The 57,671-nt window shown below is 68.2% G+C and carries 36 protein-coding genes (1 of these 36 running past the window's edge); 14 read left to right on the forward strand and 22 right to left on the reverse strand.

All coding sequences use genetic code 11. From position 1 onward, the window contains the following. The 3 genes from EER27_RS14355 to EER27_RS14360 all read left to right on the forward strand — a co-directional run. On the forward strand, nt 1–419 hold a 419-nt coding region (locus EER27_RS14355; RefSeq protein ID WP_123088828.1), incomplete at its 5' end, for a DUF2345 domain-containing protein. 8 nt (nt 420–427) lie between these two features. Further along, entirely contained in the window at nt 428–1,816 is a 1,389-nt protein-coding gene (locus EER27_RS16975; RefSeq protein WP_148041040.1) for a hypothetical protein, read from the forward strand. Further along, nucleotides 1,813–2,325 (forward strand): hypothetical protein, encoded by a 513-nt coding sequence (locus EER27_RS14360; protein ID WP_123088829.1) that lies wholly within the window; start codon nt 1,813–1,815, stop codon nt 2,323–2,325. The genes EER27_RS16975 and EER27_RS14360 overlap by 4 nt, the downstream gene beginning before the upstream one ends. Nucleotides 2,326–2,471: 146 nt before the next feature. Here EER27_RS14360 and EER27_RS14365 read toward each other — a convergent pair whose 3' ends face one another. The 9 genes from EER27_RS14365 to EER27_RS14405 form a co-directional block, all read right to left on the reverse strand. Further along, complete coding sequence (locus EER27_RS14365) at nt 2,472–3,089, reverse strand: hypothetical protein (RefSeq protein ID WP_123088830.1); 618 nt, start codon at nt 3,087–3,089, stop codon at nt 2,472–2,474. A gap of 102 nt (nt 3,090–3,191) precedes the next feature. Beyond that, complete coding sequence (locus EER27_RS14370; RefSeq protein ID WP_123088831.1) at nt 3,192–5,414, reverse strand: carbohydrate binding family 9 domain-containing protein; 2,223 nt, start codon at nt 5,412–5,414, stop codon at nt 3,192–3,194. 35 nt (nt 5,415–5,449) lie between these two features. Then, nucleotides 5,450–6,991: a glycosyltransferase family 87 protein gene (locus tag EER27_RS14375; RefSeq protein WP_123088832.1), complete on the reverse strand. Its 1,542-nt coding sequence runs from the start codon at nt 6,989–6,991 to the stop codon at nt 5,450–5,452. Nucleotides 6,992–7,147: 156 nt separating this feature from the next. After that, nucleotides 7,148–7,909 (reverse strand): HAD family hydrolase, encoded by a 762-nt coding sequence (locus tag EER27_RS14380; protein WP_123088833.1) that lies wholly within the window; start codon nt 7,907–7,909, stop codon nt 7,148–7,150. 12 nt (nt 7,910–7,921) lie between these two features. Further along, nucleotides 7,922–10,003: a phosphoribulokinase/uridine kinase gene (locus EER27_RS14385; protein ID WP_148041041.1), complete on the reverse strand. Its 2,082-nt coding sequence runs from the start codon at nt 10,001–10,003 to the stop codon at nt 7,922–7,924. Continuing rightward, nucleotides 9,994–10,578, reverse strand: a complete 585-nt coding sequence (locus tag EER27_RS14390; RefSeq protein ID WP_123088835.1) for a phosphatidylinositol-specific phospholipase C/glycerophosphodiester phosphodiesterase family protein — start codon at nt 10,576–10,578, stop codon at nt 9,994–9,996. Before EER27_RS14390 ends, EER27_RS14385 begins: the two co-directional genes overlap by 10 nt. Further along, nucleotides 10,575–11,798, reverse strand: a complete 1,224-nt coding sequence (locus EER27_RS17500) for a GtrA family protein (RefSeq protein WP_123088836.1) — start codon at nt 11,796–11,798, stop codon at nt 10,575–10,577. Before EER27_RS17500 ends, EER27_RS14390 begins: the two co-directional genes overlap by 4 nt. Before the next feature lie 14 nt (nt 11,799–11,812). After that, the gene (locus EER27_RS14400; RefSeq protein ID WP_123088837.1) at nt 11,813–13,474 is read right to left on the reverse strand and encodes an NTP transferase domain-containing protein; all 1,662 of its coding nucleotides are present in this window, start codon (nt 13,472–13,474) and stop codon (nt 11,813–11,815) included. 27 nt (nt 13,475–13,501) lie between these two features. Beyond that, nucleotides 13,502–14,539 (reverse strand): class II aldolase/adducin family protein, encoded by a 1,038-nt coding sequence (locus EER27_RS14405; RefSeq protein WP_123088899.1) that lies wholly within the window; start codon nt 14,537–14,539, stop codon nt 13,502–13,504. Nucleotides 14,540–14,873: 334 nt separating this feature from the next. Here EER27_RS14405 and EER27_RS14410 point away from each other — a divergent pair, with 334 nt between their 5' ends. From EER27_RS14410 to EER27_RS14435, 6 genes are read left to right on the forward strand one after another with little or no spacing between them, the layout of a single operon-like run. After that, on the forward strand, nt 14,874–18,260 hold the full coding sequence (locus EER27_RS14410; RefSeq protein WP_190285818.1) for a non-ribosomal peptide synthetase: 3,387 nt from the start codon (nt 14,874–14,876) through the stop codon (nt 18,258–18,260). Then, nucleotides 18,260–21,607 (forward strand): non-ribosomal peptide synthetase, encoded by a 3,348-nt coding sequence (locus EER27_RS14415; protein ID WP_123088839.1) that lies wholly within the window; start codon nt 18,260–18,262, stop codon nt 21,605–21,607. The genes EER27_RS14410 and EER27_RS14415 overlap by 1 nt, the downstream gene beginning before the upstream one ends. 38 nt (nt 21,608–21,645) lie before the next feature. Next, a complete protein-coding gene (locus EER27_RS14420; RefSeq protein WP_123088840.1) occupies nt 21,646–26,199 on the forward strand; it encodes a non-ribosomal peptide synthetase in 4,554 nt (1,517 codons plus the stop codon). Continuing rightward, the gene (locus EER27_RS14425; RefSeq protein WP_123088841.1) at nt 26,196–27,536 is read left to right on the forward strand and encodes an MFS transporter; all 1,341 of its coding nucleotides are present in this window, start codon (nt 26,196–26,198) and stop codon (nt 27,534–27,536) included. Before EER27_RS14420 ends, EER27_RS14425 begins: the two co-directional genes overlap by 4 nt. A 57-nt stretch (nt 27,537–27,593) precedes the next feature. Next, complete coding sequence (locus tag EER27_RS14430) at nt 27,594–29,804, forward strand: FAD-dependent oxidoreductase (RefSeq protein ID WP_223807359.1); 2,211 nt, start codon at nt 27,594–27,596, stop codon at nt 29,802–29,804. Nucleotides 29,805–29,832: 28 nt separating this feature from the next. Continuing rightward, a complete protein-coding gene (locus EER27_RS14435; protein WP_190285819.1) occupies nt 29,833–30,546 on the forward strand; it encodes a 4'-phosphopantetheinyl transferase family protein in 714 nt (237 codons plus the stop codon). A gap of 53 nt (nt 30,547–30,599) precedes the next feature. Here the strand turns inward: EER27_RS14435 and ung are convergent, their stop codons facing one another. From ung to rhlB, 5 genes are all read right to left on the reverse strand, one after another. After that, nucleotides 30,600–31,295, reverse strand: a complete 696-nt coding sequence (ung, locus tag EER27_RS14440; protein WP_123088843.1) for a uracil-DNA glycosylase — start codon at nt 31,293–31,295, stop codon at nt 30,600–30,602. A 124-nt stretch (nt 31,296–31,419) separates the two neighbouring features. Next, the gene (locus EER27_RS14445; protein ID WP_123088901.1) at nt 31,420–32,214 is read right to left on the reverse strand and encodes a response regulator; all 795 of its coding nucleotides are present in this window, start codon (nt 32,212–32,214) and stop codon (nt 31,420–31,422) included. A gap of 62 nt (nt 32,215–32,276) precedes the next feature. After that, nucleotides 32,277–33,215 (reverse strand): permease-like cell division protein FtsX, encoded by a 939-nt coding sequence (gene ftsX, locus EER27_RS14450; RefSeq protein ID WP_123088844.1) that lies wholly within the window; start codon nt 33,213–33,215, stop codon nt 32,277–32,279. Beyond that, a complete protein-coding gene (ftsE, locus tag EER27_RS14455) occupies nt 33,212–33,898 on the reverse strand; it encodes a cell division ATP-binding protein FtsE (protein ID WP_123088845.1) in 687 nt (228 codons plus the stop codon). The genes ftsX and ftsE overlap by 4 nt, the downstream gene beginning before the upstream one ends. Before the next feature lie 160 nt (nt 33,899–34,058). Beyond that, a complete protein-coding gene (gene rhlB, locus EER27_RS14460) occupies nt 34,059–35,864 on the reverse strand; it encodes an ATP-dependent RNA helicase RhlB (RefSeq protein WP_123088846.1) in 1,806 nt (601 codons plus the stop codon). A 252-nt stretch (nt 35,865–36,116) separates the two neighbouring features. On the opposite strand from rhlB, the gene trxA reads away from it, so the two are divergent. Then, nucleotides 36,117–36,443, forward strand: coding sequence for a thioredoxin TrxA (gene trxA, locus EER27_RS14465; protein ID WP_123088847.1), 327 nt, complete (start codon nt 36,117–36,119; stop codon nt 36,441–36,443). Between the two features lie 266 nt (nt 36,444–36,709). Beyond that, a complete protein-coding gene (gene rho, locus EER27_RS14470) occupies nt 36,710–38,479 on the forward strand; it encodes a transcription termination factor Rho (RefSeq protein WP_123088848.1) in 1,770 nt (589 codons plus the stop codon). A gap of 242 nt (nt 38,480–38,721) precedes the next feature. Here the strand turns inward: rho and EER27_RS14475 are convergent, their stop codons facing one another. Beyond that, nucleotides 38,722–40,908 carry a S8 family serine peptidase gene (locus EER27_RS14475; RefSeq protein WP_123088849.1) on the reverse strand — a complete coding sequence of 729 codons (2,187 nt, stop codon included), beginning with the start codon at nt 40,906–40,908 and terminating at the stop codon, nt 38,722–38,724. 564 nt (nt 40,909–41,472) lie between these two features. After that, entirely contained in the window at nt 41,473–42,555 is a 1,083-nt protein-coding gene (locus tag EER27_RS14480) for a GGDEF domain-containing protein (protein WP_190285820.1), read from the reverse strand. 336 nt (nt 42,556–42,891) lie between these two features. Here EER27_RS14480 and EER27_RS14485 point away from each other — a divergent pair, with 336 nt between their 5' ends. After that, nucleotides 42,892–44,712: a monovalent cation:proton antiporter-2 (CPA2) family protein gene (locus EER27_RS14485; protein ID WP_123088851.1), complete on the forward strand. Its 1,821-nt coding sequence runs from the start codon at nt 42,892–42,894 to the stop codon at nt 44,710–44,712. 39 nt (nt 44,713–44,751) lie between these two features. Here EER27_RS14485 and EER27_RS14490 read toward each other — a convergent pair whose 3' ends face one another. The 4 genes from EER27_RS14490 to EER27_RS14505 form a co-directional block, all read right to left on the reverse strand. Next, nucleotides 44,752–48,483, reverse strand: a complete 3,732-nt coding sequence (locus tag EER27_RS14490) for an ankyrin repeat domain-containing protein (protein WP_123088852.1) — start codon at nt 48,481–48,483, stop codon at nt 44,752–44,754. Beyond that, a complete protein-coding gene (locus EER27_RS14495) occupies nt 48,476–48,748 on the reverse strand; it encodes a YcgL domain-containing protein (RefSeq protein WP_123088853.1) in 273 nt (90 codons plus the stop codon). The genes EER27_RS14490 and EER27_RS14495 overlap by 8 nt, the downstream gene beginning before the upstream one ends. Nucleotides 48,749–48,907: 159 nt before the next feature. Next, a complete protein-coding gene (gene cydB / locus EER27_RS14500) occupies nt 48,908–49,921 on the reverse strand; it encodes a cytochrome d ubiquinol oxidase subunit II (protein WP_123088854.1) in 1,014 nt (337 codons plus the stop codon). Next, nucleotides 49,918–51,363, reverse strand: coding sequence for a cytochrome ubiquinol oxidase subunit I (locus tag EER27_RS14505; protein WP_123088855.1), 1,446 nt, complete (start codon nt 51,361–51,363; stop codon nt 49,918–49,920). The genes cydB and EER27_RS14505 overlap by 4 nt, the downstream gene beginning before the upstream one ends. Before the next feature lie 220 nt (nt 51,364–51,583). Here EER27_RS14505 and EER27_RS14510 point away from each other — a divergent pair, with 220 nt between their 5' ends. Both EER27_RS14510 and hemF read left to right on the forward strand, forming a co-directional pair. Beyond that, nucleotides 51,584–53,992 (forward strand): S9 family peptidase, encoded by a 2,409-nt coding sequence (locus tag EER27_RS14510; protein WP_123088856.1) that lies wholly within the window; start codon nt 51,584–51,586, stop codon nt 53,990–53,992. A 154-nt stretch (nt 53,993–54,146) separates the two neighbouring features. Next, a complete protein-coding gene (hemF, locus tag EER27_RS14515) occupies nt 54,147–55,085 on the forward strand; it encodes an oxygen-dependent coproporphyrinogen oxidase (RefSeq protein WP_123088857.1) in 939 nt (312 codons plus the stop codon). A gap of 50 nt (nt 55,086–55,135) precedes the next feature. Here the strand turns inward: hemF and EER27_RS14520 are convergent, their stop codons facing one another. After that, a complete protein-coding gene (locus tag EER27_RS14520) occupies nt 55,136–55,630 on the reverse strand; it encodes a DUF421 domain-containing protein (RefSeq protein ID WP_123088858.1) in 495 nt (164 codons plus the stop codon). A gap of 406 nt (nt 55,631–56,036) precedes the next feature. Then, nucleotides 56,037–57,671 carry the 3' portion of a DNA polymerase I gene (polA, locus tag EER27_RS14525; RefSeq protein WP_123088859.1) on the reverse strand. The gene runs 1,134 nt beyond the window's last position, so the window shows 1,635 of its 2,769 coding nt (coding positions 1,135–2,769); the start codon falls outside the window, past its right edge — the gene reads right to left on this strand; it ends in the stop codon at nt 56,037–56,039.

A 57,671-nucleotide genomic window follows, 5' to 3' on the forward strand; every position in this document is an offset into this window, starting at 1 on the left:
CCACCGATCAGCGCATCGACGTGATGGCCAGCAAGAAGATCGTGCTGCAGGCCGGCCAGACCCAGGTCACCCTGGAAGGCGGCGACATCACGTTCGCCTGCCCTGGCAACTTCACCGTCAATGCCAGTGAGCAACCTTTCAAGGCAGGGGAGAACGTTCCCGCGCAACTCGAAAGGCTGCCCGATTCTCGAGCAAAGCGATTCAGCGTCCAGTTTGTAGTCAAAGACCGGAACGAAGAACCTGTCGCGAACTTCGCTTACGCCATCACTAATTCCTCGGGAGAATCGTTCCGAGGCACAACAAACGAAAATGGCGAAACCATGCGTGTCTTTAGTACAACTGCGGAGAAGTTCGACCTAAGGCCAGACACCTGCGAATCCGAATCACAGCCCGCCCCACTATTTGCTGACCAATGTTGAGCCACAACATGAACCATCCAGTTCAAGGCAGGCCTCTCGCGTCGTCAATTGCGACCGAAAGCCACACAAAGAAGACCCCGGCACAAGTAATCAACAGGCGCGTTCAGTATCGAATTGTCGCGGCGCCACTTGACGCATCTCCAAGAGCGCCGGGCGCAAAGTATTCGGACAAAGTTGTAACTGACAGTGCCAGCAACTTGAATGGACTGCCGTTTGCCGTAACCGCAAAAGGCGACAACAAGCGAATTCTGCACCGCACACTTCAAGGCAAAAGTTACGCTGAATTTGGGCGCCCCCATCACACCGCAGAAATCAACGTGCCGGACGACGTCGTCGCCGTTGAAATATACCTGGGGAACGATGCCTATGAAGCACGACGCTTGCATCCACTATTCGTAGTGGCCCCGGATACGTCAGGCCTGACGATCATCGAGATCCACGAGATCCCACAGGTCCGGCTGACCAGATTGCAAGCTAGCACCGAGAGCGCCTCACGATACCCTGCAGCAGACCGCGGCCAAACCACGAAAATTCGCGACAACAACTTCATTGGCTACCTGACCGGGGATACGTGGAGAGATCTCTCGTATGAATTCACATCTGCCGATGTCCTACGACTATGTGGGGTTAGTTTCTTGGAGAGACCATTTATCGAAGACCGAGGCCGAAGTCGAGTCACTCCCTTGGAAGTTGGAGCAGGGGCAACGCTCCTTGGCCCAGTGAGGCCACAACGGCTGTTCGAACTATTTGAGCAGCATCCACCAGCAGAACCATTCAACGTCACAACCACTTCGCCTGGTGCAATTCGCAACAAAGATAAAGAAGTTCTCGCAATTCCAGACTGGACAGTTGTACTGAGTCCGATCTATGAAGGAAGAATCGAAGAGCTTTCTGGAGAGAGCCACGATCGACTCTCCGGATATGTGGACCTCCCTCTTGTCAACATCAGGGTGTCGTATCAAACGGGCGCTTTCGCCAACGCGGTTGGGGCGGGGTCAACCGTACGACCAGCCGATGTGTTGAAACGCACCAACCCCTTGGCGTACAAGGGAATAATCGAGGCCGCGTGGAAATCAGGGATTGACGAATTGACGATCAGCAGCACATGGCGTCCGATGCTCGGCTCAAAGTTGCACCGAATGGGCGTTGCCGTTGATGTAGTGTTTGTTGACGATTACGACGACCGCAACGTCAAGGGCAATGACGTAGAGAAGTTCAGGGCGCATATTGGATCTGGCAAGAGCCCTAGCGAACTATATTCGACATTCAGCGCGGTTGTCTTTAGTGACAACACCAACCTCACTGGATTCAAGGCCGACCCATGGCATCGAAAGGCGAGCGACAATTTGCACAAGAATCACCTGCACGTATCCGCTACCGACCCGGATGCCCGATGAACAGAAGTGTCCGCGGCCTGGGAATCTCGAGATTCCTCTTACCCATTCTTCTTGCCGCATCACTCCCCGCGCTGGCCGACGCGGCCAAATCTCCTGACGCCACAAGCTTCGAGCCTTGCGGCGCGCAATCGCTCCGGAGTTTTCGCGAGATCATCGTCACGAGAACGAGCCGCGGCAGCTTGCACGCCCCTCTGGACCTTGTCCCGATGATCCTCTGCGGAAACCGCGACGACGGAGTTCGACTCTCGACGGTGTACGACCACATGGCGGAACGCATGACTCATGTGGAAGAGCATACGGGCATGCCCCCGGTACGAAGTCAGGTCAAGAAGAGCTTGGAGCTCGCTGCCGAAATGATATTGGCCACGAACGTAGATTATGCAGAACTTTCCGCGTCGCAGGATTCGCTTCTCCTTGAATACTCTGGAGATGCTTGCTCCAGGCAAGTAAAGATTGAAGTTGTGCGGGGCGCCTGGCTGATCACCGAGTATGTTTCTTCTTGTGATTGAATTGGCACGCCGGTCGCCTGCCCACCACCTACCTGGTGAGCGACACCAAGGGCACGGCGGGTGCGTTCCACAAGTTGGAAACCGCCAAGGCGGTGTTGAAAGGACTGCGCTAGGGCGTCGACTCGTACCCAGACCATCCCAACTGGTCAGGGTTTGGTGGCGGCTGGTCCGCAGCCGTAGTCGGCCTGCGCCAGGCCGTTGCGAAACGGGTCGGTCAGCACGTCCGAGTAGCCGTCCTGCAGCCGTCGCTGCCTGGGCAACAGCCGGGCACGGAAGAAGCGGCTGAAGCGCGCCAGTCGCTGCCCGCGCGCGGTCAGGCGCACGCAGCCGTCGACGATGGCGATGGTGCCTGATGCCTGTTGCTCGGTCAGTCGCACGTCCGCCACCCGTTGCTCGCGGAAGTACTCGCCCGTCACCACCTCGTCGAAGCGATCCAGGCGGATGCCACCGCCGCGCTGCTGCAGCTTTTCCAGCAGGTAGAACGACAGGGACCGGTCGATGACGGTGGGCACCGAGATGGCGGCGATGTAGCCGCACATCAGCCAGATCGCGACCAGTTGCACGCGCTCGAACCCGTTGAACACCGCCAGGCCACGGGCGAACCACAGCGTCGGGAACGCCAGCGCGGCGGCCAGCACCGCGTCGAACAACGCGCCGTAGAACACCACGTCCACGCGGAACCACCGCACGTGGATGCAGTAGACCGCTGCCAGCAGCGCGCCGTAGACCATCAGCGAAACCAGCGCCCGCGAAAACTTTGCCATGGGGACCTCCGTGTCCAATGCCGGCGATGACGGGCCCGGCTCGGGGCCGGGCATCGCGCCAATCGGCCGCCCCCGTTCAACGGGAGCGCGCCGGCAATCAGGTCAGAAACTGAACAGGCGGCTCACCTTTACGAAGAACTGCTTGCCCGTGTGCAGGTCGAGGTCGCGGGTGCGCTCGACGACGTACGGGTTGCCGAACAGGCGCAGGTTCTCCTGCTGGTCGGTGTAGCCCACGTACACGGCCGTTCCCGGGTTGGGCGAGTAGCTGACCAGGATGTCGCCGGTCAGGCGCTTGCTGCGCTCGAACGCAAACAGGTTGGCGTTGGGCTCCAACACGGCGTAGTCGAAGATCACGTGCGCAGCCAGGAAGCGGTTGAACTGGTACTTGACCTTGGTGCGCGACAGCGTGTTGCGGAAGATGCGCGCGTCGCCGTCCTGGCCGGCGAGCGGCGAGCGCGCGCGCAGCTCATCCCAGATGAAGTTCTGGTCGATGCGCAACTGGGCGAACGGGCTGATGGTGAAGTCGACCTTCAGCTGCCGGGCATCGGCCAGGAACGGATCCAGCCCGGCCGCCGGGAAGTAGTTCACCGCCTTGCCGCCACTGACCGTGGCACCGATGGTCAACCATTTCAGCCATTCGGTGCTGGCGCCGAGCGAGTAGGAGTCCTTGCGGAATTCCAGGCCGGCGAAACGCTCGAAGGACTCGATCCAATGCCCTTCGAACTTGGTGTGGCGCAGGCCGTTGATCGTGAAGCCGGCATCGGCCTTCCAGTCCTGCAGCTCGTTGCGCTGGTCCCACGTGTGTTCGGTGATCAGCGACGGACCGGCACTGATCAGCCACGGCGCTTCGGGGAACTGCCAGGTGTAGGCGGCGGACTGGTACAGCTGGCGGATGTCGGTGCGCGGAACGAAGCCCAGTTCGGTTTCGAAATCGCGCGAGATGTCGATGTACTGCCCGTCGTAGGTGAAGTTGCGTCCGCCGCGCGTTGCCTGGAGGAACATCAGGTGGCCATCGCGACCGACGCCTTCGGCCTCCTGCGAACGGCTGCGCACCGCCTGTGCCGCCACCGCCCAGTTGTCGTTGACCTTCAGGCGCGTGTCGAGGCCGAAGACCTTGTTGGACTGGTGACCAACGTCGCGATGGGTGTACAGCATGCCCACGTTGGACTGCTCGGCGAAGTCGCGCTGCAGGCGCACCACGCCGATCTTGCCGGTGGCATCGGCGTCTTCGCCGGTGACGGTCGCCCCGGCCTGCTCGTCGTCGATCAAGAGTCCACCGATTGCCCAACGACCGACGCGGCCGGTGACGCGTGCGCCGTATTCTGGCTCGACGATGCGACGGGAGAAGAACAGGCTGACGGGCGTACCGAAGAAGCTGGAGTTCTCGAGGAAGAACGGCCGCTTCTCCGGAAACAGCACCTCGAACCGCTGGTTGACGATAACCTGCGGCTCGTCGGACTCGACTTCGCTGAAGTCGGGGTTGACAGTGAGGTCGACGGCCAGCGCATCGTTGATCACGAACTTGGCGTCGATGCCGGCTTCGCTGCGCTGGCGGCGTCCGATGTGCGGATTGCCCTGCGCGTCGGGGCCCAGTGCCCGGGTATTGCGGTAGGACGCATGCGGGATGACCTGGATGTTGCGGCCCGGGGAAATGCTGTCCTCGATGCGCGCGTCGGCGAACTGCGGGACGAACCCTTCCTTGCGCTCGGTGATGTACGGCCAGTACGCGAACTCGTTGGTGCGCGGGATGATCCGGTTGACCGCGATGCCCCAATCCTGCGCCGCGCCCTTCTCGAAGCGCAGGCTCTTGAACGGGATCTCCATCGTCACGACGAAGCCATCGGCGGTCACGCGACCGTCGGACGTCCATTGCGTGTCGAAGTTGAAGTCGTAGCCCAGGCCTTCGGTCAGGCGGCTGTCCATCTGCACGCCGAACGGATTGGCGGAGAACACGTACGCACGTTGCCGGTCGTGGAAGGTGTCGAGGAACACCTGCACGCCCTCGTCGCCGAAGATGTCGTCGCGACGCGCGATGCGCGCACGCACCAGCGCCGGGTCGTCCTTGCAGACGAACACGATGTAGAGGTTGGTGTCGTCATAGGAAAGGTAGGCCTTGGTATCGAGCGACACCGGATCACCGTCGCCCGGGGTGTTCTGGCGAAAGCCCGTCACTTCAACACCCGCGTCGGCGGGCACGCCACCGACGTAATCGTCCAGCCTGGGAGCATGCACGGCACGCGGAATGCGCAGGGCATCGTCGGCCAGTGCCGGAGAAGCGCAACCCAGCAGCGCCAGCAACAACAGCAAAGCGTTAGTACGTCGCATCGGGAACGAACCTTCGGAAAGGGAAACGTTGGAAATCAGGCGGCCGCCGGAATGGCGGAATCGTCATGAGGCAGGGAACCACCGCCGGCGCCGTGCGCGGACGGGCGTCGCAGGACAACCCAGAGACACAGCGCGACGGCGACCAGCTGACTGGCCGTGGACACCGCCATGCGTGGCGCCACGTCGGACAGGCCGATGCCTTCGAACGGAAGCACCGCCGCCAGCGCCAGCCAGGCCAGCGCGGCACCGACAAGCCAACGTCGCGTCGTCGGCCAGGCAGCGGCAAGCAGGCCCCACAGCCACAGCGGCGCGAACAGGCCGTTGTGATCGGGCACGAACGGGCTGCGGAACGCGGCCAGCGTCAGCAGCGCAATCCAGACCGCAGCGCGCTCCAGGCGCGACATCTGTGCCGTGCGTCGCGCGGCCAGCACCGTCAGCGCCACGATGAGCGCCGTCCATGCCCACGCCACCTTGCCCGCCAGGGCGCGGTCCATGCCGTCCACGCCCAGCGCCTTGAGCTTGAGAACGAGGCCGGGCACGGAGGCATTGATGGTGTTGACCCATTCCAGCCCCTCGAACTCGAGGAACGCCCACGCTTCGCCGCTGAGGATTCGCGGCGCCTGGTAGTGCACGAAGGCGTCGAACGGCGCCGCGCCCAGCCACGCGTAGACCGCCACGGTGTAGAGCACGGAGAACGCCAGCGTCCATCCCACGGCACGCCACTGGCGCGTGGCGATCAAGTAGATGCCGAGCAGCCCCGGAAACAACTTGAACACCGCAAAGCCCAGCAATGCGCCGCCGAGCAGCGGCCGGCCGCGCTCGAACGACACCATCGCCAGCACTGACATCGCAATCGCGGCAAGCTGGAAGTTGCCCAGCTGCAAGGTCACCAGCACCGGGCTGGCCAGCCACACCGCCGGCAGCAGCAGCGCCGCGCGGCGTCCGACCGAACCGCCCACCCAGCGACACAGCGCCACCATCGCGCCGCCCACCAGCGCCGTTTCGAGCACGAACCATGCAGCGCGCAGCGACAGGAAGTCGCCACCCAGCGCAGTGCCCACGGCCGGCAGCAGCAGGAACTGCGGCAAGTAGAAGAATTCGTCGATCTTGAACCGCCCGGCAAAGCCCGCGTAATGCGAGGTGTCGTAGAGGTTCTCGACCCCAGACCGCGCCAATTCGGCGGCCTGCCAGTACGCGGAGTAGCAGCTGTGGCCGACGTAGAAGGGGTCGAACCAGAACGCCGACGACTGCGCGTGCTGCGGATCGGCCATGAACCAGGCCACGCCCGCCGAGCGCAGTGCCGCCAGCACGGCCACCGCCAGCCATGCCACGCACCACGCCGCGTGCGTGCGTCGCAGCTCGTCCCATTCGTGTGGCAGTCGACGCGCCAGCGACGGCACGACGGCCATCCCCAGCACTGCCGCGACCAGCGCGGACACATCCAACCGAAGGCCCAGCGCGACGCCGGCAACGGCGACGACGGGCGCAACCAGGGCGATGACAAGGCCGGCAACCACCCAACGTTCGGGCGAGACACGCACGGCCGCACGACGATCGTGACTCAGAGTCACTTGCATAGGATTCCCTTCCCCTACCGAAACAGATGGCACGCACCTGGCTGGTCGCTGCGCCAGTGATGGCGATCGACCCGACCCGGGCGGCGATGCCGCAACGCCGTGGCGCTGCGACGGACTGACTGGTATTTCCCCATTCCTAGGGTAGCCGACATCCGGCTACCGTTTCAGTGCCCCCTCGACCTTCCCCGAGAAGAAGAACTGGTGCAGCTCGTTGAAGTCGTCGAACACCACATCGCTGCCCGCATCGGTGCCGCTGCCGTTGACGTGGTCGACGCGCAGCAGCGTGGTGATGCCGAACGGTCGCGCGCCGGCCACGTCGTTGATCGGGTGGTCGCCCACCATCCAGATGTTGCGCGGCTCGATTCCTAGCTTGTCGATCGCCAGCCGGAACGGCGCTTCCTGTGGCTTGTCGGCGCCGGCTTCCTCCGAGGTCACGACGTAGTCGAAGCAATCGTCCAGTCCGAAGTAGATGATCTTGCGGAACTGAATCTGCGAGGTCAGGTCGGTGATGATGGCCGTGCCGATGCCATTGCTGCGCAACGCCAGCAGGAAGTCGTGCACGCCCGGAAACAGCTCGCAGTGCGACAGGAAGGTTCGCCAGTACGTCTGCTCCAGGTCCAGCGTGATCACCAGCTGCGTCTTGCGACCCAGCAGTTCGATGCCACGTTGGAAATACAGCAGCCGGCTGTGCGAACTGGCGGTCTTGCCCAGCTGTCGCTTCACTTCCTCGCGCGCCTGGGCGAACGCGCCGCGCACGTCCGCGGCATCCACGCCCAGCAGGCGCACCGCCTTGGCCTCCGCGGCCGCCATGGCCCGCGCGTGCGGCGGATCGTAGGCGTACAGCGTGTTGTCGGTGTCGAAGATGATGGCCTGCGGCGAACGCAGGGGCTTTCCGTCGGTATGGAGTCTGAGCGTCATGCGATCTGGCCGTTAGCGGATGCGGTTCTTGAGGGATTCTTCGATCTGGATCAGCACCAGAAGCTGCATGATTCCGCTCATGCCACCTTCCCACTGCGGGTGGATGTCGAGCATTTCCTGCAACCCCGGAACCAGCTGCCTTGCCGCAAGGCCAATGTCTTCGGCGGCGACGTCGCCCTCGATGATCATTTCCACGTCGCCCGTCTCCCCGACCTGCTGCACATCCAGGTGCAGCCCGCAGATGCCGATCAGGATGCGCGCCATGCGCTCGTGCGACGTGCCCTGACGGATCAGCGCCAGCAACTTCAAACGCGCCAGGTCTGGCGAGGCGGCAGTCAGCAGATGGCTGGCGTTCACCGGCATCAACCGCAGGACCAGACTGGCCGCCGCGCGTTGCGGGTGGATGTGGCGACGTGCGTCGACGGCGCGGCGTTCGAGCGACTTCAGGACCTGCTCGCGGTCGTGGCCGCGCTGGTTGACGTCGCGATGCAGTTTCCACGCGCGGCGCAGGTCCTCGTCGACATCGAGGAACACGCTGGCATCGAAGCGCTCGTAAAGGCGCGGCATGTGCAGCGCGTGCAGGCCCGACGCGATGACCACGTCGTTGCGGTCCAGGCGTGAAGGCGGCAGGAAACGTCCGCCAACGTGGTCGTACTGCCGGCAGTGGATCGGCTTGCCGTCCATCAGTGCCAGCACGTCGTTGTTGAAGCGCTGCAGGTCGTTGGCGCGCGGATTGAGATGGGTCAGCCCCTTCCACATCGGCGCGAAGCGATCCCACACGTGGTAGTCGTCGCCCGACACGTGCACCACCGAGTGCTCGCCGAACATTCCCGCCAACGCCAGGCTGAGCGTGTCCTTGCCCGAGCCGGAATCGCCGGCGATGCCCACCGTCACCGGCTTCTGGCCCAACCGGTAGTAGTCGTTGCGCGCCACGCGTTCGCGCACCATCTGCACCAGCAGCACCAGCCCGGTCGCCACGATCAGCGTGTAGCCAAGCGAGTGCGCGTGCGGCGTCATCAGGGTGCCGGCGCGGGCCAGCGCCGGCCCCGGATCGAGCTGCAACAACGGCAGTGCCGCTCCACTGGAGGTCACCAGGCGCAGGCCCACCAGCAGCACCGAGAATCCGCCGGCCAGCACGCGTGCACTGCGATCGCCCTGCAGTTGATGGGCGACCAGGAACGGCACCAGCCACAGGTACCAACCCGGCGGCGCGGGCGTGGCCAGTACCACCAGGAAGAACGACAGACCGGTGGCGGCCAGCAACAGGTCGAAGCTGATGCGCCGCAGGCGCCACACCCCGTAGGCCGCCAACAGGTACAGCAGCGGCGTCAGGTACAGGCGCAGCGACGGCCCCAGCGGCAGGGCAAGGTCGAACACACGCGCCGATTCGGGCGTGCCGAACACCATCGAGACAAATCCCGGCGACAGCAACCACGGCACCACCGCCAGCGTTGCCGCCGCGCAACCGATCGCAAACGGCCGCAGCAGCGATCGCAGCCGCTTGTTGCGCCACAGGTAGATGCCGATGAAGGGGACCGCCAGCACCATGCTGAACTTCGCCGCCAGCGCCAGGCCCAAGGCGACCCCGCTGGCGGTCGCGCGGTACTGGCGGATCAGCAGCAGCGACAGCAGCAGCAGGGCCACCGGCACGATGTCGGTCTGCCCGTTCCAGTACGTCACGTACAGCGCGATCGGCGACCACCAGTACAGCCACAGCAGCTTGCGAGGCTGCTCGGGGAACAACCGGTACAGCAGGTACAGCGTCGCCACGTCCGCGCCCAGCAGGCCCAACCGGAAGCCGGCCGCGCCCAGCGCATCGGTTCCCGCAGCCCAGTCGGCCAGCATGCCCAGCAGCGTGCCCGGGAGGTGCACCAGCAGCATCACCGGACCATACGGGTAGGCCATCGGCGTACCGCCGGCGGCAAGGAACCCGGACCAGGGGTCCAATGACGGGTTGGCGATGGCGTGCTGGAGAAACGGCACGAACCACTGCTGCTGGATCTGCGGAACCAGCAGGACAACCAGCACGAGCTTCAGCGCAAGCCCCGCCCGGAACACCGGATCCCGCCACAGGCGCGCTGACGTCACTGCCACAGCCCGGGCTCCTTGGTGCAAACCGCGTCGGCGACGATGCCCTCGCGCGTAAGCATTTCGCGCAGCGCGGAAATCTCCGCGACCGGTCGCCCCTGCAGCTCCGGCGACACCAGGCACAACCGGAATCCGCCCTGTCGCAGCCGCTCGGCCTGGGCGCGGTCGAGCGGGAACCGGGTGAAGCAATCCACCCACACCCATTCGACCTTGCCGGCCAACGACAAGGCCGTATCGATCGACTCGAACTCGGACACCCGCACCGCGCAGCGTCGTTCGCCGCGATTGGCGGTGCGCACCAGGAACGGGAAGGACTGGTCGAGGAAGAAGTAGTCGTCGATGCCGTGCGCCTGCATCATCGCGATGAGTCGCTCCTCCAGGCCTTCTTCCTTGACGTTGAGGATCAGCAGGCCATGGCGGTAATGCGACAGCCAGTCGACGAAGCGCTCGCCGTCGACGAAGGCGTCGTGGTGGATGATGAGTTCGTCGCCGCGACTGCGCAGATCGAGCTCCACGCCGAGCTGCTCCGGCGTCTGCCGCAGCTCTTCGACGGTATTGCGTCGGTGGCGGACGATGATCATGCGTGGCCCCGCAGGTCCCGGCGCATCCGCAGGCTGAAGTCCACGGTGCGCTGGATGAAGCGGAGCTTGGCCCGCCAGTTCACGTTCCAGTGCGACACGCCGTGCGCGCGCTCGCCAAATCGCACCCGCACGCGTCGCACCTGCAATCCACTGCGCTTGGCCTGGTAGTACGCGTACAGGTCGAGCGCGAAATCGTGGGGCGGATCCTGCCAACGCTCGAAGAACGCACGCGGAAACATCGTCGGCTGGGCATTGATGTCCCACATCGCGCGCCGCAACAGCAGCGTCTCGAATACCGACATGCCCACGGTGAACGCGACATCGGCAGGCGGGCGTCCGTACCGACGTCCCTTCACGAACCGGCCCACGGCCTCCGGCGCACTGCCCATCGCCGCCAGGCCACGCAACGCATCGCCTGGATCGGTCTGCATGTCCGCGTGGGTCCAGCCAAGAATGGTGCCGCGTGCGGCGCGCAGGCCGGCCAGGATGCCGAAGCCATAGCCCTGGTTTCGTTCGACCTGCACGCTGCGGATGCGGGTCTGCCCGGCGAGCAGTTCGCGCAACACCTCCGCCGAATCGTCGGTCGACCCGTTGTCGACCAGGATCACTTCGACCGCGAGCGCTTCGGCGTCTAGCGCTTCGGCGTCGATCGCTTCTGCGCCATCGCCGTCGAGGACTTCGCGCAGGCGCCTCACCAGCAGCGGCAGATTGCGCGCCTCGTTGTAGCAGGGGATCACCAGCGACAGACGCACACCATCGACGGAGATGCCGGTGGTGGAAGGATCCATCGCGGCGGCGGCGTCATCGGTCGGCGCATTGGTAGCGGCATGCCCGAACACCAGCAGCTTCAACCCGATGAAGTTCAGCGTCGCCGACACGCCGGTGGCGCAGACGAACGCCGCGATCAGGGTGACTTCGCTCCGCCCCAGCAACGCCAGCACGGCCCAGTTCACCAGCACGTTGGCGGCCAGCGCCCCCAGGTACACCGCGACGAATCGCAACAGTTCGCGACGATGGACACCCGTGTCCAAGCGAAACGTGAACGTGCGGTTGGCGACGTACGCGAAGACCGCGCCGCCAACGTAGCCGGCCACTTTTGCCGCGTGCAGATCCAGGCCCAGTGCGAGCAACCCGCGGTACACCGCGAAGTCGATCGCCACCGCGGTCAGACCGACCAGCACGAAGCGCGCGAGCTCACCGCGCAGCCTCGCCGGCAGCATTGCCGAAGCCGCGCTCAACACGACCAGCGCTTCGGCTGGCGCAGGCGATACTGCCGATCGAGCGTCACCTTCGCTTCGGCGGGAACGCGCGCATCGTTCTCCAGCCGGTACGGATGCGCGTGCCACTTGTGGAAGCAGGACTGCCAGTACTCGAACGTGCGCAGGTCGTCTGGCGTTCCCCAGCACAGGTAATGGTCGACCTCGAACACGCGGCACTGCAGCCCCATCGCGACCGCGTCATTGATGCAGCTGTCGACGTAGAACTCGCCATTGACCAGCCCATCGCGATCGATCATCGCGTTGGCGGCGCGGACGAAATCGCCGGCACGCCGGAAGGTGAAGGTGCCCAGCACGATCGGATCGCGCCCGGGATCGGCCAGCGGTTGCTTGACCGAGATGCCGTTCACGCGCCCGGCCGTCTCGTCGACCCAGCCGTAGTGGTGCGGCCGGCGCGCGCTGCCTGGATACCCGCGCGCCACCCACACGATCACGTCGACATCCGGCGCAGCGAGCAGCGCCGAGAACGCCTGCGCGTCGAACAGCGCGCCGTTGTCGCAGGCGCCGATCGTCAGCGGCTGCGCGGGATCGAGGCCGTCGACGCCAAGCAGGCAGGTGCGCGCCTGGCCGTCGGTGACCTGCTCCAGTTCGATCAGGCCGCAATCGGGAAAGCGCTCGCGCAGTGTCGCGGCGATGTCGTCGTGGCCTGGCAGGTCGCGGCGCTGCACGAACACGTGCCGAGCCGGCCGCGGCAGGTCGCGTGTCGCCTGCACCACCATCGGCTCGCCCGAGACCGCGATCAGCGGCTTGGGCAGCGCATAGCCCTGCTGCGCGAAACGCGCGCCCTGCCCTGCCATCGGCACCATCACCGCACCGTCGTGGCGCGGTGGCGGCGCGGTCTCGCGGCGCGGATCACCAAGCGCACGAAACGCGTCCGACCAGTAGCGGTACTCGGCCAGGTCCTCGGGCGTTCCCCACTGCATGAAGTGGTTGAGCTCGTAGACGGCGATGCTGCGGCCGTCTTCCAGCAACGGCTTGTAGGCCAGGCTGACGTAGTACTCGCCGCCCAGCGTCAGGTCGGCGCGTGCCATCGTGCGAGTGAACGCGTCGCGCATCAGCGCGCCCGTCGCGAAGTAGTACGTTCCGCTGGAGGCGAATTCGCGGGTGGGCTGATCGGTGTAGGGCTGCTTTTCCTGGATGTCGAGGACGCGGCCCCGCTCCTGCCGCACATAGGCGTAGTTGGTCGACCCCATCATGTGCGGGTGGAATCCCGTGTAGCAGGGAATCGCACCGTCGCAACCGCTCTGCGTGACGAATGCCTTGAAGTCGGCGTAGTCCCAGGCGCAGGTGAAATCGCAGTAGTTGACGATCGTCGGTGCGTCCGGATCGAGCCGGTCGATCACCTGCAGCACCGCGTTGACCGGCCCCAGCTTGTGCGGCGCGATGCCAACGACCCGACCTGTCGGGCAGTAGTGCGCGAGCACCTCGGCCATCCGGAAAGCCGGATCGTCCAGGTGCTCCTGGTTGCACACGAAAACGAAATCCGTCTCGCCCGGGAACAGGTCGATCACGTGGGCGATGATCGGCTTGCCATCCACCTCGATGAGCGGCTTGGGTACGCGATAGCCCGCACGACGGAAGCGCTCACCGAAGCCCGACATCGGTATGACGATCTGCATTGCATTCCTTCCTTGGAAAACCACGACTCAGTCCGGAGACAAACGCTCTCGGGACCGCCGGTAGGCCTCGGCCTCCCAGTCCGTCAGTGCGGCAACTTCCTCTCTGGCCAGATAGACCAGTCCCCTTGCGTCCTGCAGGCGCAGCCCCACCCGCGCCAGGCAGCCCAGCATGGCCCGGGCTCCGTCGCTGATGCCCGGAGCCAGCAGCACGCCGGCGCCGGGCACGGTCGCATAGACCGGTGGTCCGGCGCCACCATCGACCGCTTCGGCCACGGCCCTCGATACCGGCGATCCCGGAGCCACCAGCGCCGGCCGCGTGCCCAGGAACACCACGTGGTCCGGATACAGCACGCCACCTTGCGCGGCCTGCAACGTCACCGCGTCGGTGGCGACGGCGTGCAGCAGGGGATCTTCGGGAATCAGCCACCCCAGGTCGTTTGCCGCGCGCAGACATGCCGTGTCGGCAGGCGGCGGTTCGCGCACGGGAAGACGCAGCCGTCGCTCCACATCCTGCAGACGACGCTCGACCGATTCGCAGTCATCGCCGCCCACCACCAGGCCGTGATTGGCAAGCACCAGGACGTCGGGCGCGGTGTCGGCCGTTGCCAGCACCTCGGCCACGGCACGGGTCAACGGGTACCCCGGTCGGCGGTACGGCACCCAGGCCCAGTGCAGCCCGTGCAACCGGGATGACAATGCCGCCTGCGCGTCATCGCGCACCGCCCAGGCGATGGTGTTGACCGAATGCACGTGCGCGACCACCGAGTGCGGCAGCAGCGCGTGCAACGACGTTTCGATCGACGGTCGCAACCCGCCATGAGGCTGCAGACGGGCGACCCGATCCTCGCCATCCACCTCGTCCAGCGCCGCCCGGACGGCCGCCAACGGCAGGGGCACGAAGATGTCGCGGTCCATCGCGTGGGCCAGCCAGGTTCCCGAGGCCTTGACCCACAACACCCCTCCATGCTTAACGGACGTGTTACCACCGCCCCCTTGCACAAGGTCGCGATTAGCGCCGATCTTCGCCGAAAACTCAGACAACGCCACCAAGTCAGCCACTGCCATCGTCAGCAACCCCCGCCCGCCGGGCGGCGGGACTGGCCGCGATTGTGGTCATTTCCGTTCTCGATTGCAGCTATCTGAACGGGACCGCAATCCATGTCACACTCCGAAGCACGGGCCCGCCGTACGATCGAGTCGTACTGCGAATGGAACGCGGCAGGGGATGCCGCGCTCCCGGGAGCAGCCTCACGCCATCTCGCGATGGCGATCGAGGCGGGCGCGGTGCAAGGGGAGATTTTCAGAAGCAGGTGATTCCAGAGTTGCGGCGGGTGACGGCGTTTGCTGTCGTCCGCGGCTCTGCCGTGTCGGCGGTTTCTTACAGGGACGTTCACGCAAGATGAGTGATTTCGAACAGCGCATTGCCGATCTTTCGCCCGCAAAACGCGAGTTGCTTCGCCAGATCGCCGCCCGCCAACGCGCCGGGCAGAACCGCATCCAACCGCGGCCGCGCCCCGAGCGCATTCCGCTGACCTTCGGGCAGCGCCGCCTGTGGCTGCTGGACCAGCTCACCCCGAACCTGATCGCCTACAACGAGTCCTGCGCGCTGTGGCTGGATGGCGAACTGGACGCCTCCTGCCTGAGGCATGCCGTGCAGGCGCTCTCCGATCGCCACGAAGGCCTGCGCACCGTGTTTCGCAGCCAGCACGGCGAGCCGTCGCAACACATCCTCGACCGCGTCGACGTGCCGTGGCAGGCGCTGTCCGCGCAAGGCACCACCGACGCCGAGCGACGCGATGCGGCGCTGGCGTTGGCGCGCACTGCGCACGACCAGCCGTTCGACCTCAGTCGCGACGCGATGCTGCGTGCGACGTTGATCGACGCCGGCGCGCAACGGCACCTGCTGGTGCTGACGCTGCACCACATCGCCGTCGATGGCTGGTCCTGCTCGGTCCTGGTCAGCGAACTGCAGGCGCTGCACGACGCCGCCCGTGCCGGCACCCCGGCCGATGCGCTGAAGGACGTGCTGCCGCCCCCGGCGTTGCAGATCGCCGACGTGGCCCTGTGGCAGCACGATGCCCTTGGCGCCGACGCCCTGCAGACCCAGCTGGATTACTGGCAGCAGCATCTGGACGGCGCGGCCGCCACGCTCGACCTGCCGTCCGACCGTTCGCGCCCGGCCGTGCAGAGCTTCCGAGGCGCACTGTGGTCCACGCAGATTCCCGCGGACCTGTACGAACGCCTTGAAGCCCTCGCGCGCCAGCGCCAGGCAACGCTGTCGATGGTGTTCCTCGCCGCGTTCCAGGCGCTGCTGGCGCGCTACACCGGCCAGGACGACGTCGTGGTGGCGATGGGCGTGGCCGGCCGCGCGCGGGTCGAGCTCGAATCGGTGGTCGGTTTTCTCGTCAACACGTTGGCGCTGCGTACACGCGTCCCCGACGACACCAGCTTTGCCGACCTGCTCGAACAGGTGCGCGGCCACGTGCTGGGCGCCATGGAAAACGCCGACGCGCCGCTGGACCGCGTGCTCGAAGTACTGCGCCTGCCGCGCTCGACCAGCCACACACCGCTGGCGCAGGTCATGTACTTCTTCCAGAACTTCCCCACCCAGACCCATGCCCTGGCGGGCCTGCATGTGCAGGCCGCGGACAAGGTCGAACTCGCGCCAACCACAGCACTCGCGGACCTCACGCTGTTCGTGAACCAGCAGGCCGAACGCGAGGTGATGTTCGAGTACAGCACCGACCTGTTCGACGAGGCGACCATCGCGCGACTGGGTGGCCACCTGCTGACGTTGCTTGCCGCCGCGACCGCCGACCCGCACGCACGCGTGGCCACGCTGCCACTGTTGACCGGCGCCGAGCGGGATGAGCTGGCCCGCTGGAACGACGATACCCGTCGCGAACTTCCCAATGAGCGCACGCTGGCGGCGCTGATCGAAGCCCAGGTGGAACGCACGCCCGAAGCCGTCGCCCTGTCCTTCCACGACCGCGCGCTGCACTACCGCGAGCTGGATCAGCGCAGCAACGCGCTGGCCCACCGGCTGCGCGATGCCGGCGTCCGACCCGGCTCGCTGGTTGGCCTGTATGTCGACCGGTCGGTGGAAATGCTGATCGGCCTGCTGGGCATCCTCAAGGCCGGCGGGGCCTACGTCCCGCTGGACCCGACCTACCCGACCGAGCGCCTGGCCTACATGCTGGAAACGTCGGCGGCGCGCGTGCTGGTCACCCACCGCGCGCTGCTCGACGAGCTGCCGGCAAGCTTCCGCGATGCCGGCGTCGACATCGTGGTGCTGGCCGATGCCGACGAGGCACTGGGTGCGGACGCCGAGCACGCTCCCGACGACGGTGCCGGCCCGGACGACCTCGCGTACGTGATCTTCACCTCCGGCTCGACCGGCAAGCCCAAGGGCGTGGCGATCCCGCAGCAGGCCGCGGTGAACCTGCTGCGCTCGGTGGCGCGCGAGCCGGGCGTCGCCGCTGGCGATTCGGTGTGCGCGATCAGCACGTTGTCGTTCGACATCGCGTTGTTCGAGCTGGTGCTGCCGTTGACCGTCGGCGCGCAGATCGTGCTGGCCGATCGCGACACCGCACGCGACGGGCTCGCGTTGCGCCGCATGATCGATACCCGCGCGCCCTCCGTGATGCAGGCCACACCCGCCACCTGGCGCATGTTGCTCGAAGTCGGCTGGCGCGGAACGCCGGGGCTGAAGAAGATCATCTCCACCGGCGAAGCGTTGCCGCGCGAGCTCGCCGACCGCCTGCTGCCGTGCGCGGACGAGTTGTGGAATCTGTATGGCCCGACCGAGACCACCGTGTACTCGGCGTTGTGCCGTGTCACCGCCGGCGATGGCCCGATCCTGGTCGGCAAGCCGGTCGACAACACGCAGATCCACATCGTCGACAAGCACATGCAGCACACGCCGACCGGCGTCCCGGGCGAGCTGCTGATCGGTGGCGATGGCCTCGCGGTCGGCTACCACGGGCGGCCGGACCTTACGGCCGAGAAGTTCATCGCCGACCCGTTCACCGCCCGACCGGGTGGCCGCCTGTATCGCACCGGCGACCTGGCGCTGTGGCGTCGCGACGGCACCATCGAGGTGATCGGGCGTATCGATCACCAGGTGAAGCTGCGCGGCTTCCGCATCGAACTGGGCGAGATCGAGGCCGTGCTCGCCCAGCACCCCGGCGTGACACAGGCCGTAGTGCATTGCCGCGAAGACAGCCCCGGCGACAAGCGCCTGGTCGCCTACGTGACCGCCGATTCCACGCCGACGGTCGCCGCGTTGCGCGACCATCTGAAGGCCACGCTGCCCGATTACATGGTGCCCAGCGCATTCGTGGTGCTGGACGCGTTTCCGCTCACGCCCAATGGCAAGGTCGATCGCCGCGCGCTGCCCGCGCCCGAACTGGTCGCCGGTGCCGCAGACGAAGGCGAACGGATCGCGCCGCGCACCGAGGAAGAAACCACCCTGGCCGAGTTGTGGGGGCAACTGCTCAACCGTCGGCAGATCGATGTCCGCGAGAACTTCTTCGACGTCGGCGGGCATTCACTGCTCGCCACGCAGTTGCTGGCCCGCATCGAGCAGGCGTTCTCGGTGGAGTTGCCGCTGCGCGCGCTGTTCGAGGCGCCCACCCTCGAGCAATTGGCCGCACGCATCGCCACCGAGCGCGAGCGCCTGCAGCCCGACGATCTGGAGGCGTTGCTGCTCAGCCTGGAACACCTCAGCGACGAAGAAGCCAGCGCACGCCTGCTGGCGACGACCGCGCGACCCGGGGACGTGTGATGAGCGATCTGAACGAACGCCTGGCCGGCCTCTCGCCGGAGAAGCGGGCACTGCTGATGCAACAACTCGCCCGGCAGGGCGCGACGAAGAAGGCCGGGATCGGCCGCCGCCTGCGCCCGGACCGCATCGCGCCGTCATCGGCGCAGCAGCGGCTGTGGATCCTCGACCAGCTCAGCCCTGGATCGGCGGTCTACAACGTTCCCGCCAGCCACTGGCTGCAGGGCGTGCTGGACATCGCGGTGCTGCAGCGCGCGTTCGACGAGATCGTGCGCCGTCACGAGAGCTTGCGCACGGTGATCGCCTGCGACGACGCCGGCGCGCACCAGCAGGTGCAGTTGCCCGCGCCCGTGCCGGTGACGCGCCTGGACCTGCGCCACCTGCCGACGGACGCACGTGAGTCGGCCGCGCTTGCTGCCGCCCGCGACGAGGCCGCACGGCCGTTCGACATCACGCGCGGTCCGTTGCTTCGAGCGCTGCTGGTGCAGCTCGCCGACGACCGCTACCTGCTCACGCTCAACGCACACCACATCGCGGTGGACGGCTGGTCGCTGGGCATCGTCCACGACGAGCTGCACCAGCTGTACACCGCCTTCCAGGCAGGCCGGGAATCGCCACTGGCCGAGTTGCCGGTGCAGTACGTCGACTACGCGATGTGGCAGAACGAACAGCTCGACACCGACGCGATGCGCCAACAGCTCGCGTACTGGCAGGAGCACCTGTCGGGCCGGCTTCCGGTGCTGGAGCTGCCGGGAGACCGCGCGCGTCCTGCGGTGCAGAGCCACCGCGGCGAGGTGTCGCGCAGCCTGCTGCCGACGGCCGACTACGAGAACCTCAAGCGACTCTGCCGGCAAGAGAGGGTGACACCGTTCATGGCCGTGCTGGCCGCCTTCAACACCTTGCTGCTGCGCTACTCGGGCCAGGCCGACCAGATCATCGGCGTCGGCGTCGCCAACCGAAGCCGCGAGGAGCTGGAGCCGCTGATCGGCTTCTTCGTCAACACCCTGGCGCTGCGTACGGATCTGTCGGGCAATCCGACGTTCCGCGAACTGCTGGCGCGGGTGAAGGACGCCACGCTGGGTGCCTATTCACACCAGGACCTGCCAATCGAGCGATTGATGGAAACGCTCGATCTCGATCGCGCGCTCAGCCATTCGCCGTTGTTCCAGGCGATGCTGTTCTTCCAGAACTTCCCGAGCGGCGATGCGCACCTGCCCGGCTTGACGCTGACGCCGATCGACTTCGACCGGATCAACCAGGGCACCGCACGGACCGACCTGTCCCTGTTTGCCAGCGAGGCCGACGAAGGCCTCTGGCTGTTCCTCGAATACGCCACCGACCTGTTCGACGAGGCAACCGTCGTTGCGTTCTCGCGTCACCTTCGTCAGTTGCTGCGTTCGGTGGTGGCCGATCCCTCGCGACGCATCGCTGAGCTGGCGATCCTCGACGACGACGAACGCCGGCAGGTGCTGTGCGACTGGAACGACACGCGCCGCGACATACCGTTCGACGTGCCGCTGCACGCACTGGTCGAGGCGCAGGTGGCGCAGCGTCCGGACGCGGTGGCGATCGAGCACGACGGCAATCGACTCACGTACGCCGAGCTCGACGCGCAGGCCGACGCGCTGGCCAACGTGCTGGTCGCGCACGGCGCTGGCCCCGGCGAGCTGGTTGGCCTGTTCGTCGAGCGCTCGCCGCGCATGCTGGTCGCGCTGCTGGGCGTGCTCAAGGCCGGTGCCGCCTACGTGCCGCTGGACCCCGGGTATCCGGCCGAGCGACTGGCGTTCATGCTCGAGGATGCGGCGGCGCGCCTGGTGGTGACCGAGCGCGACTTGCTGCCGCAGCTTCCCGTCTCCACGGCCCGCCCGGTGCTGATCGAGGATGCGCTGAGGGACGGCAATCCGGATCGGACGAACCGCGCCGCGTCCGGCGTGGGTCCAGAAGACCTGGCGTATGTGATCTTCACGTCCGGTTCGACTGGCCGTCCCAAGGGCGTGCAGATTCCGCATCGCGCCGCCGTGAACTTTCTTGCATCGGTCGCGCGCGAGCCGGGGCTGTCCGCCGGCGACGCGCTGTGCGCCGTCACCACGCTGTCGTTCGACATCGCGCTGCTGGAGCTCCTGCTGCCGCTGACCGTGGGCGCGCGCATCGTCTTGGCCGATCGTGCCACCGCCAGCGACGGCGCGGCGTTGGTCGCCCTGCTCGCGCGCTCGGGCTGCACGGTGATGCAGGCGACCCCGGCAACCTGGCGCATGTTGCTCGACGCCGGTTGGCAGGGCGGCGACCTGCGCGTGCTGTGCGGTGGCGAAGCGTTGACGCGCGAGCTGGCCGATCGACTGCTGCGCTGCACCGCGCAGGTGTGGAATCTCTACGGCCCGACCGAGACCACGGTGTGGTCGACGGTCGAGCGCATCGGCACAGATGACACGTCGATCAGTATCGGGCGTCCACTGGCCAACACCGAAGTCTACGTCGTCGACGCCAACCTGCAGCCCGTGCCCGTCGGGGTGCCGGGCGAGTTGCTGATCGGCGGATTGGGGGTCGCGCGAGGCTATCTCTCGCGGCCGGACCTCACCGCCGAGAAGTTCATTCCCGATCCGTTCGGCACACGTCCCGATGCGCGCCTCTACCGCACCGGCGATCTCGCGCGTTGGCGGCGCGACGGCAAGCTGGAAGTGGTCGGACGCATCGATCACCAGGTGAAGCTGCGCGGATTCCGCATCGAGTTGGGCGAGATCGAATGCGTGCTCGCCGAACATGCGGCCGCGCGACAGGTCGTGGTGGCGTGTCGCGAGGATCGCCCCGGTGACAAGCGCCTGGTCGCCTATGTCGTCGCGCACGACGGCGCCGTTCCCACCAACGCCGAGTTGCGCTCGTTTGCCCGCGAGCGACTGCCCGAGTACATGGTGCCGGCCACCTGCGTGGTGCTTGCCCAGTTGCCCATGACACCCAACGGCAAGGTCGACCGGCGCGCGCTTCCGGCGCCCGATTCCGATGCCAGCGAGTCGGACGCCTTCGTCGCACCGCGCAATGCCGAAGAGGAAGTCCTGACAGGACTGTGGGCCGAAGTGCTGGGCCGCGAACGTGTCGGCATCCACGACGACTTCTTCGACCTGGGCGGTCACTCCCTGCTTGCCACCCAGTTGATCACGCGGGTGAACAAGGCCTTTGGCGGCGAGGTGCCATTGCGCCTGCTGTTCGAGGCGCCAACGGTCGCGGCCTTCAGCGAACGACTGTTGCAACACCGCATGGACGACGTCGACGACGACGCGCTGGCCGGGATGCTCGATCAGCTCGAAGGCCTGTCGGACGAACAGATCCAGGCACTACTGGCCGAAACCAGTAGCTGACGCCCGCCTCCTCAAGGACGAAGACAAGCGTGCCCTCAATGAACCCGCCTTCCGACAACGGCGCCGGCGCGATGTCTGCTCGCCTGGCGCGCCTGACGCCACAACAGCGCGAGCTCCTGCAGCGCCAGCTGGCAGCGCGCGGCACCGGCAACGACGATGCCCCGCCGGCCACGACGCCGATCGTTCGACGCGCCGAGCGCGGCCAGCCGCAGCCGTTGTCCCCGGCGCAGCAGCGCATGTGGTTCTTCGAACGTCTCCAGCCCGGAACGGCGGCGTACCACGTCTACGCCTACTACCGCCTGGACGGCGTGCTGGACGGCGACGCACTGCAACGGGCCTTCGCGCAGGTGGTGAATCGCCACGACGCTTTGCGAACGGGTTTCGCCGAAGTCGATGGTCAGCCGCGGCAGACCGTCGTCGCGCCGGGCGAGTTCACGATGGAACGGATCGATCTGTCGGCACTGGCTCCCACCGAGCGCGAAGCGCAGGTGCAGCGACTGGCCGACATCGACGCCGACCGACCGTTCGACCTCGCCCGGCCGCCATTATTGCGCGCGACCCTGCTGCACCTGGAACCGCGCCGGCACGTGCTGCTGGTGGTCGTGCACCACATCGTGTCCGATGCCTGGTCGATGGGGGTGCTTGTCGATGAGGTGTCGCGGCTCTACACCGCGTTTTCCACCGGTGCGGACGCGTCACTGCCGGAACTGCCGTTGCAGTTCGCCGATGCGGTGCTGTGGCAGCAGGAGCCGACACAGGCAGGTCGCATCGAGACGCAAACGGGGTTCTGGCAGCGGGCCTTGAGTGGCACCACCGGCCTGCTGGACCTGCCCACCGACTACCCGCGCGCGTCGACGCCGCTGGGTCGCGGCGGGCGCGTGCCGATGCAGTTGCCGCAGTCGCTGCTGACCGACGTGGGCGACCTGGCGCGACGGGAAGGCGCGACGCGGTTCATGGCCTTGCTGGCCGTATTCCAGGCGTTGCTTGCGCGCCACAGCGGGCAGGACGACATCGTCGTCGGCTCGCCGGTGGCCAACCGGCGTGCCCCCGCACTGGAGCCGTTGATCGGGTTGTTCGTCAACACCATCGCCTTGCGCGCGGACCTCGGCAGCGACCCGACTTTCCGCCAGTTGCTGGCGCGCACGCGCGCGCACTGCCTGGACGCACTGGACCATGCCGAAGTGCCGCTCGAACGCGTGATCGATGCGTTGGACATCGAACGCGCGCCCGGCCGCACGCCGTTGTTCCAGGCGATGTTCGTGCTGCAGAACACGGGTGCCGCGCCGCCGTCTCTGCCCGGCGTCATTGTCAGCTGGATCCAGCCGGCACTGCGCGTCGCGCGTCTGGAGTTGACCCTGTCGCTCGAAGAGACCACGGACGGGCTCGAGGGCACGTTCGACTACGACGCAGATCTGTTCGAAGCGGCCACCGTCGCGCGGATGGCACGTCAGTTCGAGGTGCTGCTGCGCGGTGTGCTTGCCGATCCCGACCAGCCGTTGTCGCAGGTGCCGCTGCTCGACGACGACGACCGCCGCGACCTGCTGCGCCTGGGCGACGGCAACCGCGAGGGCGCCGACCGCGATGGCCCAGATCCGAGAGCTGCCGCCGACGACAGCCTGTTCGCGATGTTCGCCGCGCAGGCGGCGCGGACACCACAGGCCGTGGCGCTGGTGGAACCCGGCGGCACGTTGCGCTACGACCAACTGCTGCGGCGCGCGTACGGCCTTGCCGGCGAATTGCGGGCGCTCGGCGTCGGCCCGGAATCGCGCGTCGGCGTGCTGACCGACCGCTCCATCGAAGCGATCGTCGCCATCCTCGGCGTCCTCGCCGCCGGCGGCGCGTACGTGCCGCTGGACCCGGCGCATCCGGACGAGCGGCTGGCATTCCTGCTGGACGATTGCGCCGCGCAGGCCCTCGTCGCACCGCCGGCCTGGCTGGCGCGCGCGCAGGCGCTGCACGTGCCGGTGCCGCTGCTGCGCAGCGACGCCGGTGCGGACGCCGCCCGCGGCATCGAAGACGCGCACGCCTCCGGTGCCACGCATGCCGCGTACGTGATCTACACCTCCGGCTCCACCGGAAATCCCAAGGGCGTGGTGATCGAGAACCGTGGTGCCGTCAATCTGGTGCGCGGCTTCATCGCCCGCCACGACTTCCGCGACCAGCGCCTGCTGATGATCCCGCCGCTGGTGTTCGATGCCTCGGTGGGCGACGTCTTCCCAATCCTGGCCACCGGTTCGACCCTGGTGCTGCATCCGACGCCGACCGAACTCGGTCCGTCCGAGCTCGAGCGGTTCTGCGCCGAACACGCGGTCGGCGCCATCGATGCGCCCGCAGCGCTGTGGCGTCGCTGGTCGGAAGGCTGGGCCGCCATGAATCGCACCGGCCCGTTGCTGCCGCAACTGCGCCTGATGATGATCGGCGGCGAGAGCGTGCCGATCGATCTGGTCCGCCGGTTCGCCGGCCTCACCGGTGGTCGCGTCGCGCTGTGCAATCACTACGGCCCGACCGAGGCCTCGGTCTGCGCGACCATGCTGGCCACGTGCGACGCCGCTGAACTGGCCGGGCCGGATCTGCCGATCGGCACGCCACTGCCCGGAGTGCGCATCTACGTGCTCGACCACCACCTCGCACTTGCTCCGCGCGGCGTGGTGGGCGAGTTGTGCATCGGCGGGGTGGGCATCGCGCGCGAGTACCTCGGGTTGCCCGATGCCAGCGCCGCGAGCTTCCTGCCCGATCCGTTCGTCGAGGACGTCGGCGCGCGGCTGTACCGCACCGGCGATCTGGCGCGATGGAACCACGACGGCACGCTGCAGTTCCTCGGCCGTCGCGACAACCAGGTCAAGCTGCGTGGCGTGCGCATCGAGTTGGGCGAGATCGAGACCGCGCTGGAAGCCCATCCACAGGTGCACGCCGCCGCGTCGCTGGTGCGCGAGGATCGCCCGGGCGACCGTCGCCTGGTCGCCTACGTTGTCTGCGCCCAGGACGGTCCCGACGCGGCCCAGTTGCGTGACCACCTCGCACAGCGTCTGCCCGAAGCGCTACTGCCGGCCGCTTACGTGCGACTGGACGCGATGCCGTTGACCCGCAACGGCAAGGTCGACCGTCGTGCACTCCCGGTGCCCGATGCCACGCACGATCGCGCGCGCACGCTGCGCGCGCCCGGCACCGACACCGAGCACGCCGTCCTGGCGGTGTGGCGCGACGTGCTTGGCCGGGCCGACCTGGGCGTCGACGACGACTTCTTCGCCGTTGGCGGCGATTCGCTGCTGACCCTGCCGCTGGTGTTCAAGCTGCATGCGGCGCTGGGCGTGGACGTGCCGCTGCCATCGGTGTTCGCCACCCCGACCATCGCCGGCCTGGCGCGCACCATCGACCAGCTGCGCTCGGGCGCACCGGTGGCGGCATTCGACCTGTCGGGCGAAGTGCGGCTGCCGGACGACATCGACCCGCGCCACGCCCGCCTGCCGGCCACGTCGCGCGCCACGCCGCGTTCGGTGCTGGTGACCGGCGCCACCGGGTTCCTCGGCGCCTACCTGGTGCGTGAACTGCTCGACACCACCGACGCGGAGGTCCTGTGCCTGGTGCGCGCCGACACGGTGACCGACGGCCTGCGGCGGGTGCGCGCCAACCTGGAGGGCTACGGCCAGTGGCGCGACGGCGACGAGGCGCGTCTGGTACCGGTGCCCGGCGACCTGTCGGCACCGCTGCTCGGACTGGGCGGCGAGGGCTTCGATGCATTGGCACAACGCACCGAGGCGATCTTCCACAACGGTGGCCAGGTCAATTTCCTGGCGCCGTACGAACACCTGCGCGCGGCCAACGTCGACGGCACCCGCGAGGTGCTGCGCCTGGCCACGCACACGCGCGTCAAACCCGTGCACCTGGTGTCCACGCTGGGCGTCTATCTGACCGATCGCCATCTGGGCACCACGGTGCGCGAATCGGACCCGCCCCCGCACGCCGACGACCAGCAGGGCGGCTACAACCAGAGCAAGTGGGTCGGCGAACAGCTGGCGCTGCTCGCGCGGGCACGCGGCTTGCCGGTGGCGATCTACCGGCCGGCGCGCATCACCGGCGACAGCCGCAGCGGCGCGGGCAACGTCGGCGACTATTTCAACGCGTGGATCAAAGGCTGCGTGCAGTTGGGCCTGGCACCGCGCCTGTCGGACGAATCCTTCGACATGGCGCCCGTCGATTACGTCGGCCGCGCGATCGTGCGATTGGCGCTGGGCGCCGGCGATGCCAACGGCAACTTCCATTTCCTCAACCCGCACCGACTGCCGGTTCCGGCAGCCATCGAGGCACTCGACGAGGCGGGCTATCGCGTGCGCGAGGTGCCGTATCCACGCTGGCGCGATGCGTTGCTGGCCGTCACCACGGCCTCGCGCGACAACGCGCTGGCGCCGTTCGCCGGTCTGTTCCCGGAACACTACGACCCCACCGAGCCCGCGTTCGATTGCACGGCCACCGCCGACCTGGTTGCCGCGACCGGACTGACCTGCCCGCCTGCCGATCGGGCACTGTTTTCGGTGTACCTGCGATTCCTGCGCGAGCGCGGCGCGCTGCCGGCGTTGTCGGAGGTGGAGGCATGAGCCGGGCGCCGGGACTTCGCGATTTCCTGTTGATCTGGGCTGGTCAATTGATCTCTGGCGTCGGCTCTCGGCTGACGTCGTTCGCGCTTGGGTTGTGGGTGTACCGGACCACCGGCTCGGAAACCCGCTTTGCCCTGGTCTTCATCGCGATGGCCCTGCCGGCGCTGCTGGTGTCGCCGCTGGCCGGCGCGCTGGTGGACCGCTGGGACCGGCGCCGAACGATGATCGCCTGCGAGGTGGCATCGGCCACGGTCATGGTGGCGCTGGCGATCCTGTTCGCCACCGACACGCTGGCGATGTGGCATGTCTATGCCGGCGTCGGCATCAGCGCGCTGGCCAATGCGTTCCTGCAGCCGGCGTATGCCGCAAGCATCCCGTTGCTGGCATCGCAGGACCAGCTCAATCGCGTCAACGGCATGGTCCAGACCGGCAATGCCGTCGCACTCGTCGGCGGCCCGGCATTGGCCGGCGTGTTGATGGGCGTGTTCTCGATGACCACCGTCCTGCTCGTCGATGCGTTGACGTTTGCGGTGGGGGTCGTCGCGCTGGTGGCGGCGCGGGTGCCGCGCCCGGCGCGCACGACACCGTCCGAGGAAGCCAACCTCTGGCACGAAGCCGCCACCGGGTTCCGCTACGTTCGCGATCGACCGGGCCTGCTCGGTGTGCTCACGGTGCTGGGACTTTCCAACTTCTTCTTCGGCATCGCCAGCATCGCCATCACGCCACTGGTGCTGTCGGTCAGCGGCGACTCGGAAACCATGCTGGGCCTGCAGATGAGTATCGGCTGCAGCGGCCTGCTGGTCGGTGGCCTGATCATGACCTTGTGGGGTGGTCCGCGCTCGCGCATCCGTTGCATGCTCGGGTTCTCGCTGCTGGCCGGGGTGTTCCTGGCCCTGCACGGTCTGGCGCCATCGTTCACGCTGATCTGTGCGGCCGGCTTCGCGCTGTTCCTGACCATGCCCTTCACCAACTCGGCCAATGCCGCGCTGTGGCAGAGCAAGGTGCCCGCCGATCTGCAGGGGCGCTGCTTTGCGATCCAACGCGTGCTTTCAGAGGCGGCGATGCCATTGGGCTACTGCCTGGCCGGACCGCTGGCCGAACACACGTTTGAACCCTTGCTGGCGCCGGGCGGCGCGCTGGCCGGATCGCTCGGCCTGCTCATCGGCACCGGGCCCGGGCGAGGCCTTGGCCTGATGTTCATCGTGCTGGGCGTGCTGATGGTGCTGGTGGCCGTCGGCGCCTACGCCGTGCGTTCGATTCGCCGCGTCGAAAGCGAACTGCCCGACGCACCGCCGCTCGTCGCCGACACGGGCACCCCATTGCAGTGCGCGACGTGATGCGTCGCGCGGACTGATCGGAAGCACCACGCCAGGGACACATGGAAGGACATGGCAATGACATCGGACAACGACGCGATTCCGCTGGTGGAATCGGACGGCCTGGCTGCGGCCACACAGACCCACATCGAAAGCCTCAGCGCGGCCGCACGCGGCCGGCTGTTGCGCGCCTCGGAAGTCGAGCGCGACCTTCCTGGCTCCCCGTTGGCGGTCACGGTCGACTGGGTACGCACCTTCCTGGCGCGACCGCATCCGGACGTGGGTCGCTCGGGACCGGTGTGTCCGTTCACACCGACGGCGCTGGCCCTGGACACGATCTGGCTGACCGAGATCACCGACCGCAACCCCGACCCGGCACGCCTGGCCGACGTGGTTGGCAAGTACCGCGACCTGTTCTTCGAGATCGAGCCGCGCAACGGCTCGGTGGCGATCAACAAGACCATCCTCATCGTCTTCCCCAACCTGGGAGCCGACGCGGCGGCACTGATCGACGACGTGCAACGCGAACTCAAGCCCAGCTTCGTCGACCTGGGCCTGATGCTGGGCGAGTTCCATTCCAGGAACGAAAGCCCCGGGCTGCGCAACCCCGACTTCCGCCCGCTACGCAGCCCGGTGCCGATGGTGGCGATACGGTTGATGGTCGAGACCGACCTGCCGTTCCTGCGTCGCCACATCGACGAACCGACCGTGCGCGCCGCGTACCTGCGCTCTTACCTGCGCCGTCTCGGCGGCACGGTGCGCCGCAACTACTTCGACCAGGCGGTGACCGCGCTGGTGGAAACCGAGCGTGAGCTGCGCGGCGACAGCCACGCATCGCTGCCGGCGTCCGTGCGAATTGGCACGCCGGCAATCGCTGCCAACGATCGCACCGTGGTCCCCGCGGCAGCCCCGGCCGACACCGCTGTCGCCGCGGCGCCCGAGCAACCGGCGACAGCGACGGACGCCGAAGCGGACAACGGCCGCGTCGCGATCGTCGGCGGCGGCCTTGCCGGCTCGTTGCTGGCCTTGTCGTTGGCTCGCCAGGGCGTGGGCGTGGATGTCTACGAGCGTCGCCCCGATCCACGGCTAGGCGGCGACGCCGGCGGACGTTCGATCAACCTCGGCCTGTCCAAGCGTGGCATCCAGGCGTTGACCGAAGTCGGCCTGATCGACGAAGTGATGCCGCTGTCGGTCACCATGCGCGGCCGCGTGATCCACTCGCCCGACGGTGGCACGCGCTTCCAGCCCTATGGCAAGAATGGCGGCGAGGTACTGCATTCGATCGACCGCAACGAGCTCAACCGCCTGCTGCTCGATCATGCCCAACGCCACCCGCAGGTGCGCCTGCATTTCGACCATCGCCTGGCGCATGTCGACAAGGACCGGCGCGAGCTGGAACTGGAATCAAACGGCGAACGCGTCCGCGTACGCCCGAGCTGGGTGGTCGGTGCCGACGGTGCGTTCTCGCGCGCGCGCCAGGAAATGCAGCGCGGCGAGCGCGCCGACTTCCAGCAGGAGTACCTGGAGTGGGGCTACAAGGAACTGTCGCTGTCCGCGCTCCCCGACGGCGGCTCGCAGATCGAACTGGAGGCGCTGCACGTATGGCCACGCCTGCACGGGCTGTTTGTCTCGCACCCCAACCGCGACGGCTCGCACACGCTGACGCTGTTCCTGCCGTTCGAGGGGCCGGACAGCTTCGCCACCACCACCGGCGAAGCGGAAGTGAAGGCATTGTTCGACAAGTACTTCCCCGACCTGGTGCCACTGTTGCCGAACCTGGTGGACGACTGGATGAGCCACCCGACCGGATCGCTAACCACGATCCGCACCGGCCGATGGCATCGCGATGACTGGATCGTGCTGGTCGGAGATGCGTGCCACGCGGTCTACCCGTTCTACGGACAGGGCATGAACTCGGCGTTCGAGGACTGCTCGGCGCTGATGGCGGCACTGGCGCGTCACGGGCAGAATCGCGCTGCGGCGTTCGCTGCGTACGAGCAGTCGCGCCGCCCGCACACCGACACGCTGGCCGAGCTGTCGAAGGCGAACTTTGTCGAACTCAAGCAGAAGGTGAAATCGCCGTGGTTCGTCGCGCGCAAACGCCTGGACGTCGCGCTCAACCGTTTTCTTCCGAAAACGTGGCTGCCGCTGTACACGATGATCGCCCACACCACGATTCCCTATGGCGATGCGCTGGCACGCGCGCACCGCCAGGAGCGGTTCCTGGCCGGCAGCGCGGTCGGGCTGGCCGGCGCGATCGGCGTCGGGGCGTGGCTGTGGCTGGCTTGATGCAGGCGGTAAATCCGTGACGCGTCTCATGCCCACGCATGAAATCGCCAACGATGACGATCGCGACGGCGGTCGTGGCGACGCGTGCGATCCATCGCTGTTGCGGCCGTTGCTGCCGCCATCGGTGCTGCTTGCGCAGATGCCACCTGCACAGGCCGACCCCACCGCGCTTCACCCGCTCGAGCAGGCGCAGGTGGCGGCGGCGGTGGCATCACGCCGCCTCGAATACGCCGCCGGGCGTCAACTCGCCCAGCCGTTGCTGCAGGCGCTGGGCGCGGTGCCCGCGCCGCTGCTCAACGGCGCCGATCGCGCACCGCTGTGGCCACCGGGAATCATCGGATCGATCACCCACTGCACCGGGCTGTGCGCGGTGGCGGTGGCCTCCGTCGACACGGCGCGTGGCATTGGCATCGACATCGAACCGGCAAGCCCGCTGCCGCGGGACGTGGTTGCACACGTTCTGGTCACGGGCGAGTCGGACCACTTCGCCGCGCTGCCCGAACACGCGATCGCGTGCGCCGACCGGCTGGTGTTCTGCGCGAAGGAGGCGGCCTACAAGGCGCTGTACCCAACCCTGCGCAAGTTCTTGGATTTCCCGGACCTGCGCGTTGAGCTCGCCGCCGATGGCACGTTCGTGGTGACCCCCACGCAACCGCTGGCCGGCATCCACACGCCCCTGCGCGGCCGCTACCGGGTGACGCGCGACCTCATGGCGGCCGCGGTGTTGTTGCCGAACACGTGAGAGCCGGCGCCGCGCGCCGCGCGCCGCGCGCAGACGGTGGGCCCCAGACACCGTCACGCCTGCGCGTGCGCGGGCAACGACCAGTCCACCGGTGTGCGGCCATGCCGCTGCAGGTACTCGTTGGCCGCCGAGAAGTGCCCGCAACCGATGAATCCACGGTGCGCCGACAACGGCGAGGGATGCGGCGCCTTGAGGATGCGGTGCCGACGCGGATCGATCACCTTGCCCTTGGCCTGGGCGTAACTTCCCCACAGCAGGAACACCAGCCCCTCGCGCTCGCGATTGAGGCTCTCCACGACGTGATCGGTGAAGCCCTCCCAACCGCGTCCCTGGTGCGCGCCGGCCTGACCGGCCTCGACGGTCAGCACGGCGTTGAGCAGCAGCACGCCCTGCCTCGCCCACGGCAGCAGACAGCCGTGATCGGGTCGGCGCAGGCCCAGGTCGCGCTCGATTTCCTTGTAGATGTTGAGCAGCGACGGCGGCACGGCCACGCCCGGCATCACCGAGAAACACAGGCCATGCGCCTGGCCGGGACCGTGGTACGGGTCCTGGCCGAGGATCACCACCTTGGTGGCGTCGAAGGGCGTCGCGTCGAACGCGGAAAAGATCTGCGCGCCGGGCGGGTAGATCGTCGCGCCCGCGGACTTGCGGTCGCGCAGGAAGGTGGACAGCGCCTGCATGTCCTCGCGCTGCAGCCAATCGCCGACATGCGCCTTCCAAGAGGGTTCGAGTTTGATCCGGTCGGTCATGCCGGCATTGTAGAAGCCCTGCCGGCCGCGATCGGAAATCGCGAGGCGTGCCGGACAGCCCACCGCCCCTGCCGAGCACGCACGGACGTGCGTCGTCGCCGACGCGGGCGCCCTGCCGCGCTGGTCAGCGGTCCATCGCGCGCTGCTCCGGCAACTGCGACAGGCGCAGCTGGAACAGGGTCTTGGTGATCAGCAGGCGTTCCTCGATCGGCTTCATGACCAGATCGTTGGCGCCTTCGCGCAACAGCGCGCTCTGGTTGTCAGGGTTGGCATCGCCGGTCATCACCAGCACCGGCAGGCGACGTTTTCCGTAGCCCAGGCCGTGCCGCACGTGCTGGACCAGGTCCTTTCCTTCGAGCGCGCCCTTCAGGTAGACGTCGGTCAGTACCACGTCGGTGCCGATGTCGTCCTGCCCGCGGTGGGCGTCGAGGTGTTCGAGCGCCTCCTCCACGCCGACGAAGTGCAGCACCTTCATGCCATGCCGTTCGAGCATGCGCTTGGTGGCCAGCGCGACCACGCGGCTGTCCTCGACATACAGCACCCGCGCATCCGGGATCGGCTCGGGCTGCACGTAGCCGCGGATGAACGCAGCCAACGCGCTGTGGCCGAGCGACTTGTCGAAGTAGTCGGTGACGTCCTCGGTGAAGCGGCGCTCCTCGAGGTGCGACTGCGCCTCGCCGGAGATCACGATGATCGGCACGTACGTCTGCACGGCCCCTTCGCGCACGGTGCGCGCCAGCGCGATGCCGTCTCCGTCGGGCAATACCAGCGAGGTGGTGACCAGGTTCACCGGCCCTTGCGCAAGCGCTTCGCGCGCCTCGGCGATGCTGCCGCACAGCACCAGCTGCGCATCGGGCAGCTCGCGCGCCAGCACGTCGCCGATCAGCTTGCGCGCGAGCTTGGAACCATCGACGACCATCACCCGTGCAGCGGTGTTGTCGAAGTGGCGAAGGTCGTGGCTGCTGGTGGTCACGGTGATCCTCAGGTTGCGGTCGGACGCGTCTGACGCAGGTAATGCCCGGTCACCAGGCCGGCACCAAGCCAGCCCAGCACTGCCGTTGCGAACACGAATGCCAGTGCCTGCAGCGGGTCGAACCCCTGCAGCACGAAGTGACTGCCGTAGCTTCCGGCCAGTTCGGCCAGCGGGGCACGCAGGGCCAGGTTGGCCGCGCTCAGCAGACCCAACGCCAGTGCCCCGGCCGCCAGGCCGTAGCAGGCGCCCAGGTACAGGAACGGTCGACGGATGAAGCCATCCGTTGCGCCGAGCAGTTGCAGCACGCCGATCTCTTCGCGGCGCGCCTGGATATCCAGCCGAACGGTGTTGCCCACCACCAGCAACGCGCCCAGGCCCAGGAGTGCGGCGAGCACCATCGCCAGTCGCAGACCGAAACGCAGCCAGCCGTCCAGCCGCTCGCGCCAACCGGCGTCGTGCTGCACCTGGTCGGCCTCGGCCAGCGCCTGCAGCGCGGTCGCCAGGCGCAGTTCGTCCTGTCGCGGGGTGACCAGCAACAGGCTCGGCAACGGGTTGTCTTCCAGGGCTTCGATCGCCTCGCCCAGGCCGGCACGCTCGCGCAGCTCGGCCAGGCCCTGTTCGGGCGTGCGCAGTTCCACCGCGGCCACATCGCCGCGCGCGCGCAGTTCGTCGGCCAGTGCGGTCGCGCGTTCGGCGGACACCCCGGTCTTCAGGAACACACTGACCTGGCGCGCCTGCTGCACCTGCCCGGCCAGCGATTCCACGTTGACCAGCGCCGCCCACAGGCCCAGCGGCAACGCGAGCGCGACGGACATGACGCCCACCGTGAGCGCGGTTGCCCACGGCTTGCCGAGCATGCGGCCAACGCTCGCCACCAGGCTGTAGACGTGGTGATCGAACCAGCCGCCCAGCCGCGACTGCGGCCGCGTTGCGGTCGCCGCGTTCATTCGGCCAGCTCCAGCGGCGAGATGTCGTCGACCAGGCGCCCCTGGTCCAGCACCAGCACGCGCTTCTTCATGCGCTTGACCAGGGCGAGGTCGTGGCTGGCGACCAGCACGCTGGTGCCGCGTTCGGGCAGCGATTCGAACAGCGCCATGATCTCGGCCGACAAGGTGGGGTCAAGATTGCCGGTGGGTTCGTCGGCAACCAGCAGTGCCGGCTCGACCACGATCGCGCGGGCGATGCCGACGCGTTGCTGCTCACCGGCCGACAGTTGCGACGGCAGCGCGCGGGCGCGAGCGCCCAGGCCGACCTTCTCGAGCGTGGCCGTGACGCGTCGGGCGATGTCGGATCGGCGCAGGCCGCGCAACAGCAGCGGCAGTCCGACGTTGTCGGCGACGCTGCGGTCACCGAGCAGGCGATGGTCCTGGAACACCACGCCGACGTCGCGTCGATGCAGCGCGACGCGACTGCCACGCACCTTGCCCAGGTTGCGCTCGGCAAACAGCACGGTGCCACGGCTGGGGCGTTCGGACAGGTGGATCAGCTTCAGCAGCGTGCTCTTGCCTGCGCCCGAGTGCCCGGTGACGAACAGCATCTCGCCGGCTTCGACAGCAAAGCTGACTTCGCTCAGCGCATTCTGCCCGCTGGGGTACTGCTTGCTGACGTTGTCGAAGCGCAGGACGCTCATCGCTCACCGGTGCGTGCCGCCGTCCCCCGGCGGCCTTGCCGGCAAGTATCGACGGCGACGGCGAGGATGGCCAGCCTGCCGCGTCGAGCGGTACGCCGAAACGTGAAGGGCGCCCATTGGGCGCCCTCCTTCGTCGCGATGCCGGGACCCGGCGCCGCGATCAGTGCTGCGAACGCGGCGCGCGCGTGATCAGCGACTTCAGTCCGCGGCCGATGCGACCGAGCAGGCCCGGCTTGCTGTCGCCGGTAACCGCCGAAGCGGGCTTGGTGGCGGCGACATGGGTGGCCTTGCCTTGGGCGGGACGCCCCTCGGCGTTGCGGGCCGGGCGCGGCGCGTCGCCCGAAGCGACGGACGGAGCCGTCGCGCTGGCACCACCGATGGCGGGATTCCCCTCGACACCGTCGACGCGGCGACCACCACGACGACGACGACGCTTGCGCGGCGCGCGCTCGCCTTCGACCGGGCTGGCGGCAGGAGCAGCGACGGGGTGAGCGGCGACCGTCGTCGCCGGCTCTGCGGCGGGTTCGGCACGCGGCGGACGCGGCGTGCGCGGGCCATCGGCAGCACCTTCGCGGCGCGGACGGTCGGACGAGCGCGGACCGCCTTCCCGGCGACCACCCGATCCGCTGCGGCCGCCGCTGCCGGAACCGCTGCGGCCACGACCGCCACCACGGCGCTCCTCGTCGGCGGCACGCTGCTCGCGCGCCTCCTTGAAGATCGAACCGATGCTTTCCTGCTCCTCGATCTCGCCCTCGGCACCGGCCGGCACTTCGCGCGGCTTGCGCGGCAGCGACACCAGCAGCTCGGCATCGACCGGCGCGGTCGGCAGCTTCTGCTCGATGTAGGCCTCGATGTCCGGCAGGCTCATCGCGTAGCGCTCGCAGGCGAAGCTGATGGCGTCACCCTCGGCACCCAGGCGCGCGGTACGGCCGATGCGGTGCACGTAGTCTTCGGAATCGAACGGCAGGTCGTAGTTGTAGACGTGGCTGACGCCATCGATGTGCAGGCCGCGCGCGGCCACATCGGTGGCGACCAGCAGTTCGAGCTGGCCCTTCTGGAACTTGTTGAGCAGCGATTCGCGCTTCTTCTGCGGCACATCGCCCGACAGCACCCCGACGCGGTACCCCCCGCGTTCCAGTGCGCGCGCCACGCGCTCGACCCAGACCTTGGTGTTGACGAACACCATCGTGCGCGCGCCTTCGCTGCGCGACAGCAGGCCCAGCAGCAGCGGGATCTTCTCCTCGTCGGAGGGGAAGTAGACCAGCTGGCGAACCTTGGCGTTGGTGATGAACTCGGATTCGACGACGAGCTTCTCCGGCTCGTTCATGTGCTCGTACGCCAGCTCCAGCACGCGATGGCTCAGCGTGGCCGAGAACAGCAGCGTCTGGCGCTCGGTGCGGATCGGCATGCGGCGCAGCAGGAAGCGGATGTCCTTGATGAAGCCCAGGTCGAACATGCGGTCGGCTTCGTCGAGCACGCACATCTCGCACGCGTGCAGGCTCACCACCTTGTGCTGCTTGACGTAGTCGATCAGCCGGCCGGGGGTGGCGATGATGACGTCGGCCCCCTGCTGCAGCAGCTCACGCTGCTTGTCGTAGTCGACGCCGCCGTAGACCAGCGCGAACTTCAGGCCCAGTTCGGAACCGAACTTCACCGCGTCCTTGTGGATCTGGATCGCCAGCTCGCGGGTCGGCGCCAGGATCAGTGCGCGCGGGTCTTCGGGCTTGCGCTCGGCCAGGGCAGGCTTGGTCAGCAGGCGGTTGATCACCGCCACCAGGAACGCCAGGGTCTTGCCCGTGCCGGTCTGCGCCTGGCCGGCGACATCGCGGCCGTTCAGGGCCAGCGGCAGGGTCAGCGCCTGGATCGGCGTGGTGCGCGAGAAGCCCGCTGCCTCCAGCCCGGCCAACAGGCTCGGGTGCAGGTCGAACGAGGAAAAAGTGATATCGGTTAAGGGCTTGTCGCTCATTGACTGGACTGTCCGCGCGCCGTTGGCGCTTGCTGGTGGTGCGCTTGCATGGGTGGCGGCAGCAAAGCAGACTGCCGGCGCCAACCGGGCCATGGGCGGCCGGTCGGGCGTTGGATTGGCATGGCGCGGCGGCCTTGAAGCCGTCGCGAAAGCACCCCAGTTTACCCTACGGCCCCATGCCCTACCGGATCACCGGTTCCGAGCCGGTTCCGTGACCCCCGTCCCACCCCGCCCCACCGCAGGAGATCCCTTGTGAGCGAGAAAGTGATGCATGTCGGCGATGCCGATTTCGATGCCGCCGTGCTGCAGTCGTCCGAACCGGTCCTGGTCGACTTCTGGGCCGAATGGTGCGGCCCGTGCAAGATGATCGCACCGGCCCTGGACGAGCTCGCCGAGACCTATGCTGGCAAGGCCCGCATCGTGAAGGTCAACGTCGACCACAACCGCGCCAGCGCCATGAAGTACCACGTCCGCTCGATCCCGATGCTGCTGCTGTTCAAGGATGGCCAGGTCCAGGCCACCCAGATCGGCGCGGTCGGCAAGGCGCAGCTGGCGCAGATGATCGACAAGGCGCTGTAAGCGCGCCGACTCCCGTGGGCCGCTCCGGCGGCCCCGCCCCCCGCCCGCCGACGGTCGGCGGGGGTGCTGCAGGACCGCCCTGCCAAGGTGAACGTCTGGTTCGCCTGCGCTTGCACGGCACGATGCGGCAGTGCTAGTTTCGCCTCACCCGGCGCCGCAAGACTCTGTCTCCGCGCCGCACCCTTCTAGCAAAACCACCATTGACCCACGTCCCTGACGTCCCGCTCGCAGTCTGCGAGCGCTCGCCGCTTAGCGAGGATTCCCGCTTGTCCGACACCACCCCCGACGCCGGCGATACCGCCGAGAAGCGCGTGCGCAAGCCGCGTGTAAGCAAGGCCGACCCTGCCGCAGCGCCCGCTGGCCAGGTGGCCGCCGCGCCCGCCGCTGCACAGACCGCTCCCGCACCTGCCCCCGCGGCCCCGCCGCCGGCGATGGCTGGCGCGCCCGCGGCGCCTGCGCCTGCCGCCCCCGCGCCCGCGCCCTCCCGCGCTCCGTCCCAGCCGCAGGGCCAGGCGTCGGGTTCCGGCGAGTCGCCCCAGGGCGGCAGCCAGGACAACGCCGGCGATGCCGGTGGCGCTGAAGGCGGCAACGCCCAGCGCGACCGCAACGAAGGTGAAGGCGGCAACCGCGGCAACAACCGTCGCGAGCGCTTCCGCAACCGCCGTGACCGCGAGCGCAACCGTGGTGGCCGCGGCGACGACATGGGCGGCGGCGACGGCAGCAACGAGACGTTCGTGCCGCGCCCGCACCCGCAGGTACCGGAAGGCTTCCCGGTGTACTCGCTGGGCGACCTCAAGCGCATGCCCGCACCGAAGCTGCTCGAGATCGCCGACCAGCTCAGCATCCAGGAAGGCGTGGCCCGCGCCCGCAAGCAGGACGTAATCTTCGCCCTGCTCAAGGTGCTGACCCGCCACGGCGAAGGCGTCGCCGCCGACGGCGTGCTGGAAATCCTGCCGGACGGCTTCGGATTCCTGCGCGCGGCCGAGGCGAGCTACCTCGCCGGCCCGGACGACACCTACATCTCGCCCAGCCAGATCCGCCGCTTCAACCTGCGCACCGGCGACCACCTGTCGGGCCGCATCCGCTTCCCGAAGGACGGCGAGCGCTATTTCGCGCTGTCGATCGTCGACACCATCAACGGCGAGCCGCTGGAAGCGTCGAAGAACAAGGTGCTGTTCGAGAACCTGACCGCGCTGTTCCCGCGTCGCAAGTTCAAGCTCGAGCGCGGCGATGGCTCGACCGAGGACATCACCGGCCGCATCCTCGACCTGATGGCCCCGCAGGGCAAGGGCCAGCGCGCGCTGATCGTCTCGCCGCCGAAGGCCGGCAAGACGATGATGATGCAGCAGATGGCCACGGCCATCACCTACAACCACCCGGACGTGCACCTGATCGTGCTGCTGATCGACGAGCGGCCCGAGGAAGTCACCGACATGCAGCGCACCGTGCGCGGCGAGGTCATCTCCTCGACCTTCGACGAGCCGGCCGGCCGCCACGTGCAGGTCGCCGAAATGGTGATCGAGCGCGCCAAGCGCCTGGTCGAGCACAAGAAGGACGTGGTGATCCTGCTCGACTCGATCACCCGCCTCGCGCGCGCCTACAACAACGTGGTGCCCAGCTCGGGCAAGGTGCTGTCGGGCGGCGTCGACGCCAATGCACTGCACCGTCCGAAGCGCTTCTTCGGTGCCGCGCGCAATGTCGAGGAAGGCGGCTCGCTGACCATCATCGCCACCGCGCTGATCGACACCGGCAGCAAGATGGACGAGGTGATCTACGAGGAGTTCAAGGGCACCGGCAACTCCGAGGTCCACCTCAATCGCCGCATCGCCGAGAAGCGCGTCTACCCGGCGATCGACATCAACCGCTCCGGCACCCGCCGCGAGGACTACCTGATCGAGCCCGAGCTACTGCAGAAGATCTGGATCCTGCGCAAGCTGCTGCACGGCATGGACGAAATCGGCGCGATGGAGTTCCTGCTGGACAAGATGAAGAACTCCAAGTCCAACGACGAGTTCTTCAGCTCGATGAAGCGCTGAGTACGAAAGATCCTACCCGCTGAGGTAGGACCAGAAGCCCTGCTGGGGCAGGCCTTGATCTTCAAGGCCCTTCAACCAGCGGGGCTTTTTTGTGCGTGAAGGAAGGACAGCAACCCCGGCCGAAGCCGGGGTTGCTGCGGTGCTGCGGTGCTGCGTTATTGCGCTGATGCGTTGCGTTGCTGAGTTTCGTTGTTCCGAAACGTCCGAGCTTCGCCGACCGCGGACGGTCGGCGATACCCGGATCAGAACGTGATGCTCCAGCTGTCGATCTTGCCGACATCGCCCGGGCCGGCGTCGTTGACGCGCAGCTTCCACGTGCCGTTCAACGCCTCGGTCGAGAGGTTCAGCGTGACCGTCTTGTTGATGTCGTCGGTGGCGCCGCCGCTACGGTTGTGGATGTTGTAGAGGCTGCCATCGGGTGCCACCAGATCGACCTTCAGATCCCCCTGGAAGCTGTGCACGATCGCGACCGTCACCGAGGCATTGGTCGGAGCGTTGTCGCTGCGGCCGGACACGGTGATCGGGCTGTCGACGGTGACGCCGTCGCTGATGGTGTAGTCGGCAGCGTTGCTGTAGGTCTGCGTGCCACCGGTGCCGGCGGTGTAGCTGCCGGTCAGGCTGGCACCGGAGAACGCGCTGTAGCCCTTCACCAGCACGTGGTAGGTGCCGGCCTGGGCCACGGCCACGGTGCAGGTTTCGGCGTTGGCGCCGCCTTCGGACTTGCAGGCGAAGCTGGAGGTGGTCGGCTGCGAACCAAGCTGCGCGTAAAGGTCCAGATCGCCGGTGCCGCCGCTGGTGACGAACTTCAGGTTGGTCGCACCAGCCGGCACGACAAGCGTGAAGTACTGGCTGCTGCCCGCCGCACCGGACAGCCCGGTCTTGGCGACGCCATTGGTCAGCACGGTGCCGCCGCTGGACGCGACCGTGACCGAGGCGGTCTTGGTGTGGGTGGCGCCGTCGTCGTCGGTGACCTTCAGGGTGACGGTGTAGGTGCCGGCCGCGGTGTAGGTCTTCTTCGGACTGGGGGCGGCGGAGGTGGTGCCGTCGCCGAAGGTCCACAGATGCGACGCAATGTTGCCGTCGCTGTCGGTGGAGCTGTCGGTGAACTGCACAACCAGGCCGTTCACGCTCGAGCTGAAGTTCGCCACCGGCGCCACGTTGCCCGGCGGATTGCCGCCACCTGCAAAGATGGAGTACAGCAGCCGGTTCGGCGAACCCACGCCTTGGTTCGTGACCTTGTTGGGAGTGGAACTGTTGATGAGCGCCTGCGCCACTTCCGCCTGGGTGGCCAGCGGGTGCACCGCCAGGTAAAGCGCGGCAGCGCCGGCAACGGCCGGTGCGGCCATCGACGTACCGCTCATGGAGGTGCTCGCCTGCGAACCCGTGCGCGAGGCCGACGTGATGTTGTCACCCGGCGCGAAGATGTCCAGGCAAGCACCATAGTTGGAACCTTGCGCCGGGAGTGCCCCCCAATCCGCCGTATCGGGGCGCCTGTCGTTGCTCATGGTGGCGCCCACCGTGATCGCGGCAGGCAGGCGCGCGGGCGAATTCAGGCAGGCATCGCCATTGTTGTTGCCCGCGGCAATGACGGTGATCACGCCCGAGTCGATCATGGCCTGCACGGCATCGTCCTCGGCCTGGTCGGCGGGACCGCCGAGGCTCATGTTGACCACGGCCGGCTTGACGTGGTTTTCCGTGACCCAGTCGATGCCAGCGAGGATCTTGTCGCCGGTCGTTGTACGGCCACAACCGAACACCCGCACCGGGTGCACGGTCACGCCCTTCGCCACGCCCCACCGGGTGCCGCCGACGGTGCCGGCCACGTGGGTGCCATGCCCCTGGCAGTCTTCGGTGCCGCGACCGTCCAGCTCGGAGGTGAAGCCCGCGCCCAGACGCCCGGTGAACTCGGTGTGGTCGGCCCGGATACCCGTATCGATGACGTAGGCATGCACGCCGGCAGCGGTGGTGTCGTAGGTGTACGAGCCGGAGAGCGGAAGGTCGCGCTGGTCGATGCGATCCAGGCTCCAGACGGCATTGGCCTGGGTGTCGAACAGTTGGACGATGCCGTTCTCTTGGACATAGGCGACGCGATTGTCGGCGAGCAGGCGCGCCAGCGCCTTGTCGTCGGCCTTGACCACGAAGCCACGCAGGGCCTTCTTGTAGGTGCGCAGCAGCCTGCCGTTGTGTGAACGGGCCATCTGCTGGGCGATGGTGGCCACCGGCGAGCGCCTCACGCCGCCCATCAGGCTCACTTCGCCCGTCAGGCTGGCCGCCTCCTTCTTGAGGACGACGATGTACTCGCCCGCGACCGGGCGATCGACGGTCTTCAGCTCTGCGGCATGGGCAGACACTGCGCTCATGCCGAGCAATACCGCGCTGGCCAGGGCGGACATGTGCAGTTTTACTGCTTGCTTGCGTGTGTTGGACATTTGGAATTCCTGCTCGAAAGTCTTGACTTGATGGATGCCTGCCACGATTCCGGCCGAAGCCGGGGTTGCCGCAAGAACCCCCTATCTGACTGAGTGAAAGGCCCGGAAGGAGCGAAACAGCGAGCCTGGCGATGCCGTGCGCTCAGCGACGGCGCGTCACATTTAGGTGATCGCGCCGTCACGAACTTCTTTCGAGAGATCACTTTTTTCTCATTTGTCGCCCAATGGCTGATGCCGGGCGAACTTTTCTCGTGAGTCGGGCCACTGGCTGCTCGCTGCGCAGCAAGGGCCATCGGGTATCGACCCGAGTGTCGATGGCGAGGATTGCCGACGATCGGCGCGCGCGCGCGCCGGCGCGCCGCAGCCATCCCGTCGCGTATGGAAGGTGGCGGGGACCTGTCGACCCGTTCTGCCCGGCCTGGGAGCGCTACGTCAGCACCGGCGTTGTGTTGGCGGATCTCTGCTCAAGGTCGCGCATGATCCGGGCGCCTTCCGGCTTCCCTGCCGCGCCCGGTGCCGCCTGCATGGCGGCGCGGTCACCACGCCCCGCCGTGCGGGGCGTCTTCATTTCGGGGGCGGCCTGCGCGATGCGGGCGACGCCGGTCGCAGCGGAAAGCGGCGCGGCTTCATGCGGTAGGCGGTGGGCGGTGGTTCTTCGGCGGGCGCCGGGTCGTCGGCCACCACCACCTGGTCGCGGCCGCGTTGCTTGGCCTGGTACATCGCCGCGTCCGCGCGCGCCATCCATTGCGCGACATCCTCACCGGCGGCCAGCGTGGCCGCACCGATCGACACGGTGACGCGTTCGTTGCCGCAGCGCAGTTGCTCGGCGACGCTGGCGCGCAGGAACTCGGAAACCGTGCGCAACGCCCGGCGATCGACGCCCGGCAGCACCAGCACGAACTCCTCGCCGCCGTAACGGAAAAACCGGTCGCCCTTGCGCGTGGCGCGTATCACCAGCCCTGCGAAATCGACCAGCACGCGGTCCCCGGCTTCGTGGCCGTAGGCATCGTTGATGTGCTTGAAGTAGTCCAGGTCGAGCACCGCCAGGCCGACCGGCAATTGCTGCCGCCGGCTGGCCTCGATCGCGATCGGCAACTCGCGCTCCATCGCCCGGCGGTTGTGCGCGCCGGTCAGTGGATCGTGTTCGGCCAGGCTCTCCAGTTGCCGCCGCTGCAGTCCGGCGCGGTAGGCGAACGCGAACGCGAATCCCGCGCAAACCGTCGCGGTGACGGCGAACATCGCGCGCTCGAGCACGTTGGCGAACGCCCCGCCGTGCACGATCAGGAAGCCGATGATCAGCAACGACGCCAGCGTCGCCCGGCGGCGCTCCAGCAGCAGGAAGTTGCCGATCAGCGCCACGTAGGCCCACAGCACGCCGGGCAGTCCCAGCACCATGCCGACCACGACGCAGCCCAGCGAGTTGGTGGCTGCCACCAGCAGCGCCGCGCGCGCGATGCTGCCGCCGCGCCAGATGTGCACCAGCGCCAGGCAGATGCACAGCATGATCACCGAGTCGATCGCGAACGCCAGCCATTGCCCGTCCGCGAGGCGGAACAGCATGAACGGTGCAAGCCCGAACAGGGTGATCGACCCCAGCGCCATCAGGATCGCGAAGTCGAAGTCCGTGCGTAACCTCTGGAACGACATCCGTGGCCCTGCCGGCGAAGCCGACCACCATGGAATCAGGCCGGGGGACGTGGCGCAAGCACCGTATGTGTGCCTTCGCATGCAGATTTCCGTTCTCTGGGGCCGGCCCGTGCCCGCCCGGGCGGTGCCGGGTCAACCGCCGCTGGGACCATACGGCACCGCACCGATGGGCAGGTCGGGCCAGGTTGCCCGGGTCCGGTTGGGCGACAGGCTCGGCGATTCGGGCGAAGCCGTTTCAGCGGACCGACTGCGGCTGGGCGATTGCGGCGGGCGGCCTTTAGACTTGCCGTTCAGCGACGATCGCGTGGCTGGCGATCATCACCATGGAGACGATGCATGCACGGCGGCGGACTGGAACTGGCACTGGTGTTCCTGCTTGCGGCGGTGGTCGCGGTGCCGGTGTTCCGGCGATTCGGACTCGGCGCAGTGCTGGGCTACCTCGCCGCCGGCGTCGCGCTCGGCCCGTTTGGCTGGAAGGTGATCCGCAACGCCGAGCCGGTACTGGCCGCGTCGGAAATCGGCGTGGTGATGATGCTGTTCGTGATCGGCCTGGAACTGTCGCCGGCACGCCTGCGCGTGATGCGCCGTCCGATCTTCGGTGCCGGCGGTGCGCAGGTGCTGCTCAGCGGTCTGGCGCTGGGCGCACTGGCGCTGGGCATCGGCGACCTGCACTGGAAGCCGGCGCTGGTGGTCGGTTTCGGGCTGGCGTTGTCGTCCACGGCCGTCGGCCTGCAATTGCTGTCCGAACGCAAATCCCTGACCAGCGAACACGGCCGGCTGGCGTTCGCGATCCTGCTGTTCCAGGACCTCGCGGCCATTCCGTTGCTGGCGGCGATCCCGCTGCTGGGCAAGGCGGCCGCCACCGGCGATGGCCTGGGCTGGAGCGAGGTGTTCCGCGCGATCGGTGCCATCGCCGTGGTCGTGGTCGGCGGGCGCTTCGCGCTGCGCCACTTGCTGCGCGTGGTGGCGCGCACGCGCATGCCCGAGGTGTTCACGGGCGCGGCACTGCTGACCGTGCTCGGCGCGGCGTGGATCATGCAGGGCGCGGGCCTGTCGGCCGGCCTGGGCGCTTTCCTGGCCGGCGTGCTGCTGGCCGATTCGGAGTTCCGCCACGAGCTCGAATCGCAGATCGACCCGTTCAAGGGTCTGCTGCTGGGCCTGTTCTTCATGGCCGTGGGCATGAGCATCGACCTCAAGCGCGTGCTCGCCGAGCCCGAGCTGATCGCCTGCGCGGTGGCGGTGCTGATGGCGGTGAAGTTCGCGATCCTGTTCGCGGTCGGGCTGCGCCCGGGGCGCCTGGACCGGCGCGAAGCCTTGCAGCTGGCCAGCGTGCTCGCGCTGGGAGGCGAGTTCGCGTTCGTGGTGTTTGGCGAAGCCAAGAAGGCGCAACTGATCGATGCGATCCTGCGCGACCGGCTGGTCGCGGTGGTGGGCGTGTCGATGGCGCTGACGCCGCTGCTGCTGATCGCGGTGTACCGCCTGCTTGCCGCCAATCCGTCGCCCAAGCCCAAGCGCGAGTTCGACACCATCCCCGACCAGAACCCGCAGGTGCTGATCGCCGGCTTCGGCCGGTTCGGTCAGATCGTCGCGCGTCTGCTGGTGGCGCAGAAGACGCCGTTCATCGCCATCGAGAACAGCGCCGAGCAGGTCGACTTCATGCGCCGCTTCGGCAATCCGATCTACTACGGCGACCCGGCGCGGCCCGAGCTGCTGCGCTCGGCCGGCGCCGAACACGTCCGGGTGTTCGTGGTGGCGATCGACAAGGTCGACGAGAACCTGCGCACCGTGCGTACGATCCGTCGCCTGTACCCGGCGGCCACGGTGTTCGCGCGGGCCCGCGACCGCCGCCACGCCTGGGCGCTGATGGACCTGGGCGCGCGCGCGATGCGCGAGACCTTCTTCACCAGCCTCAAGCTGGGCGAAGAGGTGCTGGTCGAACTGGGCCTCTCGCCCGAGCAGGCACGCGACCACGCTGAGCGCTTCCGCGAACACGATTCCAAACTGCTCAATCGCCAGTACCTCGTGCACGACGACGAGGATGCGCTGATGCAGAGCTCGCAGGACGCGCGCGTCGAGCTGGAACAACTGTTCGAGGCCGACCGCGGCGAAGGCGTGCTGGGCGACGAGAACGAGGGCGCCTCGCATCCGACGCCCTGAGGCCGCCGGCAACGCCGACGACCCGATGGGTCCGCGCGCTCAGCGCTCGCGCAGGAAACGCGCCATCGAGACGTCGTGACCGGGCGACGCGGGGCTGAGCTCTGCCGCGATGTCGACGAATCCGCGCATCACCGCGATCTCGCGCGGACTGCGGTTGAGCGTGTCGCGCAGGTCCGGATTGGCGCCGGCGCGCAGCAGCCACTGCACCACGCGCGACAGACCGTGCAACGCCGCCAGGTGCAACGGACCGAAGCCACGCGGGTCCTGCGCGTCCAGACGGGCGTCGTGGTCCAGCAGCAGCTCCAGGCCCGAGACCAGCACGTCCTCGTCGGCCGGGCTGCCGGGTTCGGCGCGTGCGCCCACCAGCAGCAGCAGCGGCGTGGCGCCGGCCGCGGCCGTGTCGATGTCGGCCTCGCCTCCGGACAGCAGCAAGGTGTCGAGCAGCGCCACCAGGCGCGAACGCTCGCGCGCACTGAAACCGAACATCGCCGCGCAATGCAGCGGCGTGCGGCCCTGCGCGTCGCAGGCGTGGACGTCGGCACCGGCCGCGATCAGGCGGGCGGCAACTTCCGGCAGGCCTAGCGCGCAGGCCACCATCAGCGCGGTCAGTTCGCCAGGCAGGCGTTGCTCGATCGGCGCACCGGCCGCGAGCAGGCGGTCGACGATCTCGACGTGGCGCATGCTGACCGCCGCCGAGAGCGGCGTGGCGCCGGAGTTCGCCGCCAGCTGCGGGTCGGCACCGCGGGCGAGCAGCAGATCGACCACCGCGCGGTGACCACCACCGGCCGCGCGCAGCAGCGCCGTGCAGCCCTGGGAGTCGGCGGCGTCGACCGAGAGCCCGAGGCCGAGCAGGCGGCGTACGCCGTCGGCATCGCCCACGATCGCCGCGGCCGGCACGTCGCTTGCGCGCAGTGGGCGCAAGGGCAGCATCCAGCCACGCCAGTCGAGCCAGTCGGCCAGGTCACGACGCCCCGATGCCAGCGCCACGCCCAGCGGCGTCTGGCCGTCGGCGGCCAGCAGGTCCGGTGACGCGCCGTGTGCGACCAGGCGCTTGAGCATGGCGTCGCGACCCAGCGCCGCGGCCAGATGCAGCGCGCTCATGCCGTGGCCGTCGCGCGCGTCCAGATCCACGCCGATCGCCAGCAGGCGTTCGAGCAGGCGCGGCCAGTCCAGTCGCACCGTCAGCGCGACCGGCGGATCGCCCGCACGCGACACGCCGAACGGATCGGCACCGCGCTCGAGCAGGTCCAGAGCGAAGGCTTCGAGCTTGCGCGAAGGCAGGCCGCTGTCGAGGCAGGCCGCCAGGAACCGCGCCAGGCCACCGTTGCCGGCCGGCGATACGCCACGCTCCAGCAGCGCCTGCGCCGGCGTGATCGCCGCCCGTGCCAGCCATGCCAGCAGCGGCGTGTCGCCGTCGTCGAGGCGCACGTTGGGGTCGGCGCCTTGCATGAGCAGCCAGTGCAGCTGCAACGCGGAAGGCTCGGATTCGTCATCGAACAGTTGCGCGCCCAGCTCGGCCGGGCTCAGCAACGGCAGCAGCGACTGCAGCGAGCGCTCGCGCCCGTCGCGCAGCGATTCGCGCAGCAGTTCGACCGGCGCGCGATCGGGCAACGGCTCGTCGCCGCCGTTGTCGCGCACGCTTGCGGGAAGGTTGTAGTCGAGGTCGAGGGCGGCCACCAGCGCCCAGCGGCCGGCCTCGGCGGCGCGGTCGATCGGACGCTTTCCGTCGGCATCGCGCTGTTCGGTATCGATGCCCAGCTCGATCAGGCGGCCGATCATCGCCGGCGGCACGTTGTCGGCGGCGACCGCCAGTGCAAGCGCGTTGCGCCCTTGGTCGTCGACCGCGGCCGCTTCGGCGATGCCACCGCGCGGCAGGTGCGCGAGCAGGCGATCGAGCACGGCCAGGTGACCGCCACGCGCGGCCTCCAGCAGCGGGTTGCGGCCCTGGTTGTCGTGGCCGCTGGCATCGGCGCCCGCGGCCAGCAGCATCGCGACGATGCTCTCGTGCCCGGCCAGCGCGGCTTCGTGCAGGGCAGTTCGGCCACTGGCATCGCGTGCGTCGACCTTGCCGCGCAGCTTCAGCAGCAGCTGCACGCCGGCCGGGTCGTCGTCCTCGCCGGAGGCAGCGGCCAGCAGCGCGGGCCGTCCGCCGATCGGCTCAGGACGCGCGCCGCGTTCGAGCAGGAACCGCGCCAGCCGCCAGTTGCCGGCGATGCAGGCCACGCCGAGCGGCGACTGGCCATCGTCGTTGATCGCGTCGATCTCGGCGGCAGCGTCGCGCAGCAACGCCGCCACGCCCGGGTCGGAGCTGCGCGCGGCGTGGTGCAGTGCGGTGTTGCCGTCGCTGTCGACCGAACGCGGATCCGCGCCGTTGGCGAGCAGGGTCATCACCGCATCGGGGCGACCGTGCCAGCTGTCGCGGCAGGCGGCCAACAGCGGCGTGATGCCGGCATGGCCCTGGTTGAGGTCGACACCGGCGGAGATCAATGCGCGCAGCAGGCGCAGGTCGGGCAGCACCGCGGCCAGCACGGCGAGGCTGCGCTGGTCGCGATCGTCGGCCGGCGGCGCGGCGTGCGCGTCCGCGCCGGCGGCCAGCAGCTCGAGCGCGCGTTCGACCCGACCGGTGCGCGCGGCGGCATAGAGTTCGGGTGTGAGCGATTCGCGCGGGGGCAGCGGCGACGTGCGCACCGATTCCGGGGCCGGCGCGCGCGGCTCGACCGCCGACGCCTGGACCACGGCGCCCGGGGCAGGCGCGCCGCCAATGCCGTCACCCAACAGCGGCGCGAGACCGGCTTGCGGGTCGATTGCCATCGGATCGATTGCAACGGGCGGGAACGCATTGGGCGGGAGCACACCGGACGAAAGCTCGCCGGCCACCACCGCTTGCGCAGTCACGTCATCGGTGGCGGCGTCATTCGCGGCGGTATCGGTCGCGGCAACGGCGGGCTCGGTGCTGGCCAACTCGGTGCTGCGCGCCTGCGCATCGGCCGCCACCGCAGAGGCCGGCCCGGCGGAACCGTACGCACCGTCCCGTGGCGCGACGAGATCGGAGGCCACGTCGGCGGGCCCGATGTCGGCAGGCCCGGCATCGGCGGACTCCTCGACGGCGCGCGTCTCGTCCGAGGTGGCGTGCACCGCGGAAGCGTCATCCTCGAAGATCAGCTCGTCCGCCGGCGCAACGCGCTGCACGGCCCAGTGCAACAGCGGCGAGGCGACCACCAGCAGCGCCGCGACCGGGATGCGCACACCGCCACCAAGCAGGCCCGGCCAGGCCAGCGCGACCACCGCGATCACCGGCACGGCAACCGCGACCGCCACTGCCAGGCCACGCCAGGCGCTGGTGTCCAGCTCGGCCAGCGCCTGCCAATGCGTGCGCAGGTCGCCGCCATCGCGCTCAAGGCCGCGCCACAGTGGCCACAACCGCCACAACACCAGCAGTGCGGCACCGGTGACGGTACTGAGGGCCAGCGCGGCCAGCAGGGAGCCGCTGCGCAGCAAGGCCGACAGCGGCCAGGCCGCGGCGACGGCAAAACCCGCTGTCGCCGCGCTCCATGCCAACAGCAGGGACGGCGCGTCGTGGCGCAGCCGAGCCTTGAAGGCCGACGGCGCATCCGCGCGTCGCCAGCCGGCAAACGCCAGGGCGAACAGCGGCTGCGCGAGCACGCCGCCGATCGCGGCTGCGGCGCCGCCGAACCCGCCCAGCGCGGCCAGCAGCAGACCGGCCGCGAACGCGGCGATCAGTGGCCAGCGGGTGGCACGCGGATCAGGCATCGGTGCCCCAGTCCTCGGTCATCGGGTCGAGCGGCAGTTCGCTGGCCATCTGAAGATAGAAGCCACGCGCAGCCAGCTGCGCCATCACGTCGGCGGCGGTGCCACGCGCGAGTCGTCGTTCCGGAGTCAACGCCAGTTCGAGCACGAACTGCAGACGACCCAGGCGCTCCAGCACCGGCGCGGGAATACGCGTGAAGTCATCGCGCTTGGCGAGGAACAGGTAGGTGTCGTCCTTGCGGAGGCTTTTATAAACGTAGGTCTGCATCTTTGGGGCGGGGGCGGCCCGGAGACGTTCTAGGCGGCGAAGCGTGGCGCACAGCATACCTGCCCGTCCCGGCCCCGCGAACACAGGTGTTCAGGCCCGGGCACGACCGACGGTGCTAGCCACCGGGCCGGCGGCCCGGACCGGTGGCGCTGGCACCGATCAGTGGTAGCCGGCGTCGGCGGCGACCTTGCCCTTGAACACGCTGTACGACCACCACGTGTAGCCCAGGATCGCCGGCAGCAGCACCACCAGCCCCGCCAGCACGAAGCCTTGCGAGGACGGCGGCGAGGCGGCGTCCCAGATGCTCAGCCCCGGCGGCACGATGTTCGGCCAGATGCCCAGCACCAGCCCGGCGAAGCCCAGCGCGAAGAAGCACAGCGTCAACAGGAACGGCGCCGCATCACGGTCGTGCTGCATCGCGGCGCGCCACAGCGCAAAGGCGTTGGCCAGCGCCAGCAGCGGCACGGGCGCCAGCCACCAGAAATTTCCGTCCTCGAACCAGCGCGCCATGATCCGCGAGTCCAGGAACGGCAGCCACGCGCTGACCAAGCCCATGAACGCGACCACCACCAGCACCAGCGGCCGCGTCAACGTGCGCGCGATCGCCTGCAGCGGGCCCTCGGTCTTCAGCACCAGCCAGGTGCTGCCCAGCAGCGCGTAGCCGAACACCACCGCCACCCCGGTCAGCATCGAGAACGGGCTGAACCAGCCGAACGCGCCGCCGAGGTACTTGCCGCCCTGCAGCGGCATGCCTTCGACCAGTGCCCCCAGGATCACGCCCTGGGCAAACGCGGCGAACATCGAACCCAGCGCGAACGCCGCGCCCCACGCCGGCTTGGCGCGGGTGGCCTTGAAGCGGAACTCGAACGCGACCCCACGGAACACCAGCGCGATCAGCATCATCAGCACCGGCAGGTACAGCGCCGACAGCACCACCGCGTATGCCTTCGGGAACGCCGCCAGCAGCCCCGCGCCGCCCAGCACCAACCAGGTTTCGTTGCCGTCCCAGATGGGCGCGGCGGTGTTCATCATGTGATCGAGCTGCGCTTCGTCCTCGGCGAACGGCGCGAGGATGCCCAGGCCCAGCACGAAGCCATCGAGCAACACGTACATCAGCACGCCAAAGCCGATCACGCCGAACCAGATCACGGGCAGCACGGTTTCCAGGCTCATGGGCGGGTCTCCGTCGCGTCGATGGCGTTGTCGACCAGCGACAACGGCCGTGCCGGGGTCTTGTCGCCGTGCTCGGTGTCGGGCGCCGGCTCGTGCGGCTGCGGGCCCTTGCGCACCAGCTTGACCAGGTACCAGAGCCCGGCGCCGAACACGGTGAAGTAGACCGCGGCGAACACGAACAACGAGAACGCCACGCTGCCGGGCGCCAGCGTCGGCGTCACCGCATCGGCTGTGCGCAGCAGGCCGTACACCACGTACGGCTGGCGCCCGATCTCGACCACGTACCAGCCGGCGAGGATCGCCGCGAAGCCCGACAGCGTCAGCACGCGCCAGCCCTGCAGCACCCAGCGCGCCAAGGCGCTGCCCGGTCCCGTTGCGCCCGGTGCGAACAACCCACCGCGGCGCCACGCCCACAGCGATGCCAGCACCAGCAGCAGCATGGCCGTGCCCAGCCCGACCATCACCCGGAACGCGAAGAACACCGGCTTCACCGGCGGTCGCTCGCTGGCCGGCACCGCCTTCAGCGGCTGGATCTCGCCATCGAGCGTGTGCGTCAGGATCACGCTGCCCAGCCGGGGAATCGCGATCTCGTAGTCGTTGCGTTCTTCCTTCTCGTTGGGCCAGGCAAACACGACCAGCGGTACGCCGTGGCCCTCGCCTTCCGATTCCCAGTGCGCCTCCATCGCCGCCAGCTTGACCGGCTGGTACTTGCCCACGTTGAGCCCGTGCAGGTCGCCGACAAACACCTGCAGCGGCACCGTGATCGCCGCGAACACCACGGCGGCCTTGAGCATCCGCCGCGCCGCCTCGACGTGCACACCGCGCCGAAGGTAACCGGCGCTGACGCCACCGATCACGAAACACGTGGTGATGAACGCCGCCAGCACCATGTGCGACAGCCGGTACGGGAACGACGGGTTGAACACGATCGCCCACCAGCTGGCCGGCTCGAACACGCCGTCGGCGGTCAGCGTGTAGCCCGCCGGCGTCTGCATCCAGCTGTTGGCCGAGATGATCCAGAACGTCGAGATCAGCGTGCCCAGCGCCACCATGCACGTGGCAAAGAAATGCAGCTTCGGCGGCACGCGCTTCCAACCGAACAGCATCACGCCCAGGAAGGTCGCCTCGAGGAAGAACGCAGTCAGCACCTCGTAGCTCAGCAGCGGGCCGAGGATATTGCCGGCTTTCTCGCTGAGCACGGCCCAGTTGGTGCCGAACTGGAAGCTCATGACGATGCCCGAGACCACGCCCATGCCGAACGACACGGCGAAGATCTTCAGCCAGAAGAAGTACAGGTCGCGCCACAGGCCGTCGCGCGTGCGCAGCCAGCGCCATTCGAGGAACGCCAACCAGCTCGCCAGGCCAATCGTGAAGGCCGGGAACAGGATGTGGGCGGAAATCACGAAACCGAACTGGATCCGCGAAAGCATCAATGCATCCACGCCGCTATCTCCGCGGCGCGCGGGATGTCGCCGCGCCGGGCATTGTGCGCCGCAGCGTAGGCGAGGAACAGCATCAGTTGCCCTCCCCAATCTGCGCATCAGTGCCAGGAACGCCGCCACTGGGGCCTTTCAGCCAAGGTGACGGCATGACCGATGGCCCGATTGCGCACAGCGGCGGGCTGCTACGCTGCGGCCGGTTTCCCTAACGCCCGGCCCCTCGATGCGCCTGTCCCCGGTCTCGCTTGCTGTCTCGCTCCTGTTGCTCGCCGCCTCCGCGCACGCCCAGGACCCCGCTCCCCGGACCGCCACCGCAGGCCCGCTGGCGATCAGCCTGGAACAGGCGATGGCCGACCCGGACTGGATCGGCTCGCCGGTCGAACAGGCCTGGTGGTCGTGGGACGGACAGCGTGCGCAGTACCTGCTCAAGCGCGAGGGCGCGACGGTCCGCGACACCTGGCAGCAGGCGGTCGCCGGCGGCACGGCCGCGCGACTGGACGGCTCGGCGCGCTCCGACCTAGACGCGGCCAATCCCGCCTACGACGCGCAGCGCACGCGCATGGCGTTCGTGCGCAACGGCGATGTGTTCGTTCGCGATCTGCGCAGCGGCGCGCTGACCCAGGTCACGCGCAGCAACGACACCGAGGCGCTGCCGCAGTGGAGTCGCGACGGCAACCTCGTGTTCCGGGTCGACAACCTCTGGTACCAGTGGCGCGCCGGACAGAGCGTGAGCCAGGCCGCGGTGGTCAAGGCCGAGAAGGACCCGGCGGCCGCACCCAAGCCCGACGACCTGCGCGACCGGCAGCTGGCGATGATCCGCACGCTCAAGGACGACAAGGCGCGCCGCGAGGCCGCCCGTGACCAGGACGCCGCCTGGCGCGACGCCGATCCCAGCCGCGCGCCGGTACCGGCCTACCTGGGCGAAGACGTCGAGATCGTCGACAGCGCCCTGTCGCCCGACGCGCGCTGGCTGCTCGTGGTCACCCAGGAGAAGGACGGTGACGGCGGGCAGGACGGCAAGATGCCCAAGTACGTGACCGAATCGGGTTACGAGGAGTTCGAGGAAGTCCGCACCCGCGTGGGCCGCAACGCGCCGTTGCCGCACACGCTGTGGCTGGTCGACGCGTCCGCCGGAACCGCGCGCAAGGTCGGCTTCGGTACGTTGCCGGGGATCGCCGAGGATCCGCTGGCGGCGATGCGCAAGGCGGCCAAGGCCGACCCGTTGCAGGGCGATCGCGCCGTGCGCATCGAAACCGACGGCGACGGCACGGGCCCGGCCATCCACTGGAGCGATGACGGCCGCGAGGTCGCGGTGATGCTGCGCGCGGTGGACAACAAGGACCGCTGGATCGCCACGCTCGACCTGGCCGGCGCGCGCCTGCAACCGCGCCACCGCCTCACCGATCCGGCGTGGATCAACTGGAACTTCAACGACTTCGGCTGGACGACCGCGGACGGCGGCAACGCGCTGTGGTTCCTGTCCGAGCACAGCGGCTACTCGCACCTTTACCTGAGCCAGTCCGGCGCCGCGCCGCGCGCGCTGACCTCGGGCCGCTGGGAGGCGTCGACGCCGCAGCTTGGCGCGGATGGCCGCACGTTCTACTTCACCTGCAACCGCGCCCGCCCCGGCGACTACGAGGTCTGCGCGGTCGACCGCGACGGCGGCGAGGTGCGCGAGGTCACACGGCTCGATGGCGTCGAGGACTTCAGCCTGTCGCCCGATGGCAGCGCGCTGCTGGTGCGGCATTCGCGCAGCTACCTGCCGCCGCAGCTGTCGGTGGTGGCATCCAGCGGCGGCGACGCGCGCCAGCTCACCGACACGCGCACCGACGCGTTCAAGGCGCGCGAGTGGATCCAGCCCGAGACCGTGCAGGTGCCCAGCCGCCACGGCGCGGGCACGGTCTGGGGCAAGTTCTACGGCCCCAAGGTGCACGAACCGGGCCGCAAGTACCCGATCGTGATGTTCGTGCACGGCGCCGGCTACCTGCAGAACGTCAGCGAGCGCTACCCGAACTACTTCCGCGAGCAGATGTTCCACAACCTGCTGGTCCAGGAAGGCTACGTGGTGCTCGACCTCGACTACCGCGCATCGGAAGGCTACGGCCGCGACTGGCGCACCGACATCTATCGCCAGATGGGGCACCCGGAACTCGAGGACTACCTCGACGGCCTCGACTGGCTGGTCGAGAGCCACCAGGGCGACCGCGACCGCGCCGGCATCTACGGCGGCAGCTACGGCGGCTTCATGACGTTCATGGCGTTGTTCCGCAAGCCCGGCGTGTTCAAGGCCGGCGCCGCATTGCGCCCGGTCACCGACTGGTCGCAATACAACCACGAGTACACCGCCAACATCCTCAACACGCCGCTGCTGGACCCGCAGGCGTACGCGAAATCGTCGCCGATCGAGTACGCCAGCGGCCTGCAGGATCACCTGCTGATTGCCCACGGCATGATCGACGACAACGTGTTCTACAAGGACTCGGTGATGCTCGCCCAGAAGCTGATCGAGCTGCGCAAGGACAAGTGGGAACTCGCCAGCTACCCGCTTGAACGCCACGGCTTCACCCACCCCGACAGCTGGTACGACGAGTACCGGCGCATCCACGAGTTGTTCGAAAAGACGTTGAAGTGAGTCCGGCCGGCGCCGGGCCGGCTGAACGCGCCATCGCAACGATGAGGAACGCGCTCGACACCGTGCTCGTCCGCCTGCCCTCGCACGACGGTGGCAACGCGCCAGCCGGCCGCGGAAAGCGGCATCTGCGGTGCGCGCCACTACAATGCGCGCCATGACCGATACCGCCAGCCTTCCCGCGGCCGACAGCTTCGAGCGCGTCCGCGACTACCTCACCGGTCTGCAGGACCGCATCTGCGCAGCGATCGAAACCGCCGACGGCGGTGCGCGGTTCGTCGAGGATGCGTGGACACGCGAAGAAGGCGGCGGTGGCCGCACGCGCATCCTGCGCGGCGGCAACGTGTTCGAGCAGGCCGGCATCGGCTTCTCTGACGTTTCCGGCACGCGGCTGCCACCGTCGGCAAGCGCCGCGCGCCCGGAACTGGCCGGCGCCTCGTGGCGTGCGGTCGGCGTGTCGCTGGTGTTTCACCCGCACAACCCCTACCTGCCGACCACCCACGCCAACGTGCGCCACTTTCGCGCGGTGCGCGATGGCCAGACCGTCGCCTGGTGGTTCGGTGGCGGCTTCGACCTGACCCCGTTCTACCCGTTCGACGAGGACGTGCTGCATTGGCACCGCACCGCCCGCGCGCTGTGCGAGCCGTTCGGCGGCAGCGATCGCTACGACGCGCACAAGCGTTGGTGCGACGAGTACTTCCTGCTGAAGCACCGCAACGAGACGCGCGGCGTTGGCGGGCTGTTCTTCGATGACCTGCACGGGGACTTCGAACGCGACTTCGCCTACCAGCGCGCGGTCGGCGACGGCTTCCTGGATGCCTACCTGCCGCTGGTCGATCGTCGCCGCGGCCTGCCGTACGGCGAGCGCGAACGCGCGTTCCAGCTCTATCGGCGCGGTCGCTACGTGGAGTTCAACCTGGTGTTCGACCGCGGCACGCTGTTCGGCCTGCAGTCGGGCGGCCGCACCGAATCGATCCTGATGAGCCTGCCGCCGCTGGTGCGCTGGGAGTACGGGTTTACGCCGGAGCCCGGCAGCGCCGAAGCGCGGCTGGCCGACTACCTTCGCCCGCGCGACTGGCTGTCCGAACTGGCCTGAGCGTCGCGCTGGGCTCACCGCGGGGCGCAGCGCCCACGATGCGCGGGCAGTCAGGGTGCCTCGTCGTCGTCGCGCAGCTCGATGCTGATCCGCCCGTTGGTTTCCAGCAACGCCAATCGGACGCGGGCAAGATCGCCGCAACCGGATTCACGCATCGCCTCGTCGAAATCGGCGCGACTGACCAGCTCGCGCCGCAGGACCTGCTGGAACACGTGGCCATCGCGCGCCAGCACCACCGGCTCGCCCTCGATCAGGCGGCGAGCCGCGGGCTTGCGCGCCGACAGCCAGGCCACCGCATAGTTCAGCGAAAGCAGGCACAACGACAGCACCAGCGCCGTGGTCAGCGAGTTGTCCCCACCGTTGAGGCCGTTCTGAACCGCGTTGCCGATCAGGATCAACAGCACCAGGTCGAAGGGCGTCATCTGCCCGACCGCGCGCTTGCCCGACATGCGCAGCAACAGCATCACGCCCAGGTACACCGCCATCGGGCGCAGCACCAGCTCCCACCACGGCAGGCTCGGTTCCCATATCGAGGACGGTTCCATCCAGCGTCTCCCATCCACCACGACGGCGGCAGTCCGCCGATCGCAGCAAGACAGGCGTGAGTGCGATGCAAACGCGCGCTGTCGATTGCCGGTGCGACGTTGTGCCGACGCAATCCATCGCAGCAACGCGCGGCAAAGCGCAGGCGAATTCCCGGCAAACCGCAGGCAATAAAAAGCCCCGCTGGCAGGGGGGGCCGGCGGGGCTGGTGGAGCGGGGCCTGGGGAGGGGCCGTCGCTCCGGGATCACTCCAGGGGAGGGAGAGATCAGCGACAGACGTTGCATCTGTCGCGGCCTATATGACCACCATATCCATGGATAGTTCGTGAAGATGAGAGTTAAGAAAATGTTGGGTTCAGGAGCGATTCACTCCGACATCTTCGGCAAACACGCGTTCATCTTCCGTGTTTAGTGCGCTTCTTCCCAATTGTCGCCGACGCCACTGTCGACCACCAGAGGCACCCGCAGGTCGGCGGCAGCGACCATTCGTCGCCCGGCTTCCTCGAGCAGGGTTGGCACGAAATCCGCATCAGCCTCGAACACCAGTTCGTCGTGCACCTGCAGCACCATCAGCGCCTGACCGCCTTGCCCGGCCAGCCAGGCGTCGATGGCGATCATCGCCCGCTTGATGATGTCGGCGGCGGTGCCCTGCATCGGCGCGTTGATCGCGGCGCGCTCGGCGCCGGCGCGCAGCCCCTGATTGCGTGCGGCGATGTTCTCCAGGTACAGCCGGCGACCGAACACGGTCTCGACGTAGCCCTTCTCGCGCGCGTCCTGCCGGGTGCGCTCCATGAACTCGCGCACGCCCGGGTACCGGCTGAAGTACAGCGCGATGTAGTCCTGCGCCTCGCCACGGCCGATGCCCAGTTGCTTGGCCAGGCCGAAGGCACTCATGCCGTACATCAGGCCGAAATTGATCGCCTTGGCGGCGCGGCGCTCGTTGGGGTCCACCTGGTCGATGGACTTTCCGAACACCTCGGCCGCCGTCGCGCGGTGGACGTCGGCGCCGGATGCGAACGCACGCAGCAACGCGGGGTCCTCGGACAGGTGCGCCATGATCCGCAGCTCGATCTGCGAGTAGTCGCAGGCGACGATCTTTCGGCCCGCCGGTGCGACGAACGCGGTGCGGATGCGTCGGCCATCGTCGGTGCGGATCGGGATGTTCTGCAGGTTCGGATCGCTGGATGCCAGGCGACCGGTCGCCGCGCCCGCCTGGTGGTAGCTGGTGTGCACGCGCCCGGTGTCGGGGTTGACCATCTCCGGCAGCTTGTCGGTGTAGGTGCTGCGCAACTTGGCCAGGCCGCGGTAGTCGAGGATGACGCGCGGCAGTTCGTGCTGGTCGGCAATCGCCTCCAGCGCCTCTTCGTTGGTCGACGGCGCCCCGCCCGGCGTCTTCACCAGTGCCGGGAGCTTGAGCTCGTCGAACAGCAGCTGGCCCAGTTGCTTGGGCGAATCGAGGTTGAACGTGCGGCCGGCCAGCTCGGTGGCCTTCTGCTGGGCGGCAAGCATGCGCCGGCCCAGGTCCGCCGACTGCCGGCGCAGCTCGGCGCCATCGATCAGCACGCCGTTGGCCTCGATGCGCGCCAGCACCGGCACCAGCGGCATCTCGATGTCGCGGTACACGGGCCCCAGCGAGGGCTCGCCGGCCAGCCGCGCCGACAGCACGCGGTGCAGGCGCAGGGTGATGTCCGCGTCCTCGGCCGCGTAGCGGGTGGCGTCGTCCAATGCGACCTGTGAAAACAGGATCTGCTTGGCGCCCTTGCCGGCAACGTCGCTGAACTTGATGGTGTCGTAGCCCAGGTACCGCTTGGCCAGCGAATCCATGTCGTGGCGGCTGGCGGTGGCGTTGAACACGAAGCTCTCCAGCATCGTGTCGTCGGCGTAGGCGTTGACCTCGATGCCGTGGCGACGCAGCACGTGCAGGTCGTACTTGCCGTGCTGGCCAAGCTTGCGCTTGCCCGGGTCGGCAAACACGCCGCGCAGCGCATCGAGCACATGTTCGCGCGGCAGCTGCGTCGGCGCCCCCGGATAATCGTGGCCCAC

The sequence above is a fragment of the Montanilutibacter psychrotolerans genome (genome assembly GCF_003719825.1).
Taxonomy (GTDB): Bacteria; Pseudomonadota; Gammaproteobacteria; order Xanthomonadales; family Xanthomonadaceae; genus Montanilutibacter; species Montanilutibacter psychrotolerans.

Excerpts from the sequence above, each read along its gene's own strand:
- EER27_RS16975 (WP_148041040.1), top strand. The coding sequence starts at position 428 with ATGAACCATCCAGTTCAAGGCAGGCCTCTCGCGTCGTCAATTGCGACC.
- EER27_RS14360 (WP_123088829.1), top strand. The coding sequence starts at position 1,813 with ATGAACAGAAGTGTCCGCGGCCTGGGAATCTCGAGATTCCTCTTACCC.
- EER27_RS14365 (WP_123088830.1), bottom strand. The coding sequence starts at position 3,089 with ATGGCAAAGTTTTCGCGGGCGCTGGTTTCGCTGATGGTCTACGGCGCG.
- EER27_RS14370 (WP_123088831.1), bottom strand. The coding sequence starts at position 5,414 with ATGCGACGTACTAACGCTTTGCTGTTGTTGCTGGCGCTGCTGGGTTGC.
- EER27_RS14375 (WP_123088832.1), bottom strand. The coding sequence starts at position 6,991 with ATGCAAGTGACTCTGAGTCACGATCGTCGTGCGGCCGTGCGTGTCTCG.
- EER27_RS14380 (WP_123088833.1), bottom strand. The coding sequence starts at position 7,909 with ATGACGCTCAGACTCCATACCGACGGAAAGCCCCTGCGTTCGCCGCAG.
- EER27_RS14390 (WP_123088835.1), bottom strand. The coding sequence starts at position 10,578 with ATGATCATCGTCCGCCACCGACGCAATACCGTCGAAGAGCTGCGGCAG.
- EER27_RS17500 (WP_123088836.1), bottom strand. The coding sequence starts at position 11,798 with ATGCTGCCGGCGAGGCTGCGCGGTGAGCTCGCGCGCTTCGTGCTGGTC.
- EER27_RS14400 (WP_123088837.1), bottom strand. The coding sequence starts at position 13,474 with ATGCAGATCGTCATACCGATGTCGGGCTTCGGTGAGCGCTTCCGTCGT.
- EER27_RS14405 (WP_123088899.1), bottom strand. The coding sequence starts at position 14,539 with ATGGCAGTGGCTGACTTGGTGGCGTTGTCTGAGTTTTCGGCGAAGATC.
- EER27_RS14410 (WP_190285818.1), top strand. The coding sequence starts at position 14,874 with ATGAGTGATTTCGAACAGCGCATTGCCGATCTTTCGCCCGCAAAACGC.
- EER27_RS14415 (WP_123088839.1), top strand. The coding sequence starts at position 18,260 with ATGAGCGATCTGAACGAACGCCTGGCCGGCCTCTCGCCGGAGAAGCGG.
- EER27_RS14420 (WP_123088840.1), top strand. The coding sequence starts at position 21,646 with ATGAACCCGCCTTCCGACAACGGCGCCGGCGCGATGTCTGCTCGCCTG.
- EER27_RS14425 (WP_123088841.1), top strand. The coding sequence starts at position 26,196 with ATGAGCCGGGCGCCGGGACTTCGCGATTTCCTGTTGATCTGGGCTGGT.
- EER27_RS14430 (WP_223807359.1), top strand. The coding sequence starts at position 27,594 with ATGACATCGGACAACGACGCGATTCCGCTGGTGGAATCGGACGGCCTG.
- EER27_RS14435 (WP_190285819.1), top strand. The coding sequence starts at position 29,833 with ATGCCCACGCATGAAATCGCCAACGATGACGATCGCGACGGCGGTCGT.
- ung (WP_123088843.1), bottom strand. The coding sequence starts at position 31,295 with ATGACCGACCGGATCAAACTCGAACCCTCTTGGAAGGCGCATGTCGGC.
- EER27_RS14445 (WP_123088901.1), bottom strand. The coding sequence starts at position 32,214 with ATGGTCGTCGATGGTTCCAAGCTCGCGCGCAAGCTGATCGGCGACGTG.
- ftsX (WP_123088844.1), bottom strand. The coding sequence starts at position 33,215 with ATGAACGCGGCGACCGCAACGCGGCCGCAGTCGCGGCTGGGCGGCTGG.
- ftsE (WP_123088845.1), bottom strand. The coding sequence starts at position 33,898 with ATGAGCGTCCTGCGCTTCGACAACGTCAGCAAGCAGTACCCCAGCGGG.
- rhlB (WP_123088846.1), bottom strand. The coding sequence starts at position 35,864 with ATGAGCGACAAGCCCTTAACCGATATCACTTTTTCCTCGTTCGACCTG.
- EER27_RS14475 (WP_123088849.1), bottom strand. The coding sequence starts at position 40,908 with ATGTCCAACACACGCAAGCAAGCAGTAAAACTGCACATGTCCGCCCTG.
- EER27_RS14480 (WP_190285820.1), bottom strand. The coding sequence starts at position 42,555 with ATGTCGTTCCAGAGGTTACGCACGGACTTCGACTTCGCGATCCTGATG.
- EER27_RS14485 (WP_123088851.1), top strand. The coding sequence starts at position 42,892 with ATGCACGGCGGCGGACTGGAACTGGCACTGGTGTTCCTGCTTGCGGCG.
- EER27_RS14490 (WP_123088852.1), bottom strand. The coding sequence starts at position 48,483 with ATGCCTGATCCGCGTGCCACCCGCTGGCCACTGATCGCCGCGTTCGCG.
- EER27_RS14495 (WP_123088853.1), bottom strand. The coding sequence starts at position 48,748 with ATGCAGACCTACGTTTATAAAAGCCTCCGCAAGGACGACACCTACCTG.
- cydB (WP_123088854.1), bottom strand. The coding sequence starts at position 49,921 with ATGAGCCTGGAAACCGTGCTGCCCGTGATCTGGTTCGGCGTGATCGGC.
- EER27_RS14510 (WP_123088856.1), top strand. The coding sequence starts at position 51,584 with ATGCGCCTGTCCCCGGTCTCGCTTGCTGTCTCGCTCCTGTTGCTCGCC.
- hemF (WP_123088857.1), top strand. The coding sequence starts at position 54,147 with ATGACCGATACCGCCAGCCTTCCCGCGGCCGACAGCTTCGAGCGCGTC.
- EER27_RS14520 (WP_123088858.1), bottom strand. The coding sequence starts at position 55,630 with ATGGAACCGTCCTCGATATGGGAACCGAGCCTGCCGTGGTGGGAGCTG.